This is a genomic window from Pontibacter pamirensis, from assembly GCF_010015475.1.
Taxonomy (GTDB): domain Bacteria; phylum Bacteroidota; class Bacteroidia; order Cytophagales; family Hymenobacteraceae; genus Pontibacter; species Pontibacter pamirensis.
This window is the reverse complement of sequence record NZ_SSNI01000033.1, coordinates 1-57,671: the sequence shown is the minus strand read 5'-3', so window position 1 is coordinate 57,671 and position 57,671 is coordinate 1. Positions and strand designations below refer to the sequence as shown.

Sequence of the window (57,671 nt, the reverse complement as noted above, 5' to 3'; positions counted from 1 at the left end):
TGTTACACCAGGCAGCGGATCACCCGCCGCAGAAGTTACTCTACCTGTTATAGTCCATTGAAAAACATTGGCTGATACAGCAGAAGGATTGGCTAAAGCCTCCTGGGGAAGAGCAGCGCCAGCAAGAGCTAAGGGTATAAATGCCATACAGCTTTTTAGCTGCCATAGCTGTTTTTTACTTCTCATAGGTAAGCGTTTTAGTTATCATATATTTATTTAGTATCAGATTCCTATAGCCTGGCTGTTCTTCTAAAAGAGTTTTTCAACAGCAATGCACTATATCCTAATGCTTAGCAGGGCTGAAACAGTGTGCAGCAGAAGGTGGTGCCACTTTACCATAAAGGCTTTTCTATCGATGCCTTCTTTTTATAACCAGTTGCATTAGCCGGCTAACCATGTGTGTCAGCAGGATTAAAGCCCCCTCCAACTGCTTTGTGGTGGAGGAAAAACTTGTAACTTATTCTAAATTTATAGCAACCAAAGGAGCTTCCTATCCTGCTCTATCCTGTAGCAGTTTGAAAAGAGTACAGCAATGAATGCTTCATGTGCTTCTGAAGGGCTTTGAAGCCACGAATAGAGTTGACTTGGTGCAACCTAAATTGTGAGGTTTTAGGCGAGAATTTCGACCAGTATGTAGCAAGTCTTCTTATCGGGGAGATGTTTTTCTAAGGTTCAGCATCATCTTGTCTAATGCTGAGGCCTGGTGACTCTAATTAAAAGACGACTTATGACGAAAGAAAAAACTGCTACCTGTTTCGTGCATTTGTTACAGGCAATAAGTTGCGAAGAGCTGATATCGACTTTTCCCTGGTCCAACAATGTGAAGCAGTACTCCTGGTCCTGAACGGCATACATATGTAGTATACAGGACACTACCGGATAGTTATTTAATCACTTATTCTTATTTTTCACATCTAACACTTATTAATTCAAAAGCTTTCTTAAGAATTAGTACAGTGACAGCAATAGTTCAGGAATATTTTTATATTACTGAACTAACATCTTTTTAAACCCTTGCCACACCCTGATGCGGCAGAAGCTTAGGCCTAATCTATTATTAAAAAGAAGAAGAAATGAAGAAGACCCTTGCCAGTCAGTTAGACTCTATTAATGAGTATGAGAGAGAACCTGTTCCAGAGCATCAGTTGAAGGGCTTGAAGAGCTTTATTGGCATGTATGCCGGTGAACACACCGCCGGAACAGAGTTTGTGATTGGGCCTTTGTTTGTTGTGCATGGTGTTAGTGCATCTGATCTTTTCTTAGGCTTGCTGGTAGGTAACCTGCTAGCCGTTTTAAGCTGGGCGTTTTTATGTGCTCCGATAGCAGTTAAAGTCAGGCTCACACTCTATTATCAGTTAGAGAAAATCTGCGGCAGATATCTGGTATCCGGTTATAATATAGTGAATGCCCTTATGTTCTGCTTCCTGGCAGGCTCCATGATAGCTGTGGCAGCAACCGCAGTGGGTATTCCCTTTAATATAGCGATGCCCGGCTTAAAAGACTTATACCCCACCAGCATCGGTTGGATGGTAACGGTGTTTTTTGTGGGATCCGTTATTACACTGGTTGCTATTCTGGGGTATGAGCAGATATCTAAATTTGCAAATATCTGCGCGCCCTGGATGATCTTGGTCTTTATTGCGGCCGCCTTTGCCGTCATGCCTCAGTTGGGCATCACCTCGGTTGACAGCTTCTGGGAAGTAGCCCAAACCAGGATATGGAATGGTGTACCGGTAGCAGGTTTCAGCAAGTTCACCTTCTGGCACGTCACCTTCTTTGCCTGGTTTGCCAACATGGCGATGCACATCGGCATGGGCGATCTTTCTATTCTTCGGTACGCCAGAAAATGGCAGTATGGTTTTGCTTCCACTACCGGTATGTTTATCGGCCATGTGATGGCCTGGATTGCATCCGGCATCTTGGTGGCAGCAGCCAGTGGCGAAGTAACCCCGGGGCCTATTGCTTATAACAGCGCAGGCATAGCAGGTGCCATTTGTGTGATGATTGCCGGCTGGACCACTGCTAACCCTACTATCTACAGGGCTGGCCTAGCCATACAGTCTATTGTGCCTATGGTAAAAAGATGGAAAGTAACCATGGTGGTGGGCCTGGTTACCACTATTGCAGCCCTGTTTCCTGCCCTTGTGATGAGGCTGCTTGATTTTGTTGCGCTCTACGGCTTGGTGCTCATGCCTATGGGAGCCATCATCTTCATAGATTACTATATCATCCCTAAAATAGGCCTGAGAAGCAATTATGCAGAAGTTGCAAAAACGCCCTTTAACGTGGCGGCAGGCCTGACCTGGCTGGTGACCTTGCTGCTTTGCCTGTCTCTTAACTTTTACCAGGGAGTAGAAATCTTCTTCCTGGGGCTGCCGGGATGGTTTATTGCTGCTACACTCTATATTATCATCAGCAAACTGTATCAGCAGAAAGCAATCCAGCAACAGGAAGTAAAAGTTTCCGCAAAATCATTGTAATCCTATTCCGCAAAGTTCTAACGCTATTCCTATCATGCAAGCCATATTAAAAATTATCTCCTACATTGGGCTTCTTCTTACAGTAGTACCTTCGTTTCTGGTGTTCTCGGGAGCTATGGAGTTGAGTTTTCATAAAACATTGATGCTTATAGGCACACTGCTGTGGTTTTTTACGGCGCCGTTCTGGATGAACAAGCAAAAGCCTTCTGAATCAAAAGTTTAGCAACTGCTTTATAAATAGCTGGCAAAGGCCCATTTGCTGTGCCTTTCATTTATTTTAGAATCTTCAATTTTTATCTTCTTTTATGATTCCTTGTATTGCAATCTTTGATATCGGTAAAACCAATAAGAAATTCCTGCTTTTTGATCAAAACTATAAAATCATAAAAGAGGAAGAAGTTAGCTTTCATGAGATTGTAGATGATGATGGTGACAAGGGAGAAGACCTCGTGGCACTGACAAACTGGCTTCGCACCACCTGGAAAACTTTGGAGACGGAGCAGAAGTATGATGTGCTGGCAGTAAACTTTACTGCATACGGTGCCAGCCTCGTGCACCTGAACGAAGCTGGAGAACCAGTAACGCCGCTCTACAATTACTTAAAGCCTTACCCGGAAGACCTGGAAAAGCAATTCTACAGTACCTATGGAGATAAAGCCACTATATCAGTACAGACAGCATCGCCACCCCTGGGCATGCTAAACTCTGGCCTGCAGCTTTACTGGCTAAAGTACCGGAAACCGGAAGTATTTAAACAGATAAAGCACACCCTACACCTGCCGCAGTATGTGTCGTATATCTTTACTGGGCAGTTAATAACAGAACATACCAGTATTGGCTCCCACACGGCCCTCTGGGATTTTCAAAAGCAGGATTACCATGACTGGGTGTATGCAGAGGGCTTCGATAAACTGTTCCCTCCTTTGCGGCCTCACTACAGACCTTTAGAAACATCCTTCAGAAATACAGTGATTCCGGCTGGTTTAGGGTTGCACGATAGTTCATCCGCAATTTTACCATACCTAAAGCAGTACCGTAAGCAGTTTCTTTTGCTTTCTTCCGGAACATGGGGTATTACCCTTAACCCTTTTGCAAATTCCCCGCTCACCATATCAGACTTAGAAGAAGACTGCCTGCAGTACCTGACTATTTATGGCAGGATTGTAAAGGCATCGCGTAAGTTTATCGGCAATGCGCATGAGGAACAGATAAAGCGCTTAGCTGAATTTTATGACAAGCCACTGGACTATTACAAGACAGTTCAGTTTGATGAGAGCCTCACAACAGGTATTACGCAGCTTGGCTTCGGCCATGCTCCAAAACAGGAGCAGTCGGCCGAAGTAAGAGAAAAAGTAGCTTCTGCTGTAAACATAGCGTTAGACCTGGAGTTGTACGACTCCTATGAGGCTGCATACCATCCGCTAATGGAGCAAATTATACAGCAACAGTTAGACTCTCTACTTTTGGCTGCGGAGGGAAACATGAATAATTTTAAGATTCTGCTCGTAGACGGCGGCTTTAGCAGAAACCAGGTTTTCATGTCATTGCTGCGGCGCATATTCCCTTATTTAAGAATAAAAGCCGGAAAGGCAGCCCAGGGTACTGCACTTGGTTCGGCACTGGCGCTGAACATCTGGCCTTATTAAACTTTGCAAAGGCTGACTTAAGTTTGCCTGCCTTTAACAAAACATTCCTTCTGCCTGCCATATTTCGAGCAAGCCAGAAGGGATGTTTTTGTTTGAAGGGCGAAATAATTAAAGTGTAATAGTCACGCCACCTTCAGCAGCAGGGCTTACTACAAAGAGTGTCTGCGGATAAGCGTGAAAGGGTTATGTACTTTTTCTGTTAGTTTATGCTTCATCAGGTAAGCAGCTGTTTCGCCCATGCCTTCATGGTCTGTCGAAATTACAGTGATTCCATTATCCAGAATGTTTTTTAGAGGTGTGTCGTTATAAGAGATAAGACCAATGTCTTTGCCCAGCGTCAATCCTTTTGCCCGGCTCTCCTTTATAAGCTCAGCCAAATCCGATTCTTCCAGAACAATATAAGCAGTTCCCGGAGAAATGGGTTCCTGATGGATACTGTTTACAACTGTATGCTCTATAGAAGTTTCTCTGCAGAAATGGCGAAAACCTTTCACAATCTCAACAGGGTATGCAACCTCTTTTGGGTAAACCAGCACAAACTTATTGTACTTGCGTAACAAGTCCTTTCCTGAGTGCAGGGCGTTTCTTATGTCGCGCTCAAAATCCTGGTAAACTGCGGCGCAATTGCCGGTATAGTTCTCAATGTTTTTGTCGAGCAGCACAAGCTTATCCTGCGGTAGCTTTTTAATAACTTGTGTTGCGGCCTCCACATGCGTGGTGAAATGAGGCATTATCACATAGTATTGATACTTCCCCATGTTTTCCTGAAGCAGGCTTTCGCATATTTTGCCATCAAAGTGGTGGATATGCAGGTCTACCACAGCATCTTCACCCAGCGTTTTAAGTATGGCATAATAAACGGATTTTTTGTACGCACTCAGCTTATTAAAAAGCAACAGTACGCGCATTTTGTCTCCACTAAATGTTTCGCTGATATAGCAGCCTTTTCCCTTAACTGAGCTAATCACCCCTTTTTTGCGCAAAACTCGATAAGCTTTCTCTATCGTGTCGCGCGATAAATAATACATTTCGCTGGTCTCGTTGATAGACGGAACACGTTCGCCACGCTTTAATACTCCTGCCTCAATATCTGAAATAACGGCGTTGACTACCTGTAAATATTTCGGTGTGGCTGAAGTAGCATCAATTCTGTCTAGAAGTTCCATAAGCTAATATAAAATATAAGGATGAACTGGTTTGATTTCAGGACTTTTAAGCGTTTTTACAGCTGTTACACATCACTATAATCTTTGCTGATTCAGCTATATTGCGCAATCGATTGCATTACATGCTACTATTTTACAATTAAATGCTTTAACAAGTTCATAAACTCCCAGTGATTAATCAATCATTTGTTTCAATCTTGGAATATAGCCAATTATTCCATGCCTTCAAAAGATTTTTGACTGTTAGCCTTGCCCCAGTATTTAAAATGACAGTAGTAGCTAAAGACGAGCACTGGAACCAGCGTGTCTTCTGCCTCATTTACCACAAAATAGATGAGGAGAGACAGGTTAGTGCTAGCTAAATGGCAGACGCTCTTGGAGAGGCGTCGTGCTTACATGCCAGGGGTCTTACCCTGGACCTAAACAAATTCCTGCTCTGTTACCCGCAGAACAAGGCCTCTCTAATCAAGTTTCTTTATTCTAATATCCCGAAATTCGATTCCCTGTCCTTCACTCTGAAGGGCTATGTACCCTTCCTTCAAAAGCTTCCCATCCTGCTTTATTGCTGGATCGAAATCATTGGCTACATCTCCGCCAATTTGTGGGCGGGTATACTGCAAGACTGTGTCTCCATTGATAAGGTGGGTTACGAGTGAATCTTTCAGTACAATCATGTCTGCTCTTACCCATTGATCCCACTCATAGGTATCAGAAGAAGAATTGATGCAGTGCCTGGGATCCATTTCCCCTTTGTAGAACACTTCTGTTCCCGGAGAACACATGTTTCCTGTTGGGCGGGGATTACCGTCTTCGGCTCCTGCCAATAACTGAAATTCAACTGAAATAGGCCAGTCCTGCTCTTTCAGAATGGTATTGGGCGCCTGGGAGTGAAACATAATTCCGCTGTTTCTATAGGTATAGTCAGGCGCATCTTCTAACCACTGGTCTGTAAAGCGGTACTCCCAGGTCAGGTGGTAGGAGGAAAAGGGCTCTTTGTAAAACAAATGGCCATACCGGTTATCGAACGTTTCGTAATCATCATAATTCACTTGCAGCACACCACCGTCTTTTACCCGGAAGGTTTGGGCGTAGTTGTCACCCACTTCGTGATGGTGAATTTTAACGATCCAGTCGTCAATATCTTTGCCATTGAAAAGAGTCTGCCATTCATCACCCTGCTCCTCTGTATTCCCGCTTATACCTGAAGAACAGGAGATGGCTCCCAGCAACACAACAAATAACAAAACAAATTTTAGCCGTAGTATGAATCTGGTTCTGGGTGCTGGGATCATTAGGTTTTTAGATTTGACGGATGACACAAATAAATAATTGCTGTAAAATAGTGATGGCTAACTCATCGGACTATTTCATCATGAAGCTAATAAAAATAATTGAAGATAATGCTCATTATAGAATAAGAGTGCTTTAAACCTATTCTGTTCCTAGACTTTATTCCGGCATCAGTTTGCTTTACTCTTTCTGATAAACCCTTACATAATCCACCTCATATACTCCAGGGAAATCAGTGCCTGATGGATCTCCCCCATTAGAGCCAATGGCGAGGTTCAGCAGAATATAATGCGGCTGGTGAAAAGGGTTAAAACCATCCGGGTTCAGTGTCTGGCTTAGATCTACCTCGTTCAATAACTCATCGTCCAGGTAAAGCCTGATGTAGTTTTCTGTCCAGTCCATTTTCCAGATATGAAACTTCTCCGGCCAACTGGGATCTTTCTCAAGGAAGTGAGAAAAAGGCACTTTACCCTCATCCCAAGCCGCTCTCTTGCTTTCATGCGCCCAGGCGGCATTCGCTAAAATGGTGGGCTGCCCTTGTACGCGGTAGTATTCCATAATGTCCACCTCCCCGTTGGCTGGCCAGCCTTTAGATGTACCCAGCGTCCAGATGGCAGGCCACAGACCCATGGCTGTGTCTATCCTGGCCCTGACTTCTATGATACCGTATTGGAAAGCCTTTTTCCCATTTGTATTGATGCTGGCAGAGGTATAGTCAGCATATGCTGTATTTTTCCTCCAATCCTTACTCGAAGGATCAAAAAACTCGTTTTTTACCTTTTCCCGCTTCCCTTCGATTACCAGAACTCCCTCCCGTACATTGGCATTCTCCGGCTGGTACCACTGCAGTTCGTTGTTCCGCTTAAGTCCATACTCATAAGACCAGTTCGTGCTATCCGGCTTGCCGTCTTTAATGAACTCATCCTGCCACACTAGCTTATACCCATCCGGTGCTGAAGCGGCGGCACTTTCTGATTGCGCAGGCATTTGACCTCTGCTGCACGCCAGCAAACTAGCCGACAGCAACAGTATCCATATGTTTTTCATTTGTTAAGATATCTGGTTATACCAGGAATGTTATGCGAAACCATGTTTAATTATTTAGTCCCAGCGGGACGACCTGTCGACAGAAACTAAGATGTATTCTTATTTGAGCTCCAGCGGAGCGACCCGTAGAATTTACTTGAACAGGTCGCTCCGTTGGAGTTCAAGGCGCTCTCGTACCATCAGGATAACGACAGTTTGTCCCGCTGGGACTTTTTGCACATCAGCACTGCCTAAGTTTATACCTCTTCCTGTTTGAATAAAAATAATATACAAGAAATTTCATCAATACACTATGGCCTGCGCTGAAACAAGAACGGGAAAGCCAAAAGCTTTCCCGTTCTTGTTGTTTTTAAATCTTTTTAAACATAATCGCCGACTTATTTCAGCATCAGGTTAAGAACCCAAAACTGAACAGGATGCAACTAAATACGCTGTCAAAATTCATTCATAGCGACAGCGGCCTGCACATGATACAATTCATCCACTGACTTTGTACTTTCTGATTTCGTGCTTCCTTTCTGTTCTTCCATCTCCAGTAATAAATTCGCTACTAAAGCCGTCCAACCGGTTTGATGGGAGGCTCCCAGGCCTTGTCCGGTATCACCGTGGAAAAACTCATAGAAGAGGTGATGGTTTCTGAAATGCTCGTCTTCCGCGAACTGAGCATGGTCCGCGTGATACTGAAATTTACCGTCTTCGTTTCTTTCAAATATTTTCAGCAGCCTTTTCGTTAGCTCATTCGCAATTTGGTTTAGGTTTAATCTATTGCCTGAGTTGGTCGGGAACTCGAACGTATAGGCATCCCCAAAATACTTATGGTATTTGCGGAGCGCCTGAATGATCAGGTAATTCAAAGGGAGCCAGATAGGACCGCGCCAGTTGGAATTACCGCCAAACATAGGGCTGGAGCTTTCGCCGGGTTCGTATTGAATGGTATGGTGGCTGCCGTTGTGGCCAAACTCAAACGGGTGCTCCTGGTGATATTTGGATAACGAGCGAAGTCCGTAGTCTGATAAAAACTCGTCTTCATCCAGCAGTCTTTTCAGAAGAGGCTCCAACCTGTTCCCGCGCATTACAGAGAACAAGTAATCTCCGTCTTTACCCTTCTCCTCAATATCGGAAATGAGCTGCCCCAGGTCAGGCCGCGTGCGGGTAATGCTCACCGCGCGAATCTTAAACTCAAGCATCCGGTCAAAGAAGCTGCTGTCGATAACCTCCACTGCCAGCAGCGGAATAATGCCCACCAGTGAACGGACTTTCAGCAACTCACTGGTGCCGTTTTCATACTGCACGGCATCATAATAGAACTTATCCTTGTTATCCCATAAGGAGATATCATTTTTCCCGATATGATGCATGGCCTTGCCTATGTTCAGGAAGTGGCGGAAAAACTTGGCTGCAGATTCTTCATAGGAACGGTTTTGCTGCGCCAACTCCAGGGACATACGCAGCATGTTCAGAGAATACATCGCCATCCAGCTGGTGGCATCTGCCTGCTGCAGCTTCTTAACGCCGTGCGGCAAATGGCTACGGTCAAACACACCTATATTATCCAGCCCCAGGAAACCGCCTTCAAACAAATCGGTGCCATTGGAGTCTTTCTGGTTTACCCACCAAGTAAAGTTCATCAACAGCTTCTGGAAAGCCCGCTCCAGGAAATCCCAGTCCGGTTTGCCCGTTTTCTTCTTGTCTATCTCATACACCTGCCAAACACCCCAAGCATGCACCGGAGGGTTAACATCACTGAAATTCCATTCGTAGGCTGGTATCTGCCCATTCGGGTGCATGTAGTATTCCCGAAGCATCAGTTGCATCTGGTGCTTAGCGAAGTCTGGATCAACATGCACCAGCGTAGTCGCATGAAAAGCAAGGTCCCAGGCGGCAAACCAAGGATACTCCCATTTGTCAGGCATCGAGATAATATGTCGGCAGGTCAGGTGCTGCCAGTCTGAGTTGCGCTTCAGGTTGCGGTGTGGCGGGTGCTCATGCGTTTCCCCATAATGCCATTTATACATGTCCAGGTAATAGAACTGCTTTGTCCAAAGCATACCAGCAAAGGCCTTGCGCGCCAAGGTTCTATGCTCCTTTGGCAACGTCTCCGGAACAAGCTGTTCGTAATACTCATCTGTTTCTGCCTTGCGGATAGCGAATACATGGTCAAAGTTTATCCATGGGTCTTCCATGCTTTTTTTGCTCAGGCGTACCTTAAATGTAGCAGATCCGCCTCCAGCTACATCCTCCTTTAGCCAAATTGCCACTTTCGTACCTTGCTTCTCCGGGTTAATTGTAGCTGCCTGGTGAAGAACATGGTTGTTGATGCCGTCTTTTACAAAAAGAAAATCATTTGCTGTGTGGTGCACGCGCTGGTTGTTCGTTTCATTCTCGCAGAACAACTGCTCCCCCTGCTGGTGGTAAAAGTGCCACTTGCCGTTCCGGTCAGAGTTTGTCTGCACACAATGAGCAGTCGGGGCTGTGATGTTCGGTTTGCTATATCTGGAGTTGTGCTTCCAGTAGTTCCGGAACCACAGGTGCGGTAGCACATGTATGGTCGCTGCCTCCGGTCCGCGGTTATGCACCGTCACCTTCATTAGTATGTCGTTCGGGTCAGATTTAGCATATTCGATGAAAATATCGAAGTAGCGGTTTTCCCGAAACGCCGCTGTGTCCAGCAGTTCGTACTCCGGCTGCTCGCGCCCCCTTCTGTTTTGCTCGAGCAGTTCCTGGTAAGGGAAAGCAATTTGCGGATATTTGTAAAGAAATTTGGTATAGGAATGGGTAGGAGATGATTCCAAGTGAAAGTAAAGTTCTTTAACGTCTTCGCCGTGGTTCCCCTGCCCGTTGGTCAGGCCAAAAAGCCTTTCTTTTAATATCGGGTCCTGCCCATTCCAGAAAGCCGGAGCCAGGCACAGAATCTGCTGGTAATCGCAGAAACCGGCAATGCCCTCATCACCCCAACGGTAGGCATTGCTTTGCGCCATGTCATGAGAAATAAAATTCCAGGCAGTACCATCCGGGCTATAATCTTCGCGCACAGTACCCCACTGTCGATCAGAAAGGTAAGTACCCCATTTTTTCCAGGTTCTGTTGTTTGTTGACTGAGCCAATCGCTCTTCTTCTTTACTACGCATGCTAATAGGTGCTATTAATGTTACGCCAAAACTAAACCGGCGCTGTTAAGTTTATTTTTATGTATTCTTCATCATTCTCGCATTTGCTACACATCAATGCAATGGGCGTAGGCAATCAATCAAATGAAGAAGCTTTGGTTATCTGAAACAGATATGGCTTTAATCCTGAGATATAAATTATAGGACCCTCTCCTATCTGTCTGCTAAATAGGTAGAGTAGTTAGCGAAGCTTAAGCAAGTCAAATTGAATTGGCTTTTCCTTTCCACAGATAAAGAAAGCACTTGTTAGCTCCCATAGCGTAAAGCACTTTTATCATTCCAACGCCAGTAAATATAGGTATCTCAATTGATTGCTTTCCTCTCCTGAATAAATACAAAAATTATCACTAAATAAATTTTATCAAACCTTTCATCAATTACACCTATAGTATATATCTTTTAATTTTGTTGTCATTTTATCAAAAAATAAAACATAAATTACATATTTATAAATATTTAAACATTAAGATTACAAAACAGCAACCTATAACATTTTTAAAATGATTGTAATATACTTAAAGTAGTGATATAGTGTTCAGTACTTTACTAAATTTATTGTGTCGGATAGACGCAGGAGGGTGAAGGCGCTTTCAGGGTGTGTTTACAGTATGACTGAAGGGAAAATCTTAGTTCATCCTGAAGTAAACATTTAGCTAAGGGTATTGAGAAGAAACAGGACAAAAGCAGCCAGAGAGGTACGCTGCTACAAAACATAGTTTATACTAATAAAAAGATGAAGGCACCCTCAGAGAGAGTGCCTTCATCTTTATTTAAATTTCCATTTTTTAGAAAATTATTAATGCGCCTGCCTATTCTGAAGATCATTTAAAACGCTCTTTAATTTTTGAGGATCATCCATATACTCCTCCAGGTTAAAAAGCTCTACTTTTCTAAACTCTACCGGGTGGCTTTCGCTTTGCAGGGAGATGTAGCCCTCCTTTAAAAGCTGCCCGTCCTTTTTCACAGCCGGGTCATGGTTGCTTACACTTCCACCGCCAATCTGTGGCTTTTGATACACCATCACGGTGTCTCCTTCTACAATATGTTTGATAAGAGAATCACCTAAAACCAGCGTTTCAACACGCACCCATTGGTCTCCGTGGTAGGTCTTAGAACTGGAATTAATGCAGTGGGGAGTGAAAAGGGTATCACCCATCACTACGTTGGTGCCAGGCGTACAAAGATTTGCAGTACTTCGCTCATCCTGGCCATTGCCTCCCAGTAACTGCGCCTCAAGTGAAATTGGGAAATCCTGATCCAGGCCCATGGTGTTGGCCGGCTGGGAATGGAGCATAGCACCGCTGTTCCTGAGAGCCCATCCTGGTCCATCTGTCGCCTGATCTCCTGTGAAGCGGTACTCCATCACCAGCAGGTAAGCAGAGTATGGCTCCTTATAGAAGATGTGTCCATACTGGTTATCGAAAGACTTATACTGATCATAGCGTACAACCAGGTTGCCGTCTTCCACCCTGAAGGTGTTTCCGTAGTTCTCGTTCAAGGCGTGGCCCCTGATTTTTATATCCCAGTCATCCAGATCTTTCCCGTTAAAAAGCTGCACCCACTCCTCCTGGGAAACGGTTTCATTCTGAGCAATGTTCTCATCCTGCGTCTGGTTATTCTGCGAGGTGCAGGACAACAGGCAGGCCCCTAGCAGGCCGGTACTGAGTAAAGCTTTGATTTTCATGTTTTTAATATGTTCTGTTTTTATATTTGTAAACTACATAAACAAAAGCTGATTAGCAGCGAGCATTTTAAGCTTATTCCTGCTAATCAGCCTGTATATCTGCTTTCTGCTGCTTATGCTCCCACAGCTGCCGACCTCCTCCTGAGGACCTTTACATTTTCCAGCTACTAACGGCTTGTACTGCCTGAACCCGAAGTGCAGCGAGGGTTCAGGCAGTAAAAGCTTATGCCACGTGTTTCTTCTCTTCAGGCATTTCTCTCAAAAAGTTCGGGCATATGTCATAACCATTATACCATTCAAGTCCGCCTCCTGATTCTATTGTTACATTGTTGAAGTTGTTATAATCAAGTAACTCTTTGGTAAACCCTTTTCCTATCAATGGTTTGATGTTTACAACCTTTTCATATCCATCCTGAAACTTTAACCAAATACGATAATTGCTTAAAGTCTCGAATTCAACTATTTCATTCATGGCTATTTCCTTATTTTAAAGGTTCAATTTTCTCTAAGCTTGCAGGTACTTGAGCTTTCTCCCAGTTTTTCATCAATTCATTCCTATGCAAAGATGCCCACTCAAGAACCAAAGCATGTGCTCTGTTTGGCAGAGTCCCTGCAATTCTGTCTAAGGTCTTAATATCATACTCCGCTTTATAATTTTCGTACTCTGCATGAAAATGGGGCGGATTATGGTCACTAAAATACATCTTTATGATTATTCCGTAGAATCTGCTTAATTCTGGCATTTTAAAAATACGATAAAGTTACTTTTCTATTTTCATAAACTGATAGGAGGCATAACTATAGCGTACCAGGAACTCTTTACTTCTTCTGTTGCGATAGGAAAGTGATAAGAGACGCGAATTCCTCATAGGACAAGGAGTTGGCAAGTCCTGCAGGCATCATAGATGTTTCCAGTTCTTTGCGGGACTTGATGTCAGCGGCTTTTATAGTGAAAACCTGGCCAGCGATGTTGCGCATAACAACCTTATCCGCTGATGCCTGCGAAATGAAGCCCATATAGTTCTTATCATCTTTGGTGACGATATGCACAGATGCAAAACCCTGGGAGATAGAAGCATTAGGCTTGAGGATTGACTCTGCTATCTGCTCCCGGTTCATAATAGAACCAATCTGCCCCATATAAGGACCTTTCATCGACTCGCCTTCATTTATACTGTGGCAGGCAATACACCCTTGTTGTGTAAAGAGACTTTTGCCTTTGATAGGATCACCCTCTATTTTGGCCATCGCCAGCATTACGTCCTCAATAGAGGATTTACCAATCTGGCCTTTTTGATTTCTGATCTTCTCCAGGTCAATATTCACTTCTTCTTTCGCCGCAACAATCTCTTCTTCTCCCCCTCCAAACTCGGCTATCTCCATACGGTGCCTGCCGTTCAAATCAGCGAAAAATTCCTTCCCGGCAGCGTCTGCTTTACTCCACTCTTCCTTTAGTAGCTTTTCAATAGCTGGCGAGGATTCCCACACAATTCCTTTGTAGTATGGTCCGTGTGTATCCGGGCGCGTACTCCACCACCAGGAAGCATCATAAGGAGCTTCTTTTTTATAGAGACGCGACAATGTCGTCAGGATTTCTTTTTTCAGTTCTTCTTCTTTTGTCTGCTGGTAGGCCGAAATCAAACCCTCTACTGCTTTCGGCTGGTGCATATAGCGCAAAGCCCATAGTGCCAGCGTGGAGTTCTCTGTTCCGATTGCGTTTACGGAGGCATCCACAGCGTTGAGGCCCACCAGTGCCTGTACTGCCAAATGAGCAGGAATGATGGCTGCGTTAGGAGTAGCATGAGGCCCCTCCGTGTCTTTTGCCGATGCAACAAAGGAAGCAGGAACATCTACTTCTAGCAGCGCTGGAATAGCTTCTGCATGGCCAAGACGGCCCAGGCCTATTATTGCTGCTGCCTGAACCCGTTCAGAGTCACTTTTAAGTCCCTTCAGGAAAGGTTCGAGCGGAACACTTCCGGGTCTCTTTCTATCACTGAGGGCACGTAAAGCAAACTCCCTCATCTCATTCTCCTGCGTTAGCTTAACTAAATTTTTTATACCATCTTCTCCAGCCGCCTGTGCATAGCCATACATGCCGGCAATCCGGGCATAGAGCGGCAGGCTTTTGTTTGTCGCCACTTTCCAAGCTGCTTTTGTGGCTTTTTTGGCAGGGCGGCTAATAAGTTCCTGCTGGGCATACAGACGCGCTACAGCGCTTTCTGATTTCAGTAAGTCCGCCAGCTCACTAATAGATGCTTCGTTAAGGTTCGGGAACGGTTTATACTCCCAATCTGCCGGGACAGCGCGCACCACAAAACCTTTACCCGGGTTACCGGAGTAGCCCGCACCATCCCAGGCCGACATATAAAGTCTGCCCGAAGCGTCTATATCCAGATCCGTAATTTGCGGCAGCTTAATAAACTCTTCTTCCTTCTGCTTAAAGCTTGCCCCGTCTTGTGTAACACGATGAATGTAAAGCTGGTTTCTGCCCCAGTCTGCCATCATGGGAACATTGTTGTACTTTTCAGGCCAGGTGGCATCATCCATGAACAAAGCGCCGGTACCCGATCCCCCTCCCAAGTCTACCAAGGCTGGAATGATCTCGTTTGTAAAGTGCTTGAACAGGACAGGGTAACCGTATTCACCGGACTGAATCTGATGGCTGAAGCGAATGTTCCAGCCGCCGCCGTCGTTGGTGTTTCCGCGCGTGAAAATATTCATATAAGGGTCGATGGCCACATCATAGATGTTGCGCATGCCGTGCGTGTAAACTTCCATCTCAGTGCCGTCAGGCCGAACGCGAACGATTCCTCCTCCGAGCATGGTCAGTTTTTTTCCTGTCCGATCAACCGCGTTATGGAAACCAAAGTCGCCTACGGCAATGTATATCCAGCCGTCGATACCCATCCGGATACCATTAGTGGCGTGGTCGGTACCACGGCTTTGCAGGAACTTGGGGGAGCTTATGTTTTGGATGAGTGGTCTGGAGGGGCCATCCGCGACACCATCTTGGTCCGCATCCTCGAAAACAACCAGGTCCATGCCTGATGCTATTCCGGTTTCTTTTGAGAAGGTTGTATGCAGGACAAAGAGCTGATCGCCGAGCGCTATTATGCCGCGTGGGTTATCAACCATGGCAAACAGTGTATGCTGGTCTGCTTCGCCGTCGTTATTGCTGTCAACCAGTTTAATGATGCTGCCTTTCTCCGGCTCTTTTCCCAGCGAGCCCATCATATCAACCCCCACATACACTTCCCCGTTTGGTGCTACGGCAAGGCAGGCGGGGCTTGGGGTAATGTCAGGCCCGGCAAAGGTGGTCACCTTCAGGTCGCTTGGCCAGTCCTGGGCAAGCGACCTGGTGCGCTTCAGGGCCTTCCTGTTATCCTGCGTTTCAGAACCAAATGGCATTTTAAATAAGCCACTCAACATTAGAAAAGCAAAAATCAGACTAAATTGAATTTTCAACATTTTCAATAATTTTTTAAAGGTATGCTGTTATTGCCCCGAATAACCTTAGAGGCCGTTTTTAAGTTGTTTATATATTTTTGACAAAGCTCAGAAAATCCTTCAGAGAAACTCTCTCCTAGAGTAAGTCAGGAGGTAGCAACTTTTCAATGAAGTTAGATATATCGCAACTCAGGCACTTAACTGATAGCTACTAATTCAGGCTATACACTAGTAGAGCATAAATTCCTTAGATTTGCCCACTTTGAAGAAATTATTTTATTACACCCTGTAATATAGTAACATTCAGGACAGCCAATTGTAGCACTAAGCTTTTCGCCAGGGGCCGGTTATCGCTACTGTTAAGCCTGCCCCTTGCAGATTAACAAAGTATGTTTCGCCTGTTGGTGAAAACACACCTCCAGCAAACTCACATTTATAGCCTATATTTTGTGCCAGCTTGTAAAACTCCCCCTTTGGTGTAATTCCCACCACATAGGGAGCAGGATTATCTTCGCATAACACTAAATCACCCCACTGCGAAACAGTCATGTTATCGCAGGCGTTGGCAATGGTAGAATCGTTTGGTTCTACAAAAAGCTCCAGTTTCCCAGGCCGGATCTTTTCTTCCGCCTTTCCCTCATAGATGCTTGGCACATATTTAAATACCTGGCCGTGCATGGATGCACCGCCGTTTGTACAGGCAAAAAACACTTCATTATTCCCAAACCACATTCCCTCGCCGCGCGCAAAACGGGCTGCCCCTTTCTCATAGCCCTGCAGCCTTAAATCGTTCTCTGGTGATTCTACATTTTCTATATCTATCCAATCCACATCAAAGGGGTGCCCAACCGGAAAAGCAGGCGTAGCAAGCTGTTCCCAGTTGCGGGTATCCTGGCTTTTCTGCTCTCTTATTACCAAAGCCTGCAGCTTGCCCCCTTTCAGCAATTTGCCGTTCTTTTTTGGTATAAACCGATAGATCAGGCTGTCTCCTGTGTCTTCTGTCATGTATACAATGCCCGTTCTCGGATCCACGGCAACAGCTTCATGGTTCATTCTCCCCATTGCTTTAATCGGCACTGCTTTGGTTAACTTTATTTTTGTGCTGGCTGGTACTTCAAAGTTATAGCCATGCTCCTGCTCACAAGAATTTTCTTCGTTTGGCTTCAAAACAGATTCCTCGCAGGTAATCCAGGTATTCCAGGGCGTAAGGCCTCCGGCACAATTCCTGGTAGTGCCGACCAAGCTCAAGAATTGCTTCTCTACTTCACCCGTTGCCGGATTATACACCAGCGTAGTAGTGCCGCCCAATTGAGGAGCAACGCCCTTGCCGTAATCATAGAATTTATCTTTATCTATTTCAGAAAGAAGTTCGTTCTGAGCTCCAAAAGCGCCACTATCCGGGTTAGAGATAAGCTCATGATTCCGCACCAGTATGATTCTTCCTTTTCGCCCTTTGAAGGCGGCCATACCATCAGGCGCGCCAGGCACTAACAGGCCGTCGCTCATCATGTCTCCCTTGCGGGAAATAATTTTGTAGGAGAAGCCTTTGGGGAGATTCAGAATGCCTTCCGGATCAGGAAGAAGCGGACCATACCCCACATTATAATCATTGAAGGAACGGGAGGATGCTAATAAGGGGGTATTCACAAAGTGCTGTAGACCTATAAATCCGAGGGAAGCCATCCCCGCTAATTTCAAAAATTCTCGTCTTGTGTTGCCTTGTTCCTTCCTCATGTTGTTATCCCGGTTGGTTATGAAGCTATTTGATTAAGTCTTAAGTTATTCTGTTCAACATATAAACGCTTATTCAAAACATTACTAAATATCAGTATTATACTTTATAAATGAAACAGGTAGTTGTCTAAAGCACAAAAGCCATTTCTCTTGTAGCGGAATTCATCTCGCCATCTCTTCAATATAGTGCTTAGTTATGATGGTTCTCTTTTAAAGGCTTCCCGCATCGCTTTAACCTGCGACACATCTGCCACCAGCTGCTCAAATTCCGACAGGTTCCTGTTGCTGGACATGGGTGGATAGGCTTTGCGGAAATTCATACTGCTTTCCACAAGCTTGCGCACGGAAGCATGCACTTCGCTCACCCCGGTTTCAGAGACTAATTTCCGCACGTTCGATGGGTTTACTCCACCTCCTGGCATCACAATCAGTTTACCTGCAGCCCTCTCGTTTAGCTCCCGGATCAGCCCGGAACCCTGCAGCGCCGTTTCCTGCTGGCCTGAGGTAAGCAAGTGGTGAACGTTTAGCTGCAGGAGTGCATCCAGCGCTTTTAGTGGGTCCGGGGTAAGATCAAAGGCTCTATGAAAGGTGATACTCAGCGGGCCTGCATGCGCTATTAGCTCCTGCGTCCTGGCGGTGTCTACACTGCCATCCTTGTTCAGGACACCAATCACAACGCCGTCTGCGCCAAGTTCCCGGCACACTTCTATGTCATTTTTCATTACTTCGAACTCAGCATCTGTATACAGGAAATCACCTCTGCGGGGGCGTATGAGCACGTGCAAACTTATACCGATGCTTTTCCGGACTACCTTGATTAAACCAGCGCTGGGCGTGGTGCCGCCTCCTGCCAAATAATCGCACAACTCTACACGCTGCGCGCCTCCCTGTTCAGCCGCCACGGCAGAGGCTACTGAGTCAATGCATACCTCCAGCGCCGGCTCCTGGTCAAAACTTGCTCTTTCCATCCAGCAGCTGTTTCCCTGTTGTGTCCTGCACGGCAAAGTTAAAGCCCCTGTGGATGCAGTAGCCACCATACTCGCCGTTCTTGTTTAGCGCGATAAAGCCAACCTGCAGGTCTTTTACATCTTTCTGCTTGGAGATAATCCGCTCGACTGCCAGACGACAGGCGTCCTCGGGCGAGTTGCCCTGGCGCATCAGTTCTACCACCAGATGGCTTCCAACCATCCGCATCACAGCTTCACCCAGGCCTGTGGCTGTAGCTGCCCCCACCTCGTTATCCACAAACAAGCCTGCGCCAATGATAGGAGAATCTCCGACACGGCCATGCATTTTATAGGAAGCGCCACTGGTGGTGCAGGCTCCTGCCAGGTCACCGTTCGCATCCAGTGCGAGCATACCGATGGTGTCGTGGTTTTCGATGTTGATAACAGGTTTATACTTTGACTCCTTTAGCCAGTTCTGCCAGTCTTTTTCAGATGCAGGCGTCAGCAGGTTCTCTTTCTTAAAGCCTTTAGACAAGGCAAAAGCCAGGGCGCCGTCTCCCACCAGCATCACGTGCGGCGTATCTTCCATTACCTTGCGGGCCACTGAAATCGGGTGCTTGATGTGCTGCAAAAAAGCCACCGCACCGCAGTTGCTGTCTTTGTCCATGATGCAGGCATCCAGTGTCACTTTCCCTTCTCTGTCAGGGTAGCCTGCATAGCCTACGGTTCTCACGTTTGGGTCCGCTTCCGGCACTCTCACACCCGCCTCTACTGCATCCAGCGCACTTCCTTTCTCAGACAGAACTTTCCATGCCGCTTCGTTGGCAGGTATGCCGTGGTCCCAGGTAGAAATAACGATAGGCTTGTTGCTTTTTGCCGAGCCCAGCGTGCCACCAAATGCTTTCGCAATATGGAAGCCTCCCCCCATAAGTGTCGCACCTAATGCGGATAGTTGTATGAATTTACGTCTGCTACTCATTGTCCTGTACTTGCTTTTTTTGATGTATGCCCGGATCATGCATGCGGAAAACCCGGCCTGACATGATCCTGAATAAGTTAAGAATTTAAAAGCAATATTCTACTCCATACATTTGAAGAGTTCATGCTTTCCGACTTCAACAGGCATGAACCGTTCTTTTAAGACATGGAATCTGGAGGAAAGCACGCGCATGCCTTCTCTTCTAACCAAGCAGCCAACCAATTGGCGCTTGTTGCCTCACGCACTTCCTTGCGCTGTCCTTAACCTTTCTGATACGGCGGGGTATAAATCTTTTATTATTATCCTGATAAAAGAGGAGCGGATGGCAAGGGGGCTGGAGAAGATACCCTCTCCTTTACCACCCGCCACACAGGGGCAATGGAGAAGTCAGGATCTTCAAGTAACAAAGAGATGTATGGATACAGAATTAACAGAAGAAGAACGAATCGGAAGTAAGCGTTACCACCTTTTTTACAAGCTAGAGGCGGCCCTGGAGGCGCCTATGTTCATTCTATCTGTGCTCTGGCTTGTCTTTCTGATTATGGAGCTAACAAAGGGGCTAACGGCTACACAGGAGCTCCTGGTGGTCATTATCTGGGGCCTGTTCATTTTGGAATTCCTGGTTAAGTTCATCATCGCTCCCCAGCGGTGGCAATACATCAAGTCAAACTGGCTGACCATAATAGCCCTGCTAATTCCAGCGTTCCGGGTTTTCCGCCTGGTGCAGGCTATAAGGATACTACAGTTTAGCCGCGTCACTACCTCAACTTACTTTGTCCGGGCCCTGACTTCCGGCAGCCGCTTTCTGAGGGAAGTAAAAGAAGCACAGGGGCCGGAACCGGAACCGGAGATGAATGTGGGAATCATGTTGGCACTCAATAGAGCGGCTGACACAGCGGGTATGGAAGCCTATGTAAGGCAGCTTTCGCTGGATGCAGGTCAGGAGATGGAGACGGGAACAGGCATTAAGTGGAATTTCCACCTTGCAGAACCCGTTACCCTTGAAACTGGTACCCCACGCGGGCCCTCCCAGTTTCTAGATGAAGCCAGCATGCGAATGGCAGAGGGACCTTTCGATCTGGTTGTAGTTGTTACGGATGTAGCTCTTCTGTCCCGCAAAAACAAGGCGGAGCCCGGCCTTGCTTCACAGGTCAGCCGGGTACTGGTTATCTCCACCCGAAACCTGGTCAGGTCGCAGCGGGGAGAGCCCCGCCGTGCACTTGACGCTGAGGATGTGCGGTGGAACGGCGCTGCGTTGTTGCTGCACCTGCTAGGCCATATCAGCGGGCTGCGCCGCAAGGACAGAAACGAAAGCGAAGTGATGGCCCCCTACATGTTTAAGGAAGGCAGAAGGAGTGTGCCGCACCTCAACGCGGCCGAGCGGAAAGCGCTCCGGCGGCGAAGTGAACGGTTGCCTGAGCGCGAACTTCATGGAGGGAACATGGCTGAAGGACTTATCTTCCATATTCTCATGGCTTTCCGGCACCCGATGGAGGTGGCTGTGCCGCTTCTGAGAAACTGGGCGCTCCTGCTGCCGCTTTCCCTGCCCGGCCTTGCCACGGCTGCGGTAGCGCCTTCTTTCCTGCTTATTTTCACTGCTGAGATTTGGGATGTGGGGCTGAACATGCCGAACCAGATAGTTGTCCTCTATGCCGTTATCAGCATACTAGGTGCTACTTTTTACCTGGTCCGGGTGCAGTCACTGTTTCTTCCGAGGAAAGACAAGCGCATATTAACAGAGCATTTAGCCGTGGCCAACACAGTTATTTTTCTGAGCATGCTGCTAGCCTGCATTGGCTTGTTTATTATTGTGGGTGGCCTCATGTACCTCATCGAGACATACATTTTTCCTGAGGGCCTAATGAAGACATGGCCTACGCTGCTGGACCAGCCGGATATTGACTGGCGGGCGAAACTGCGCTTGGCTGCTTTTATAAGTACCGTTGGCGTCACGACGGGTGCCCTTGCCGGCGGTTTGGAGAGCCGAACAGTCATCCAGCACCTGGCTCTCTTCCGGGACAAGCCATGATCTGATACCACTTCTCAAGGAATTTCTGAGCCAAGAGCCTCTGGGAATGATGCTGTCTAACCTACTGTGGCTAAAGCTTCGCCAGCGGCATTTAACCTACAGTTGTATTGTTTCTCTCTGAGCTCTCAAGGCCGAGAGGCCTCGTCTTCGGGCATCGCGCTGGGAGTTTTTTGCGCCAAGGCGCTGCCGCGCGAGCGGCACCAAAAATCTCCAAAGGCGCTCAACCCAAAGACTGGAAACACCTTCACTCCGTGCTGAAAGATAGAATATGCTGCTGCTTTTTTGAGGTGCTTTACATCATTTGGTATTAAAACCCAAAGGTTTGAGCGTGCAGAACACGACAACAGCAGCAGCTAAGGGACATCCACGTGTGTTACTGAGTAATCAGCAGGATAAGGTAAGCGACGTACAGCACCAGGAGTATTCCGCCTTCCCACCTTGCCAGTTGTCTTCCCTTGCCCGTGAAGATGAAGATAAACAGCAGCAGGCTGGAAGCAAGATTAACGGCAATGTCTGGAAATGAGGCTGAGTTTACCTGCAGTGGAGTGACAATAGTAGAGACACCCAGAATCAGGAAAATGTTGAATATGTTAGAGCCCACTACATTGCCGATTGCGATGTCCACGTTCCGCTTTCTTACCGCCACCACTGACGTTGCCAGTTCGGGCAGCGAAGTTCCGATGGATACTATCGTTAGCCCGATAATCCGCTCTGAAAGCCCAAAGGTCTGCGCAATGCTTACGGCGCTTGTCACTATCAGCCTGCCGCCCACAATTAATCCTACCAGCCCGAGTACAATGAACAGAAAAGCTTTTAGGGATGAGTAGTTTTCTGTCTGCATCTCTTCCTCATCCGGACTGCTCCTGGCCACTGTCAGGTTGTAGACCAAGAAAACAGAGAAGAACAGAAGCAGGATGATTCCTTCGGTCCTGGAGATAAAATTAGATGCTGCGCCGTCAAGGTAAGCATCACTGGCTACGACAAGCACAGTAACAGCGGCCAGAAAGCTCATTGGTATCTCAAGCCAGGTAGTGTTCGTCTTAACTGACAGGGGATAAATCAGGGCGGAGATGCCCAGTATTCCCAGCACGTTGAAAATGTTGCTTCCCAGCACATTGCCCAGCACCATTTCCGTGCTGTTGTTGATGGAGGCAATCAGGTTCACCACCAGCTCAGGGGCGGATGTACCGAAGGCCACAATAGTTAACCCGATAACAATGTTAGGAACGCCCATCCTGGAGGCCAGACTTGATGCAGCATCAACAAGTTTCGTGGCGCCGTAAATTAAGGCAATGAATCCGGCCAGGAGAAGCAATATGTTCATCATATTATTGAATTGTCTTTCAGGTTGTAAACTTAAAGTCAAGCGTTGTTGATAGAAAAGCTGACCTGATGAAATAAGTACAGTATCTATAGGCTGATGTTTCATCATGGATGCTATACTACAGCAAACGCAATCGGTTCAGGTCCGCTTCTTTCTTGAAAACGCTCCATTCCCTCATCAGCGCATCTTCAAGCTTTAAGCGAAAATGTGTGGTTTTAAATTCTGACGAGGCTCATTTGCAGCGTATAGTATAAATTACAAACACATTCCCAGATAATTTCTGTCTGTAACGCCGCCAAATAGCAAATAAAAAATGTTACTTTCTTATTGAGTTTAGTCGCCTATTACAAACTTAATATATAGTTAATTAATAATAAATACATTATCTAATTTATTTAAATCCTATTAACACTTTAATTTATACAATACAATCTAAAGGTGGTTTCTGCTGCTCGTTATGACTTTGTGTTACTCCACGCATATTATTTTCCTGTTGCCGTGCAGGATTAGTGTGTATTATTGACACATGTAAAACATAAAACTGTCGCCACATGAGTAAATCAGCTACTTCTCTTCGCCCGAAAGTTCTAAAGAACATTAGAAGAATTTTTACCATGGTTTCCGCCTCCCCAAAGGCAGATACTGGTTTTGACGAGAATCTGTTAAGCTTCTCTACCATTGATGGTAGTGTAGTGGCTTATAAGTCCGGGGCAAATGCTGTAAGGTCCGGGGCAGGAATATTTGTTGGCGGTTACTTTGTTGGTGTTGCAGATGAGGAAGCGCTTTCTGGCCAAAGCATGCCCTTTATCAAATACTGAATATTAAAGGATGCGCTTCCCTTGCAGTGAGAAATATTTACACACTGCAAGGGAAACGTACTATTTTTTACATGAAATAGTAGCTTTCACGCATCTCAAAAGTCATAAATAAACTACCTCACCATCAACGACCAGTACTATTGCTTCAGGCTTTTTAAATAAGTCATACTTTAGGGCACCTGTACACTCTTCCTGTCACTTTCATCCTCAGTGTAATAATGCTTGATACCCGCTTTCTTAGCGGCTTTTAAGATGGCCGCTAAGTCTAACTGGCCGGTGCCCAGCGCTACATCATTCCCTATAGGTGTTCCACCTGAATAATACCGTATACTCTGATGCAGACCGCTAACGAAACTTGTTGGAGGGCCAGCCTCAGGCTGCCCTAGGAATCCAGCCACCGAAGAGCTTCCGTAGGCGATGTGAAGTTCCTGACATCAAATTTCGTCACCCCTAGCGCATCGGCCCTGGTAACCACTGACTCCAGGGCTACCCGATGGAACAAGTTCTCCGGCAGCACCCTTGCCATCTTTTTCAGCTGCGTCAGGGAGAGCAGTTCATAAAACCTTGACGACATCCACTCCTTGGCCTCAGCGGGTAAAACACCTAAAGATTGGGCATTGGCCAAAACACGCGCCCCCTGGGTATCACGCAGTACCTCATAAAGCTTCGTCCCACCCGTTTCCATTTCCTTCACGCTTACCGGCCTCAGCCAATTCGACTGGAGCAGATCTGCGTCGAGGTCTACCTCTATTATGTAAAAGTCTGATGTGTACTTTATATCAAACGGCATACGGCATAGGCTTAATGTTTAAAGCATGTTTAAAATTTATACTTAAGCTGAAAATGTGCGCCTTCAAAAAATTAAAACATGCTTTTAATCAAGGTTGAACAAACTTACAATTTCCTGTAAATTATCCTGTGTAGAATATAGTTACAAACTGGTATGGCTTAAAGCAAGCGCTTTATACGTTTATTACTATCTCTCCAATTTTGTTTGTGGCTTCGCTGAATGCAGGAAGGCACAAACAAAGAAGCCCCCGCATAACGGAGGCTTCTTTTCTGCGGCTATAAGCTAAGCCTACTCTTTCTTAGAAGCGTCTCCGCCTCTTTCGTCCATTCTAACAACACCTGTCTGTCCCTGCGCGTTTGTCAGGTTCACCTCGTACACAATAGCACCTTCAGTGCCTTCTGTGGCTGGCTTGATTAGATAGATGTCTCCTACTGTCCAGTCTTTATATGTGTCGCTCTTCAAGGCTTCCTGAACAGGCTCCGGAAGTTGCTCCGTCGTTACTTTTTCTTTTTTCTCTTCCTGCTGCATTGCTGGTGCCTGCTCTTGCGGAGTGGTTGTTTGTGCACTTGCGTCAAGCGATGACATTCCCAAAAATGCGATGGCGGCTAAAAAAGTTACTTTTTTCATAATTGTCTGGTTAAGTTATGCCTCTTACTTTGACAGAACCATGCCACGGACACTAAAACTAATCAATTACCTGATTTACAGGCAACTAATAATATGTCGTAGAATTAAATAAGTGTGGAAGAAGAGCGGGAACTGTGTATGCTTTTCTACACTCTGTAGAAGATAGCCACGCCAGGATGCACCAGCAAAAGGTTTTCTCAGTATGCTTTGAGGGTGGCTAAAGCGACATCCTTGTATCTTCAGACATAGCCGTAATGGAAGAATATGCATTTACCTAAGGCGTCAGCGGCGCCGGCTTCAACAAATTTTTACCCCCGGAAGCGGACTGGCAAATATATTTCGTAATATCGCCTTAGCGAGCATGTAAAACATGTCTTCTTCTAAAATAATAAACAAATAATGGCAACAGGACTTCTTGCTTTATTGGATGATGTATCGGCCCTGGTGAAAGTCAGCGCTGCGAGCCTGGATGATGTCCCCGCTCAGGTGTCAAAAACAACGGGTAAAGTATCCGGCATTGTCATTGATGACGCCGCCGTAACGCCCAAGTATGTGGTGGGCCTTGATCCTTCGCGTGAGCTTTCGATCATTTTTCAGATCGCTAAAAAGTCACTGATCAATAAACTGATTATTTTAAGTCCGGCTGCTCTGCTGCTCGGCTTCTTTGCGCCCTGGGCAATAACGCCCATATTAATGATGGGTGGTGCCTATTTATGTTTCGAGGGCTATGAAAAAGTCCACTCCATGTTTAGCAAGCATCACCCTGATGACGCCCATCAAAGCCCAGGGGAAGATGTAAAAGTAATTACACCCGAAGAACTGGAGAATACAAGAGTGAAAGGGGCAGTTCGCACAGATTTAATTCTTTCTGCTGAAATTGTAGCCATCACATATGCCAATGTGGCTGAGCAACCCCTGGTGTCACAAATTGCCGTCATGTTAGCCGTGGCTATTTTTATCACGGTTGCCGTTTATGGGTTCGTAGGCCTGATTGTAAAAGCTGATGATATTGGGGTGCATATGGCAAAAGAAAACCATCATCTGCAAGTCAGAAAAATCGGGCGCGGCATCGTAACATTTATGCCACACTTTTTAAAAATCCTAGCCTATATCGGAACTGCAGCCATGTTGTGGGTAGGAGCAGAAATTATTGCCCACGGTATTCCTTTCACGAGTCATGCGCTTGATGATTTAGGAAATTCTCTGGCTCACATGCCCGCTCTTGCCTGGTTTGCAAAGGTGTTGGTCAGTGGTTTAGCTGGACTGGTTTTAGGTGCAGTCATTGCAAATATTCTGTCACTTATTCGCAAAGCTGTTTGAGGTTTTAGGCGGGATGATTACTTTCCGCCTAAAATCATAAAAGTTAGATGCAAATGAAAGTTTCCGTATGAAATATGGTTTGACCGCCAGTACTATTCTTTCATCAAATGTATTGCGCTAAAGCGGTACTCAGATAGATGATGAGAGTTATAAAACCTAACAGCATATACGAAAGAAATTCACCTTTAAGAATTGTTGATAATCGGTTGATTTTCATAATAGTTCGTTTTTTACATTTACTTTGTTGCGTAAAATATATTACCAGGGCTTGAATTAAGAATCACTATTTCCATTAATATAACGGTGTCGTACATAAAGCGAGCAAGGCATAGCCGAAGCTTGAATTATGGGCAGTGTTGCTTGCAGACTTTTCTTCATTTATTCAAGGCAGGTTCCTCTTATTTCTGAATTTGCTTCTTTCTATTACAATTGAGGTAACACTTGTCAGGCAGAAGACTTTCTATGACTGCTTCTATTAATCAACGTACAAGTTTTAGTTTTCAACTCTGGCATAGATGCCAATCAACTGAAGTTTTGTCCAGTTCGCGGTACTGAAATCATAATAGTTCTTACTTATCAATAGCTCAAGTGTGTCTTTTTCAATTAGCTTAATATCTTCAAGCTTGCCCCACAATTCCTCATTCTTCTCCTCCACGTTGGTGCGGTCAAGGTGAATAAGTTTATTTTTCTCATCATAGCTATACCCATAACCAACGCCGTTAAGATTCCTGCTAAAATAGACTACCCCATTGGGTGAATCCTTATAATCAAAAGTCAGGTGGGAATCAGGAAAAGGAATATATAGGTGATGAAAAGTGTTATCGTGGTATTTCGTAGGCCTTATCTCCAGATAACTATGAGGATAATTAAAACCAAAACCATATGGGTTCAAATTAGATTGGCTGATCTCCTCCATTACATTTGTAGAGACTTCTCCATCATTGTTCAAATCTACTAGCCTGTCTGTAACCAGTGATTCAACCTTATAACAGCCCCCAACGCTTGGCCTTTTTTCGTCTTTTTTACAAGCAGTTGCTAGCAGCATAGCAAGAAAAACAAGAGAGTAAATCTGGAGTAAGATGCGAGGGAGTGTTTTGTTTCTTTTCATCCTATACTTTTTTAAATAATATTATCTTAACTCAATCTGCTCTCATTCTTTCTCAAGGTGAATGTTTCAGCTTACAAGCAACGGTTGAGCTAAAAAGTGCTTTCAATACTTTTTAGCTCAACCGTTGTGCATTCTTTATTTTTGATCAGTGCGGCCAATAAATTTCGAGTTGCTTATGTTCCTTTCTTTAGGGTCAATATTATTTGGCCAGCATGATGCGAATTGTGAAAAAGGATGTGTGAAAAAAGCTTTGCTCGTGAAACTGTGCCAAAGAAGGGCGTATCAATGGGTTCAAGCCATGCTGAATCAGGCGTCTTTTCTACAAGATTTCGGAGCATTTCATAACCTTGTTCAATTAAATGCTTACTTTTTTCTACGTCTTCGCCTTGTCCTGTATCTGATTGGCCCATAGTCGTATTTTGCACCAATGATGACACTCCAAAAAATAAACCAAACATATTGATAGTCTCGCCAAGGTGACGAAGAATAAAACCAGCCGATGCTGTTTTACCATTTAATCGAAGCGTCGCATTATCAAGAGTTATTTCGTCAAAGGCAGCGGAACAGGTAATTCTGTTTTGGTATAAAATATCCAGAAGAACTTCTTTTTGCATATCTTTTAAAATTATGTTTTTCTCCTTTAAATGATGCACAACTTGCGGATATAAGTAGTTACTCCGTTTAGCCGCCTAACGGTACGCGTATAAACGTAACCGGACTAACGAATATACTATATTGCAACTCGCTCTCTATTAAATGTATTGAACATTTTTTAAATAGAGTTTTCCTATTCCTCCTGCGGAATAGAACGCGCACGAGCCACTGACAAGTGGTCAATCATGCAAGAACCCTAAGTCTACTTGCTGTGTGCGTTACACCCTGTTTTATCTAAAATAAGGCTGCAGCGCTGTACTGACTTGGGTTGAGGCCGGTCTTTTGCTTAAAGAAGCGGCTGAAGTGCGAGGCGGTATCGAACTGCAGGTGCTCCGCAACTTCTTTTATGCTCCAGGAAGAATAGGAAAGCAGGTACTGCGCCTCCCGCAGCAGCCTCCTGTGAATGATTTCCAGGGCACTCTCCCCTGTTTCCCGCTTCACCGACTCGCCCAGGTGCTTGGCAGAAATGTTCAACATGTCGGCATACTCGCTCACGGTACGCTTTGTCAGGAAGTTCTCTTCTACCAGCATTTTGAAAGCGTGGGTAAGTTGGTACTGCCGGTTCATGTGCTTTGTAAAGCTCAACAAACAGGCCTCGCAAGCCCTGTTCATCTCATAGAGCAGTTGCAGCGTCTGCAGGCGGATGATGTTCAGGTGAAAAGCACCTCCCCTGTCAAACTCATCGCTGATTTTCTCCAGGCCAGCCTTCATCGCATTAAAACTGTCAGGCTCCAGAGTATATACGGGAGGATAATCCGGATTCATCTGCAGCAGGTTATCTACGACCGGGCCACTTATAAAGCTTTCATCCATGAATTCCCGCCTGAAAAGGAGCATGTACAGGAGCAGATCTTCTGTTGAGCCCTCATAGGAGTTAATGACGCCCGGTGAAACGAAGTGTACCGTTTGAGGCTGCACCTCGAACATGAACTGCCCAACAGTTTTCGTGCTGCTGCCCTTCAGGCACAGTATCATGGCATAGTGGTCTGTTTTAATAGGCGGACCACTGCTGGTCCCGCCCTCATTGCTCAGCACGGCAAAGTCGCCTCCGTAGTCCAGGCTTTCGTACTTATTCATTCCAAAAGTCTGCTGCGCTTTTTTCTTTTGCGACAGGTAGTACCTGATGGTGGACTTGATATCCAGCACACGCGCCACCTCAAAAGGGAGTATCAGAGAATCAGCCATCTTTCCTTATATATCTTTCGCTCCACAGGCTCAAATTTAACCTTTTCGTTTGAAGCACCAGCAGAACTGAAAGCATTTCTGCCTGAGCGCATGCAGCAGCGCCTGATGTTCGTTTTAGGTTTCTATTTTGCAAAAAAACGAGAGCTCATGCATTGAAAAAGATATCAAGGTAAGTATCATCCGTACTATTGGTTCTTCTTCAGGAGATTTTGGTATTGAGGTGCGCTGTCAGAAGGTCTAACTTTGTGGTTCAAAATAGTAGAGATATCAAAGTAGTTTTCATAAGCTTTCTTGATATCTGATAACCAATAACTGATTTAAAAAATATGGCAGCAACGAAATGGGCTTTAGACCTTTCTCACAGTGAACTAGGCTTCAAAATTAAGCACATGATGATTTCCAACGTTACAGGAAAGTTCACACAATTTGATGTTGAGGCTGGAACCGAGGGTGATGATTTTTCTAATGCGAAAGTAGTGGCTAACGTTGATGTAGCTTCTATCAATACCAACAATGAGCAGCGGGATGAACACCTGCGTAACGCAGATTTCTTTGGAGCGGAAACACACCCGAACATGAAGTTCGTGTCTACCAAAGTAGAAAGAGTTGACGATGACATCTTTACCCTCTACGGAGACTTAACCATAAAAGACACGACAAAGCCAGTGAAGCTTACTGTTGAAGACAATGGTGTCGCCACAGACCCCTGGGGAAATGTGAAGGCAGGCTTCTCTATCAGCGGCAAAATCAACCGCAAAGACTGGGGCATCAACTATAATGCAGCGCTCGAAACAGGTGGCGTGATGCTGGGAGAGGAACTAAAACTACAGGGAGAGGTGCAGCTCGTAAAGCAAGCGTAAACTCCGCTTTTTCTTTCCTCATAACAAACAAGGCTGCCCGTGCAACGGAGCAGCCTTGTTTGTTATGATCAGTGGAGGACCTCTGCATACAATCTTGTCTCCAGTCCATTATTGGCAACAGCCACTTAAACCATCCGCTATCGTTTCGCTCCCTTGCGCAGCAAACGCTAACATAAAAACGCGGGGGAAGTAAAACTACCTTGTGAGCAGAATCATAAACATACCGGCAAAGGTCGGCTTGAATTTACAGATAGTGAAAACAGCCTTTGCAGCTGCGCTATCCTGGTTTGTGGCCAGCAGCCTGCTGCACTCGGAATACCCTTACTTTGCTGCTGTTGCAGCCATTATTACAGTGCAAGTTACGGTAGCGGACTCTGTAAATAAAGCAACGCAGCGTATTGTGGGTATAATTGGTGGTGTACTGGTAAGTATGTTGCTGGGGCATTGGTTCCAGGTAGGTGCTTTCTCCATATTCTTTATCATTCTGATAGGGATGGGCATTGCCAAAGCGCTCCGGATGAACCCCCAGATCATATCGCAGGTAGCCATCAGTTCACTTTTAGTACTTGCTTTCGGACAGGCCAAAGAAGGGTATGCCTATGAAAGAATCTTTGAAACGATTTTAGGGTCTGCCATAGCGGTACTAACCAATGCGCTCATCATCCCACAAAATGCCGTGCCGGAAATAGAGCGGAGCATCATGACATTTAGCAAGCTGTGTTCAAATACTTTAACCAACTTAACTGCGCTGCTGGATATGACAGGCACAAAAAGAAAAACCGATCGCTCCGAGGTAGACGCACTCATCAAAGAAGCTGAAAAATGCAGGAAGGCACTTGACCTGGCCGAGCAGAGCCTGAAATACAACCCCCTGCTGACGCACGAAAGGGAACGGCTAAACCAGCTTGCCAAAAGTATTCGGCAACTGGAAAGTATCACCATACAGATAAGAGGCATCCGCAGGAGCCTGGCCGACTTGCAACTAAACCAGCATTCCGGGCTGGAGCAGACGTACGTAGAGAGGCTAAAGCGAGCGGTGGAGGCTACAGCAAGTTGCGCTGCTGCCTATGGGCTGTTCTCGGTGCATGCAACGGAGGAAAACCGGAAGAACTTAAACGCTGCTGTGCTTCAGGCCCTGGCAGAACAGGAACGCTGCCTGGATAACCTGCAGCACGTAGGGCTGCCGGCTACGCTGCGGGATATCGGGAGCATTCTCACCGATTTAGGCCGTATCGTGTCAGAGACTGATAGCCCGCACATCAATTCAGAAGCAACAGAGGCGAAATAAAATGCTTCCTGCCCTGCATTCCGCCATAGATTTGGTACTCCTCAGACACCAAAGCATTGACAACAGTTATTGATTATTAATCCTTCAGTTCTTTTCATATCTAATCTGACTCAGGATCAGTCAATTAGTAGTTTCAACTGCTTACTACCTGATGCAACCTGGGCTTTGATAAAATACACACCTCGGCTCAGCTTATCTATGGGGACTCTTAAATTAAAGGCACCTTGCTCATTGGTAGTAAGAACCATTGACTTCAGAGCACGGCCTAACTCATCATGCATGGTAATCATAACAGCTTTATTCTTGCCGTAATTACTTCCATCCAAATACACCCAATCACCAACGCTGGGATTAGGATACATCTTCAATTGTAATTCTTGTTCTTCATTTTCTTCGAAAGCTTTAATAGAGGCGATAGACGGTTTAGCCATCATCAAAGCTTGAGTTGTTTCCTCAGCGACTCTTTCCACCTCTATGGCTGATATGATGGCATTGTCTTTCAAGGAGGTCAGGTCTACATTCAGGATGCCGTCTGTCACAGATACGTTCATGAAGGTCTTCACCACGGCCTTTCCAGCACCGTCCTGCGCATAGATGTCATAGTTGCCGAGCACCCGCCTTCCCTCCAGGTCTACATGGAATACACGGTCTCCGGATGAGCCTGCCTCCTTACCTTCGGGCATGCCGAAGTACGGCTCCACGAAATGGAGCCTCACCCGGTAAACGCTAGCGGCCTGAACAGGAATAGCATAACTGAGCGGGGCCCCGGAGGAGGCATACCTGTAGTGCTGGTATAAGTTATCATCCGTGGTGCCTGCCACATCGAAACTCTTGGATGCGGCAACTCCCCCTGAAAAGTAGGTGTCTGCGCTCCAGGGACGCGAAAGGCTGTCAGTGAAAAAAGGACCTCCCGCATTGATGAAGACAGCACTGCTGGATTCTTTCTCCACCTCTATGGCTGATATGATGGCATTGTCTTTCAAGGAGGTCAGGTCTACATTCAGGATGCCGTCTGTCACAGATACGTTCATGAAGGTCTTTACCACGGCCTTTCCAGCACCGTCCTGCGCATAGATGTCATAGTTGCCGAGCACCCGCCTTCCCTCCAGGTCTACATGGAATACACGGTCTCCGGATGAGCCTGCCTCCTTACCTTCGGGCATGCCGAAGTATGGCTCCACGAAATGGAGTTTCACCCGGTAAGGGCCAGCGTCCTGAACAGGGATAGCATAACTGAGCGGGGCCCCGGAGGAGGCATACCTGTAGTGCAGGTATAAGTTATCATCCGTGGTGCCAGCCACATCGAAACTCCTGGATGCGGCAACTCCCCCTGAAAAGTAGGTGTCTGCGCTCCAAGGACGCGAGAGACTATCTGTAAACGCCCCACCCCCTGCATTAATTCGTGTAATGATTTGAGGGGCTGTATAGATATCTACAGGAGTGTAGGCCTCCAGGTTTACAGTTTGTCCCTGAATGGTAGCAGTTACAGCTCTGTCAGTTTCTACTTTGGTAACAGCCCCATCCCTTAGCTGCAGCACAAACCCACAGTGTGTACTGAAGATGGCGTCAGCAACATCGTCGTTATTTAAATCTATACTCGCTCCCTCTCCTCCGGCTGACGTTCTGCCTATATAGGTATCTCCCTTCACTCTTCCTACAAGCGTAGAAAAATCATTGCCTGAACGACTATAGCTTTCCCGTACAACTTCAGCTGAGGGATCCCCAAAGCCGCGAGGATAGATAAATGTAGCATTCACGGCAGTGCCGGATACCATTCGCACAGGTTGCAAATCCCCGTACGAGCTTCTCCTTACAGCATCTGTGGCCGTGATAGTTGGCGAAGAATGTAAAGCAATGAAGTTTTGCTCATCAGCTTCACCGGGAAAAGATACACTTGCAATATGTGATGTTAAAGGGGTGCTCAAGTTTACCGCGCCATCAAATTTAAAAACGGGCCATGTGACACCGTAGTCTGTTGATGGTGCGCTAGATGTAAGCGTGGAGAGTATACCATCAGGCGTAATAACGAAATCATTTGTGAAGTTAGGTCCGGCATTGCCAGCTTTGGGCCGGTATTCCACACGGCAGCGCACTAACAAAGGATGCGCGAACTGAGTCGTAAAAGATGCCTCATAGCGATCGGGTATACTCGCCAGTCTGACCCATTGGTTGCCTTCTAAAAATGTAGGGGCAAAAGACACTCCGTACCTGGAACTTGTTTCTCTCACCCCATCAGATGGCCCAAGGCGAGAGTCCCAGCCTGTTCTTCCAAAACGGACAACTCCCAGCGTCGTCCAGAAAAGGTTGTGCTCTTTTTTTGTGGAGCCTCTCAGGTTAACCTGCATGTGCATTCCTCCCGCATTTGCAACGGCTGTTGCCAATGTCTTGTCACTTACAAGGGTGTAGCCTCCTATTTCATTAGGGGCAGGTTGTTCCGGTATGTCAGAGGCATGCCTCAGGTAATTTTCTGCCATATGATACATCATATAGCCATTATAATTTGTAAAGTGACTATATGGGGCGTAGCTAGTTCGCTCTGCGGGGTCAAAATGATTTTTGGTGACAGAGTATGTGCCATCAGCTCTTCTCCACCGCTGCACACTTTGAAAGCCAAGTGCGGCGGCACGACGGTACTGACCTGCTAAACGGGCGTCTCCTTCCTGATTGATTATTTCTGCCAACGTTTCATACCCGTTGGCCATCACGATATCATTCCAGGTATGGTTGCCACTGCGCCCACCGGCTACTCCCTGCCCTGATGGATCCTGGAGTAAAAGGCTGGACTGGGTTCCTTTTTTTAGGATACTCATAATTTCACCCTTGAAAGCGCCATCATAGCCCTCTGCAACCATGGTCAGTAAATTCCCCCTTGCTGCTGCCTCATAGGGCCAAGAGTCTGGTTCGCTGGAATCATCGTGGTAAAAGTTCCAGGAGTTATTTGTAAATCGGTTCTTCTGCGTGCTTATCCAGCTATCCTCCAGCCATTGGGTAGCCTTTAGTTTGTCTACATATCCCTTTTTTGCCCGATACCATTCCCCCTTCATTGCGTACGTTCTCCAGTTATGGGTATAGCCTCTAGTAACCTCCTTCACTGGCTTTTTCATTCTGCTTTCCCATTTTTTTAGCTGTGATGCGGAAACATGGGCAGCATAAAGAGGTACAGCGCTAGCCAGGGGCGCCAAGAAAAACTCTCCATGATTATCCGGTATAGCCGAGGCTCCTTTCGATATTTTGGCAGTGGCATTGTTCATGGCAGCCACTCCTTCGTCCAATAAATCCATGGCGCGGCCCGCAAAAATCAGGGTACCTATGGCATGTGCAAAATAAGGCGTGGCATATTGCACTTCCCGGTGGAGGTAGGGATCGATGATAGCGCCGCTGGGGTTCTGGAACTTGGCACTTTCCCTAACAATACCTTCCACTCTGTCCAGATAGGTATCTCTTGAAATGTTCAGGGCCTGCCACGGCCGTGCCGTTAAGTGGTACTTTACTTCGGGAAGTGTGGAAGGGTAACTGGCTTCCTGGGCGAAGCTGTAGTTAGTATAGGCATTAAGATGTAATAAGGCTAGCAATATGATGCCTCTTAATACACGAGTGTTCCTTGTTTTCTGAAGGAAGACATAGCTAGATTTTTCCATAAAGGAGTTGTTTATGAAGCAGCATCAGACTTTATAGCTCAAGTTGCGATTTGTTGAGTGTGTCAAAAATCTCCTATCCCTTACTCCTCCGCAAAGGGGGACTGCCTACTCTCTTGCTAAAATTCCCTCTGAGGGTAGAAGCCCTTGATCAGGAGAGGTTTTTAGCATGTGACTTTTCAACACCAGATTTATAATTAGTCTTTGGTAATGTTTATGATGCAACTTAAATTATATAATATTTTAGAATATAGTCTGATGCTAAATACGCCCTTCTGACGCCACAGTTTTGATATATCATTGAAAAACATAATTATTTTAAAAAAATTTTTTCGATAATCTCTCCATGTTTATACTCTGTAGGAATGGTAGTGAGCAAATAACTTAAAGTGATGCAGAATAGGTATAGCCGGAACAACAGATAGCGTCTGCCAAAAATTACAGGAAGATAGCAGAGGATAGATTCAGATTTGAATTTTATAAGCAAGGAGTTTTCTTAATCAGCACTTCGTAAAGTACATTCAGTCTCATAAACAGCGTTACGCTCCGCACTTCCCTTACTTTTTTGACTGTGTAGCTACCAGCGTGGTGACAGAACGGGGAGACAAAACTATTACACTGTCGCTGTTTACCAGGTTGCCGGGTTTCAAATCCTCCTCCGCTGTGGTTACATATGGTCTGATACCGCCGGCAACATTAGCTCCTTTCGCATTTAATTTTACCTTCACTGGCTCTGTTCCGGAATTTATAACTACTGTTATAAGCTGCTTTTCTGCCGTATCAATGTAAGAAGAGGCTAGCACGGTGTTATCTTCCGCTTTCGCTCCTGCCAGCTGTGCGCTGACGCGTATAGCACCAGGACGAATAAAGCGGCTGTAATTACCTAGAGCCCAGAGCATCTTGCTTTCATAGTATGCACCGTCTGCTTTGTTTTTATCTACATAAACCAAGCCATCCTTGTAGTCGTATGGGGAGACGGCTAACCACCACTGCCAGGCGGTAGCATTTGCAACTACCAAATCATTATGGACAACACGCGCCAGGTAAATAGCCGGGTCTATTCCCAAGTCCCGCTTGTTGCCATCTATTTCTCCGGCATTATTGCCCAGAATACAGTACTCGGACTGCCAGTATTCCAGCCCTGGCACAGAAGCTACTTTTGCAGCCAGTTTCTCTCTACTGTCAACTGCCTGGTCAAAGGGAGAGGTTGTAAAATAACTATGCGCCGAAATTACTTTGCTTATACTGGAAAGGTCGCCGACATAATAAGGAGAATTGCTACTGAAAAAAGCTTCTATCTGATTCCCCCTGTTCGGCTTATCGGCAGCTTCATAGAGATAATTTATTTCCCCGGCTTCGGATATGTCAATTTTAGTGGGAAGGCTTCTTTTCTCAAGAGAAGTATTGAGCGCTTTGACGATACCGGCAATGTCTTCATTCGTAAATGGAGTCCCCTCCTGCCCTCCGTCACTCCAGTCCCATTGCGGCTCGTTTACCGGGCTGATATAACCGAAGCGAATACCCTGTGTCCGCTCCACTCCCTGTATGATATCTGCCAGGTAGTCGGCAAAAGCACTATACTGCTCAGGTGCCAGGTTAGGTGTAGCATCGGAAGCGAAGGCTTTGCCGTTTTTCGTTAAGTGAACGGGAGGGCTGTTCGGAAAGGCCAGGAACTTGTTTACACCGCGCTCCTTCGCTGCATTTAAAAACCATACCTGCCCGGCCTGCCGCTGCCAGTTGTAGCTTCCATCCTCCTCCAGAAAGGACTCAGCCCGTCGCCACTCATCCCGGATCCCGCTTTGCTCCCCCTGCTGAGCGCTCCCAGCCCCAATGTTAAAGCGCCACAGGGACAATCCTATCCCTTCGGGCTGGCCATTTGACGCAGTATCCGTATTAAACAGCAAATCCGCGATGGCATTTCGTTTTTCAACTGGCTAGTTTCCCACGAACTGACAGGCCCAGGCATCAGAAGCCCCAAAATTATCTATCGTCTGATATTTTTCGGAAGCATCTATACTGAGGGTGACTTCATCTGCCTGAAGTGAGGGGGAAGCCTGCGTATACTCCTTAGGAAGATTGCCGGAACACCCCATAAAACAGCATGCTATCAAAGGCAACTGCCACAACGTGACCTCACAGCTCTTTCTCATGGATTCCAATACATTTATCATGATTGAATGCGTGTAGATTATCGTAAACTTGAAATGTACGCGTGTTTCTGTCCGCCATTGCCTGATTATAGGCATTGATTTTAGTTGTGTCGAACAACTCCTGTACATAGGAGCCCCAGCCACCAAAGCCTCCGTTGGTTTCTTGACGGTGAATCCTAGAGAGTGTATAGCATTTACTTTAGCTTCTGAATAAAATTAGCAGAAAAACATGCTACAAAAAAGATAACCGAGAACGACGCAAGAATTTTATCTAATGCATAGCTTCTTGTTTTTTATTTCATTACTGGATTGACATCCTTTCGGTCTTAAAGAGAAACCCCTCTTTTCCACGGTATAAAATCATCCTGCCCGTGCCGTACAGCAGCGACCTCTTCTTCACCACTAGCCACCGCAATCACATAATCAAGAATTCTCTCCCCGGCTTGTTGGATTGTTTCTGTTCCCTCCGTAATAGCTCCTGTGTTAATATCAATAATGTCGCGCATCTTATGATAGAGCTTCGTGTTGCTGGCAATTTTAACCACTGGGGCAATCGGGTTGCCCGTTGGCGTGCCCAGACCTGTTGTGAACAGCACAACAGTAGCACCGGATGCCACCTCTGCAGTAGTTGATTCAACATCATTGCCAGGAGTGCAGAGCAGGTTCAGGCCCGGCCGCTTTACCTGCTCCGGATAGTCCAGTACCGCCACCACTGGCGAGGTACCACCTTTTTTGGCAGCCCCCGCTGATTTGATGGCATCAGTTATCAACCCGTCTTTGATGTTGCCGGGAGAGGGGTTCATGTCAAATCCAGAGCCGACTGCCATCGCCCTACTATTATATGTTTTCATTAAAAGGAAAAAACGCTCCGCGTCGTCTGTTTCCAAACACCGGTCACTCAGATCCTGCTCTACACCGCACAACTCCGGAAACTCTGCCAAAATCACCGAACCTCCCAAAGCCACAAGTAAGTCAGAAGTATAGCCAATGGCAGGATTCGCAGATATACCGGAAAAGCCGTCAGAGCCACCGCATTCCAGCCCGATGCATAGCTTACTGAGCGGTGCCGGCGCACGTTCACACTGATTTGCCTGCATCAGGCCGGCAAAGGTGCACTTCAGGGCTTCTGAAAGCATGTCTGTTTCTGAGCCTATTACCTGCTCCTCCAACACATAAAGTGGTTTACTAAACTCAGAAGCCCGCTTCTTTATCTCCACTTGCAGCATCGTTACCTGTGCATGCTGGCAACCGAGGCTTAACACAGTAGCCCCTGCCACATTGGGGTGCGTGATATACCTGCCAACAGGCCACACAAAGCCTGCGCATCATCTCGCGTGCCTCCACAGCCACCTGTGTGCTTCAGGAACTTTACTCCGTCTACGTTCGGAAACAAACGGTGCTTTGCCTGCTGAATGTCTTCTACTTTCAGGTCTGTCTGCAGAATTTGCTCAACGCTTTGGCCGGTCTTGTAAATGTCAATTAGTTGCTTTGCCTGCGACTGATACTGCTGGCTTTTGCCATAGCCCAAGTTATTCACCAGCGCCTCCTCCAGTACTTCCAAGTTTCTGTTTTCACAAAATACCATCGGCACCACAAGCCAATAGTTTGCAGTTCCGACACGTCCGTCAGACCGGTGGTACCCGTTGAAAGTTTTGTTTTCCCAACGCGAAACATCAGGCTTTGGCCACTCTGTTCTACGTTCTCCGGTGGTGAAATCATGGGCGGCATGTTTCAGGTTATGCGTAGTGAGCAAGGCACCTGCCGCCACATCTGTCACTGTTTTCCCCACAAGTACACCATACATGGTTACCTCAGATCCTTTTGGCAGATCTACCGTAGCAAATTTATGCTTGGCAGGAACAGTGGTTGTCAGCAGATACTGTGCTTCGTCATGCGTGAGCACATCACCTGCTTCCAGGTCTGTCAGCGCGACCATCACATTATCTTGAGGATGTACTTTAATAATCTTCCGAACCATCTCTGATTAATATTTTCTTTTTCGTTTGTTACCTAATCGTGCCGCTGGTTAGCCAGCCTCCATCCAATGGCATAAGTTCTAAAATTGCCAGGGTTTGCCTGGAGCTAAACTGCATCCACTGCTTCAGTTGCGACAGCCAAGCGTATACTGTCAGTCCATTTCAATCATTGCTTTTATAAATACGGTTTCAGGTTGAGGCCAGCTTGCAAAGTCTTGTTGAACCTGATCAAATTTCACCCGATGCGTAATGTATGTTTCAGGTTCAATTAAACCTCTTTCCATCGATGAAATTACCTTCGCAAAAATTTCGCGATTGGCATTGCGGCTGCTCATTAAGGTAGCTTCACGCTTATGAAATTCAGGATGGCTGAAGCATACCTCCCCTCTCTGCAAGCCGACCAGTACATACCTGCCGCCATGTGCCAGATACTGAAAAGAGTTGTTGATTGCTTTCAGGTTTCCCGTAGCATCTATCACAACAGTGGGCATGTCACCATTCGTGATATGCAGTAGCTGCTCTGTTACATGAGGGTCGGTGATCTTAATGGTATAAGGCAGCCTTAGTTTTTCTTTAGCGAAAGCAAGACGCGCTTCATTTATATCCATCGCAATAACGGTGGCTCCAGCGATGCGCCCGAGCTCCATTATCCCTAAGCCAATGGGCCCGGCGCCTACCACTAACGTAAACTCTCCGGGCTTTATACCGGCCCTCCTGACGCCATGTGCTACTATGGCCAGCGGCTCCACGAGCGCCAAGGCATCGTAGGATAAACTGCCCCCATGTACAAGTGCATAGGAAGGTACAGAAAGGTATTCTGCCATGCCGCCATCTATATGCACCCAACATACTTGTAAACTTGTGCAGCAATTAGGTTTATCGGAGCGGCAGGCAATACAGCCGCCACAGTGGAAGTAAGGAATAAAAGTTACCGCCTCTCCTTTTTTGAAACTTGGGGCACTGTCAAAAGCATCCAGTTCTCCTGCCAGCTCGTGTCCCAAAACACGCGGATACTCAAAGTATGGCTGCGTACCCTCAAAGGCATGAAGGTCGGTACCGCAGACTCCAATTCGTTTAATTCTTATAATAGCATTGCCTTCTGTTAAATCTGGCTTTTCTGTGTGCACATATTCAAACTTGCCGGGAGTAGTACATACTGATTTTCTCATCATAACTTGTTTTCACACAGGAATTACCTGATTATAATGGTATTATATTCTAATAAAGCTTATTTTTAAGCAAGTATAGCATACAAATAAGATGAAACCCCAGCTACTCAAGGTTGCCACAGAACCGACGAACTCTTTTTGCATTCGCCATAACATCATCCCCTATATGAACAACAGGTGGCATTTCCACCCTGAAGTGGAATTGATTCACTTCCATAAGGGCCATGGCCTGCAGTTTGTCGGTGATAGCATCATGCGGTTTGGCCCTGACGATATTGTGCTGGTGGGCGCTAATCTGCCGCACTACTGGCGCTTCGATGATATATACCTGCACGACAGAGACAACTCCGTCGCCTATTCCACTACCATCCACTTTAAAGAGAACTTCTGGGGAGACCGCTTCCTCAACCTGCCAGAAAACAAGCAGCTAAAAGTGTTGCTGGACAAAGCCCGGAGAGGAATTATGGTTACGGGTGTGGCAGGCAAAAAGGTGAGCAGGCTGATGCGTAAAGCACATCAGACAACAGGCGTATACCGGATGATCGCCCTGCTAAAGTGCCTCCTGGCCATTGCGGAGCAAGACGAACTGACGCTGCTTTCCTCTTTGGGCTTCCAGGCAGACCTTTCCGATGCAGAAAATGAGCGCATCAACGCCATCTATGAGCACACCCTCTCCCACTTTAAGAGAAAAATACCCCTCGAAGAAATTGCCGACACCGCCGGCATGACTCCCAATTCGTTTTGCCGCTACTTCAAAGACCGAACCGGCAAAACTTACTCTCAGTTTCTGACGGAGATACGAGTGGGCTACGCCTGTAAGCTACTGGTTGACGACAAAATGAGCATCAAACAGCTTTGCTTCGAAAGCGGGTTCAACAACTTCAGTTGCTTCCATAAGAACTTTAAGCAAATTATGGGTAAAACCCCGCAAACTTACCAGAACGAGTACCTGAAAGTGGAGGCCTGAGTTTACAATTCAGCTTTTCCCTTAGTTTCTATTTTGAAAACCACAGCCATGTCATTCACCTTTTCAGATGGTGTTGTCAGGGTGAGTCCGTTGTCCTGCCAGTTATGTTTTATTTTATCCCTCGAGCCAAGCATAGAGACACGCTTTATTTTCAGGTTTCCTTTCAGCTTGTCTTTCGCGAAAGACTCCAGCAGCACCTGCTGGTTGCCTCCGGGCCAACCAAGTACAATGGCATAAATGGTATTGCCTTTCGTGGTGTACCGGACATCCTGTGGCGTGTATTTCACAACAGGCAAAAAATGACCGGCTTTTTCCAGTTTTGTTGGCCCTTCTCCATACACCACCCAAAGACGCGTCGCGTATATTGCTTCGCCGTGCTCATTCAACCAGTCTCCTATTTGCAGCAGTACCTGCTGCTGGTCCTGTGGTATTTCGCCATCTGCTTTCGGAGAGATGTTCAGCACCATCACACCGTTTTTGCTCACAATGTCTGCTAGTACATGAATAATATCAGCAGTAGGCTTTAGCTGCAAATCATTTGTATAACTCCAGCTGCCCGTACTTATCGTTTCATCAGTTAACCAAGTATCGGGGGTAATCTCATTCATCCGCCCCTTTTCAAAGTCTTTGATGCTGACCTCGTCCGGAAAATCGTCGCTTTTGTGCGTGATCACAACCTGCTTTCCCTGCTCGTTAGCTTTGTTAAAGTAATGCGCCACGAACTCCTGCTTATACTTTTCAGGAATCTTACCTTCCATGCCGTCAAAATAAATAATATCAGGGCTGTAGTTGTCAATTACCTCCGATAACTTGGCTTTCCAGTTCTGATAGAACTCCTCCGCCGGAAGGTTTCCGTAGAGCATTCTCAGTTTCGGATCTGTAGAGGAAGTAGACATATCCGCCTCGTAAGGAAAGTAACTCTTGTCTGTTTTCGCCTCTGGGTTATCTGCATAAAGCTGAAGATTCCGGGCCATATGGAAAGTGGTCATCAGCTTCATGCCCCGGCCATGGATTGCTTTCTCCAGTTCAGCCATCACGTCCCGTTTAGGTCCCATGTCTTTCACGTTCCAGGGAGTAACCTTACTTGCCCACATCGAAAAGCCTTCATGGTGCTCTGCCATAGGACCGGCAAACCGTGCACCGGCCTTTTGAAACAATTCGGCCCACTCCTCGGCATCAAACTTCTCAGCTTTAAACATAGGCACAAAATCATGGTATCCGAATTTGGAGGGATGCCCATACGTTTCCAGGTGGTGCTGGTATTCAGGTGTGCCTACCACGTGCATGTTGCGTGGGTACCAATCGTTGGCAAAGGCTGGCACGGACAAAATACCCCAATGGAAATAGACACCAAATTTAGCATCCTTAAACCACTCCGGCTGCTCATTGTACTGTGCCAGGGAAGTCCAGTCCGGTGTGTAGGTAGTAGGCGCAGGAGCACTCGCAGAAGGTTTAGAGCTTGTACAGCCTCCAACAAATAAACCCGCCGCAAGGCTTAAAGCGATAACAGTGTTTCTCATAAGTGTGTGAATTTTGCAGGACAAAAAGCCCGTCTTAAATAAGTGTCCCAGCAGTTTTGGTAGATATACATGCAAGGCAAGGGCTGTCTTAGAAAGTAAGACAGCCCTTTACACTTCAATATGCTGTTAATAGCCTGGATTTTGTACCAGGTTAGGATTGGCATTTAGCTGTGCCTGTGGTATCGGGAAAATAGTTCTGGTAGCTGGTGTCGTGTTTGGTTTGAACTGCCATGGCTCGGTAAACTCACCGAAACGTATCAGGTCATTCCTGCGCCACCCTTCCCCAGCAAACTCCCAGCCCCGTTCTGCTAAAAGCGCATCTAGCGTGAGTGTTCCCATGGTATACAACTTATCATCATTCCCCTGGAACGCGCGGGACCGTACCATGTTGACCAGTTCCACCGCCTCGGGTGTAGCACCTCCGTTTTTGCGCATAAGGGCCTCCGCCTTCATCAGAAGGATATCGGCATAGCGGAAAAGAACGTAATCATTTGACATCGTGAAATTCTCTGCCCCTGTGTAGTCGTACTTCGCCAAGCGAGCCCCTTCATTTTCCTGGGCTTGCTCAAGAGAGTTTATCTCCACTGTGTAGACGAGAGGTGTTCCGGCCATTTCCTGTGTATTGTAAAGTATTTCACCGCTGGAGGAATACTGTTGACCCACGAGCCACACATTACGGCGGGCATCTTCAGGGTCATAGGATGTGTAAAAGGAAGGAACCGCTGCAAAGCCATTCCAGCCGCCTTGCTGGGTGTTGAACGCCCTAGTACCGTTCCCGTGCAGTGTCCAGAGGTAATGCGAGAACATGCGGGAGGTGATACCGCCGCTTCCCCAATCCTGCGGCAGGTTCACATCAAACGGAATCACGAAGATATTCTCCTGCGACCCCTCGTTCTGCACGGCAAAGTTGGAGTAGAAATCGCTGGATAGCTGGAATTCGCCGGAGTTGATGATGGCGTCACAGGCCTCTATACACTCATCCCACATAGGCTGCCCGGTATACACCTCGGCATTAAGATATAGTTTCGCCAGTGTGGCATAGGCTGCCCAGCGGTGGAAACGGCCATACGTAGTCATGTCCATGGCCACAGGCAGCTCAGGTATTACGGCTAAAAGCTCACTTTCAATAAACCTGAAGACCTCTTCCCGGGGTTGATTAGCAGGCGCATAATCAGCGGGAACATCAAACTGGTCTACAATTGGAATGTTGCCGAAAAGGTCCATCCCGATAAAGTAGTAGAACGCGCGCATCCCCCTGATCTCTTTCATAACGGCTACCAGGGCATCGCTTTTGTTCTCGATTTTCTCGAACTGAAAGAGGAGCCGATTACAGGTGTTGATGTTGTTAAAGACAAAGACCCAGGAGTTGTTGATGAATCCCTCCGACGGGTTCCACTCCTGCCGGTGCAGGCGCTGGAAAACACCTCCGTTGTACCAGTTGTTTCCCCTGGTAGGGAGCAGGATTTCATCTGTGGTAAAGGTATTCAGCCCCCAGACGCTTTCCGGGTTCTGGTAGGCCCTCAGGTTAGAGTATACAGGGCCAGCTGCTGCCAGAGCCTGTCTTTCTGTCTGATAGAAGTTATCGCTTATAATGGAATCGTAAACTTCTTCATCTAAGTCTGTGCAGGAGCTAAAGCCTGCTAAAGCCAATATTATAAACAGTTTCTTTTTCATGATCTCCAGATTCTTAGAATATAAGATTAATGCCAGCTGTGTACATGCGCGTGCTTGGGTAATCAAACCTGTTATCGCTTCCTGGCTCCAGCCCTCCAATCGCCACTTCAGGGTCAACTCCCTGATAGCCTGTTATCACAAACATGTTGTTGCCTGTCAGGTAAAAGCGGCTTGACTTGATCCACTTGTTCTGCAGCGGCAGGTTATAGCCCAGGGTGATGTTGTCGATTTTAACAAAGTCACCGTCCTCCACATAGTAGCTCGAGAAATCCGGATCGTCCCAAAGCTGGGAATCCATTGCGGAGCGCATGATGTTACGGGGCAGGAACTTCGGGTTATCATGCCAGATGCGCTTTGTGTTAATGATCTGATGCCCGAACATACCTCTGGCCATTACCGTCAGGTCGAAGTTGCCATACTTGAATGTGTTGGTTAAACCCATGTAGTAATCCGGAATACCGTTGCCAATGTCCGCTCTGTCATCGATGTTGATCTCATCGTCTGACTCCCCTGTTCTAGGGTCATAGTCCCGGTAAATCCATTGTCCATCATCTGTCAAACCCTCAAACACCAATCCATGAATGATGCCCAGAGGGGCTCCTTCCCGCAACTGGTGCGTCCAGGCACTGATACCCGGAGGGCCTATGTCGCCGATGTTTCTGTAGTCGAGTGAGTAAAACTCGTTGGAGAGCGACAGCAGTTTGTTTCTGCGATGGTCAATATTAAAGTCTACACTCCACTGGAAACCTTCCGTTTGCACCGGAATGGCGTTAATAGTAAGCTCAATACCTGTATTGCGCAGCGAGCCTACGTTCGCAATAGTGGAGGTAAATAAGTTTGGAGGAGTTGGCACATCATAGTTGAGCAACAGGTCGCGGGTATCACGCAGATACCAGTCAACTGTACCGCTGATTCTGTTCCCGAGTACAGCCCAGTCCAGGCCTACGTTGTACTCATGCTTTGTCTCCCACTTCAGATTCGGGTTAGGGTTGCTGACAGGCTGATACCCCGGGATAAACTCTCCGTTGTAGTAGAAGAGGCCTGATGCACCCAAGCGCTGCAGCGACAGGTAAGGGTCGATGCCCTGGTTACCTGTCACGCCGTAACCGGCACGCAGTTTCAACAGGTTCAGGGTCGAAACACCGCTCAGGAAATCCTCCTGTGTTATATCCCACCCGGCAGATACAGCCGGGAATGTACCCCATTTGTTATTTGCCCCAAACTTAGAAGACCCTTCGCGTCGCACGCTGGCAGACAGGAAATACCGCCCACGGAAATTGTAGGCACCACGGGCAAAAAAGCCCACTAGACGGCTCTCATTTTTGAAGGAGTCCATGCTGGCCCTGCCATCGGTTAAGTAAGTACCTGACCCGATGTTATTGTAGGCAAAGTCGTCCGTGATAAAATTACTGTTCCCGGCATTGAACCCTTCGGCCCCGAACTCCTGAAAAGAATAACCGCCAATAAGGTTTATGCTGTGCTCAGAAAAGCTTTTCATCCACTCTATTGTGGACTCAAGTGTCTCCGTAGTCCTGACCTCCGAATTTCGTGAGGCAAAACCGCCCAGGTTTGCCAACTCCTGTGGGTAGGAATAACTGGGCTCATAGTATCCGTTTTGCGCACGGTATGTCTGCAGGCCACCCAGTATACCGATTCGTAGTTCATCGGTAAGGTCTAAGTTCACCCCCAGGTTACCGAACAGCCTGGACCCGGCATCGTCCCGTACACGCTCTGTTAAGACACCCACCGGATTGTCATACTGCCATGCGCCGATAGACTCCGTTAAACTGCCGTCCTCGTTATAGACCGGCTCCGTCGGGTTGCGCTGAACAACCTGTCGCATGGCGTTATAGTCTACAGGGTTTTGTTTGAAGTTAGCCATCCCCAACTGAGCTGTAAACTGCAGCTTATCATTTAGAGCACGCTGACTCATGTTCAGGTTGGCCCGGTACTCCTCTTTGTTTGAGTTAAGCAGAATTCCTTCATGATCCACATAGAACATGGACAGCCGGTAGGTGGTGTTCTCCATTCCTCCGCTTAGGGACAGGTTATGCAGGTGGCTAAGTGGCGTTCTGGTAATCTCATCATACCAGTCAGTAGAGGCACCGTAGTCTATCATGCTGCCGGCAACATCAGGACGAGTGACGCTTAGCCTTTCTTTCATCTCCCTATACTCTGCGGCACTGAGAACTTCAACCTTCCTTAGTGTAGACTCTGTATAGGCTCTGCCTGAGTAAGCGACCTGCATGGCTCCCTTCTTTCCTTGTTTGGTGGTAATCAGTATAACCCCGTTCGTACCCCGGGTTCCGTAGATAGCTGCCGCAGAACCATCTTTCAGGATATCGATGGAAGCAATATCATCAGGAGAAATAGCTTCCAGACTACCACCAGGTATACCATCCACGACAATGAGGGGTGCCTGGCCTGAATTGGTAAGGCTGGAAGTACCGCGCAGGCGTATCTCGAGGCCAGAAGTCGGGTCGCCGCCATTTGTACGGGTAACAGAAAGTCCTGCTACTTTACCTTGCACCAACTGCATGGCATCTGTTACGGCTCCCTGGTTAAAGTCTTCAGGCTTTACAGACGCCACAGCACCGGTAACCTCCCGTTTCTTTTGCGAACCATAGCCTATAACCACTACCTCTTCCAGTGCTTCGGTATCAGGTGCTAAGGATATATTGATGGCAGCCCTGTTGTTTACCGGTACCTCCTGCGTTTCGTAGCCGATATAAGATAAAACTAACGTGCCGTTGCCATTCGGAACATTCAACCGGTAGTTTCCATCTACATCAGTGGTAACGCCTGTGTTGGTACCTTTTAGCATGACAGTAACCCCAGGCAGCCCATCACCGGTTTCTCCTGTTACTTTACCGGTAACGGTAACATCTGTTTGTCTGTTAATCTGCTCTTCTGCAAGAACATCTTTGGGAGGTAAGTTGGCTGGCTGGCTATAAGCTGCCCCTGACGAGCGAGGCACTGTAAACGCCACAGTTTGAGCCTCAACAGGCCCAAACCCTATCAGCAGCGATGCCAGCACAATACTTTGCAAATAATGTGATGATCTTTTCATTATGTTAACAGTATAGGTTTGTGCATTACAAATAATAACCGGGTAAACAATTACATCTTCGACTGCCTTCTGTTCATGCTGCAGAAAAGTGCTCAGACATGTCCTGCAGCGTTAACAAGCGCTGTAAACCAAAGACCAGATGGCAATCTGCTATTGCGGGAAATCAAGGCAAGAACACAGCGAAGAAAAATCTGTTCCTTCCTTCCGTAGAGCAAAAAAAGAAGTACCTCCGTAAACAGCAGCCTTAGACCACTGCAGGGTATATAATTCAGTTTTACAAAGTGTGAGTACTAACTCACGCTTAATATTGATCAAAGGAATAGTATTTAGAATTTTCTTCCGAGATGCTTTTTACCAGTTTATTAAGGTATTTTAACATAGCGCTCCCTCCCTCAAGCATAATTCAGATAAATAAGCTGCTTTTGTTTAAAACATAGCGACGCTTGCTACAGGAAAAATGGGAAGGTCTAGGCCAGCATGATTGTCTGCAGAAAGTAGCTGTTTTACAGAATCGACAAGCTCTGCTCACCCTGCCAGCACCGGGCGTAAGCATGCACCTGGCGCTAAGCTTCTTTGTATCCCAAGCGTAACTCCTTTGTTTTAGTGGATATAGCGTATTGTCGCTTTCAGATCCACAATAGCTTTCAGCAAAGGATCCTACACATAACCTCTCACTGGTGATTATCTACTGAAGTGAAGACCTTGAGATGCTAGCGAGCCCATCTGCTCAGGAACTGGCTGAACGGCTCCTTGTATTGGCCTCTGATTTGAATGTTGATGCCCCCGATCTGCACACTGTTTTTAGTAACTGCTTGGATTTTCTCCAGGGAAACGATGTAGGAACGGTGAAGGCGCATGAACCGCCTGGAAGGCAGCTTTTCCTCTAAAGCCTTCAGGCTCGTGAGCGAAAGCAGGGGCTTGTGACTCCCCTCCGTAAAAACTTTAACATAGTCTTTCATCCCTTCCATATAGAAGATATCCCTAAAGGCTACCCGTACCAGCTGATATTCTACTTTGAGATACAAATACGCATCCTCCGGCTCCGGGAGGGCAACAGGCACGGGAGCCGGGCTGCGAAAGCGCTCGGCGTATGTACTGGCCTTGCCGGCAGCCCGCAGGAACTCTTCATAGCCAAAGGGCTTCAGCAGGTAATCCAGTGCGTCCACTTTATACCCTTCCAAGGCATACTGGTCATAGGCAGTTGTAAAAACAACCATCGGGGCAGTGCCTATACGGTTCCAGCCCAGCGCTTTGGCCAGGTTCAGCCCGTTCAGGTTCGGCATCTGAATGTCCAGGAAAACTAGGTCAGCCCCATGTTCGTGAAGCCCCTGCAGGGCCTCTATAGCACTGTCGTAGCGGCCAACCAATTTTAGGAAAGGCGTTTGCTCTATATAGGCACAAACCAGCTTCAGGGCCAGTGGCTCATCATCAACGGCAATGCAATTAAGGGTGATAGGGTTCATGACAGGTCCAGTGTTAAGGTCACCTGATACTCGTTTTGCGCAGTGTCTTCATTCACAGACAAAGCATAACGGCCAGGATACAGCAAATCCAGACGCCGGCGCGTGTTCACTAACCCGATGCCACTACCCTGCTCCAGCGAGTTGTCTTTTTCTGCAAACAGAGTATTGTGAACTTCCACCTTTAAAGCGTTCTGCTCCTGCCGGATAGCAATGTTGATGCAACTGTCCTGCAGGGCGCTTACCCCGTGTTTAAAGGCATTCTCTACAAAAGGCAGCAGCAGCATAGGGGCGATAGTTGCTTCCTTTAAAGGATTCGGTGCCTTGAACGTTACTTCCACCCTGTGGGAAAGGCGCAGTTGCATGAGTTCGATGTAATCCTTCAGAAAGGCTATCTCCTGGCTCAGCAGCACCGTGTCCTTTTGTGTCTCGTAGAGGACATAGCGCATCATGCGCGACAGCTTGAGCAGTGCCTGCTGGGAAGCCCCCACATCTAACATGGTGAGCGAATAGATGTTGTTAAGCGTGTTGAAAAAGAAATGTGGGTTGATTTGCGCCTTCAGGAAGGAAAGCTCCGAGCTGGTTTTCTGCTGCTCCAGGCTTTTACGAAGCAAAGCTTCTTCTTTCCGGAGCAGCGCATCAGCCTGCCACTTCTGCACAGCGGTAATGCTGGTGCCAATGCCCAGTACCAGCAGCGTAATCGCAAAAAGGGCGGCTATCATCCACTTCAGCATGGAGCCGTCTCTGCCTGACCCACCACCTTCCGGATGAAGAATTTGCTGCATTTGCTGGGGCAGGTTAAACCACAACTCTACCTTCCAGATGAGGAGCACTACAGCAATCGCTGTAGCAAGTATAGCCAGGATGAAAAGTCCTGGCTTGTTTTCAAACAAAAGTTCTGGCACCCACACCAGCGTCGTCAGGTAATAAGCACTCAGCCACATACAAAACAGCATACCCTGCTTTATCCAGAATTCAGCAGGCAGGCTACCGTCCCACACAAGCGGCTGAAATATAAGAAGCATCGCCGCCAGTGACACCCACACTAGAACATGCAGCAAGGGAGAGACATAGCGGTGTAGCGAAAGGTTGGGCATCGGTATAGCTTTTACGAGCAAAAAAATTACCCTTAAATATACATCAGGCAGTTGGCAGGTGCTAAAACAATCTATGGGAAAGCAGTATGTGCCGACCAGACGGTCGGTTTTTGTCTACCACTAAACTTATACAACTGACCAGCATCGGTCTATACCATTCATCGGTTCAGGTAAGCGTGTGGTCGGTGTATAAGTGCGTTGGGTCTATTATACTTTTTCTACACGGAAAGGACTTTTACATTAGTATTACAGTTAGCTGCTAAGCAGCAACCTATTAAAGGAAGGCACAGTCAGGCAAATGCATCAGCCACATAAAAAGGCAGCATGATGAATCCTATGCTTGCTGCTCCCGGTGGTACAACCCATCCGCAACAGCATCTCCAGGCAGATAGCCTCATGCAGTTTCATACAGGGTTTGCCTATAATTTGAATTTGTTTTATTCTTTATGTGCCTGTTCTCTGTAGTGTATTCACCTATACTTAGTTAAACAAATGAACAAGTTATTCTTCTTTGTAAGCCTTCTACTCTCCCTGATGTCTTTTAAGGCTTTTGCCCAGGCTCCAGCCGCTCAGTTTCTTATCAAAGGCACCTTGGTGGATGAGCAGCGAAATCCTGTTTCCTATGCCAGTGTGGTCTTATTCGCGAAGCAGGACTCCGGTATGGTTTCAGGAGCAACGTCTGATGATGCAGGCAGATTCGGGATAAGCACCAGGCCTGGGACTTACTATGCACTGGTCACCTTCTTGTCTTTTGATAAAAAAGCAATAACTGACATCCGTGTTACAAACCAGGACGTTGACCTAGGGATGATCCTGCTTACCAGCAATACAGAAGTGCTGCGGGAAGTTGTGGTGCAGGGGGAGAGAAGCACGATGGAGCTGTCGTTAGATAAAAAAATATTTAACGTCGGGACAGACCTGGCCAACGCCGGGGGCACCGCTGTGAATATATTGAGCAACGTGCCTTCCGTGGCTGTTGATGTGGAGGGCAACGTAAGCCTGAGGGGAAGCAACAACGTGCGTATCCTGATCGACGGGAAACCTTCCGGCCTGGTGAGCATGGGAGGAGGCAGTGGTTTGCAGCAGCTGCAGGCAAACCTCATTGAACGCGTGGAGGTTATCACCAACCCCTCTGCCCGTTACGAAGCCGAGGGAATGGCGGGGATCATTAACATTGTACTGAAAAAAGAGCGCAAGGCAGGCTTCAACGGCTCCTTCGACATTATTACCGGTTACCCGAGCAATTTTGGGGCAGCGGCCAACGTCAACTACCGCCGCAAGGACCTAAACTTCTTCGTGAACTACGCTGCCGCCTACCGAAACACACCGGGCAACAGCATCCTATACCAGGAGTTGTATGAGAATGACACTACTTTTATCACCCGCCAGACTTCCGAAAACAGGCAGGAGGGCATGAACCACAGCATACGCGGCGGGGCCGATTATTTCTTTAACGATAAAAACGTTTTAACCGGGGCCTACACCTGGCGCATGAGCAAGGGCAAGCGCTACGCTGACATCATCTACCGGGACTACCTCTTCAACACCTCCAACCTGCAACGTGTCATCAGCCGTACGCAGGACGAAACTGAAACTGAGCCCAACTCCGAGTATGCCCTGACCTATAAAAGAACCTTTGCCCGCGAAGGCCATGAACTGACTGCAGATTTGCGTTACCTGGACAATTGGGAGGAATCAGACCAGTACTTTACCGAAAGAGCCTTTCTTTCCGACGGCAACACCCCCGAAGCGCCGGTTCTGCTGCAGCGCTCGCTCAACGATGAAACGGAGAAGCAGTTGCTCGTGCAGATCGACTACGTATACCCGTTCGGGGAAGAAGGAAAGCTGGAGGCGGGCTTGCGCAGCAGTTCCCGCGACATGACGAACAACTTTGCCGTAACCGAGCAAACCGCCAGTGGTGTGTGGAGCCCCTTAGACAGCCTCAACAATAGCTTCCTCTATGAGGAGAACATACACGCGGTCTATGGAATCATGGGCAACAAGGTAAATAAACTCTCTTACCAGGTGGGGCTCCGGGCAGAGTGGACCGACGTGACAACCACGCTAAGACAGACCAAAGAAGCGAATCCGCGCGACTATGCGAATTTGTTTCCCAGCGCACACGTCACCTACCAACTGCCTGACCAGCACTCCCTGCAGGTTAGCTACAGCCGCCGGGTGCGCCGCCCTAGCTACTTCGACCTAAGCCCTTTTGTGACCCTTACTGACAGGCGGAATTTCTTCAGCGGCAACCCCGACCTTGACCCGGAATTTTCAAACTCCTTTGAGCTAGGGCATATGAAGTACTTTACAAGGGGCTCGCTTTCTTCCTCTGTATACTACCGCCACACAACCGGCAAAGTCCTGCGTATTCGCCGGGTGAATGAGCTGGGCTTTGCAACTACCCTGCCCGAAAACCTTGCCTCAGAGGACGCCTATGGAGCTGAGTTTATCGGAACTTACGAACCTCTCAGGTGGTGGAAGCTGGATGGAAGCTTTAACTTTTTCAGGGCCATTACCGATGGTAGCAACCTGGATACTGACTTCCAAAGTGACACCTACAGCTGGTTTAGCAGAGTAACATCACGCATCTCGTTCTGGGACAACGCGGACTTCCAGCTGCGGGCTAATTATGAAGCTCCTCAGATTTTGCCACAGGGCAGGCGCAAAGCCCTCGCCACCCTCGACCTGGCGGTAAACAAGGATATCCTGAAGAACAACGGCACGCTTACACTCAATGTCATAGATGTATTTAACTCACGCCGTTTCCGCACCATTACAGAAGGCGAGAACTTCTACACAGAAATCGATTCGCAGGGCAGACGCCGGCAAATCAACTTAACCTTCAACTACCGCCTCCACCAGGCAAAAAAACAAAGCAGACCAGCAGAGCAAGGTGATTATTGATTTAAGTTGCCTGAAGCCGGAAGAAATCTATTCCAGAGAAGGAAAGCTCAACCAGCTTGCCATAAGTGCTTGTTTAGCCAACCGAATTTACTTTCTTTGCCTGTCAAAACAGGGTTTGCCTCCTTCAAGGACCTTGCTTTTGCGTGTGGCCGAACACAAGAAACAGAGGCTATCCCTCCCCTACTATCTGGTATGCCTGTATTACTTAGCCAACCTTCAGGATCCATTAGACAAAAAGGAGAAAATATAAGCAACTACGTTGCTATTCAGACCAGCGTACATCATATCAGGATATAATCTGTATATTTGATGTTCATTGTTATCATGTTGACGAAAGAAAACACAGGATGCATTCTTTAACAGGAGACAGCATGCACGGGTCGATCTTTGTATTTCTAAAGCGATTCGTAGAGTACAAGCACAACTATAACACGTGGGTCGATGTTCTGGAGGAGGTAGGGCTGCGCAACCGTGTGCCTTACCAGATGAATGAAGTATACCCCACATCGGAGCTATTTATCATCATGTCAGCCGCTGCCCGTGTTCAAGGGGTGTCTGACCCTGTTTTCCAGGAAAAGTTCGGTGAGTTCCTGGTGCCGGACCTGCTGCTGGTATTCAAGCGCTTCATAGATCCCTCCTGGAGAACGCAGGAGATGCTGCTGCACATCGGCTCCCACATGCACGCCGGTATAAAGCGGGAGAATGATGCCACCAACCCGCCTCCGCTGCATGTCTCCAAAGTCGGGAAGAACATGTTGGTTATCGACTATCATTCCAAGCGCAGGATGGCTGGCTTTGCTGTCGGCATCATAAAGGGGCTTGCGCAGTATTTTGACGAGGGTGAAAAGATAAATGTACTTCCATCCACAGAACCGAATGCCGAGCGGGTGCAGATAAGAATAGAATTCGTATAACTGTTCTGCAGCAGTCAATTCAGGCAGTTTTTTCAATTCCTTCTTATCGGTTCCGGGATATCGCTCATCTCCAGAACAGCAGAAAAACTGCCAGCCACAGAACGTTGGCGATTCCAGCCTCAACTGAACTCACCGGACTACTCACTTTTTATGCGAAAAACTAAATGATCTGGTATCGTTTTAAGAGCAAAAAGCCTGCAAACACTTGATTTTCAGGCTTTTTGCTCTTTTGGGTATCGCTACCGGCAGAGAGAGGGAGTTCTCTGCAACTTATTCTTGCAATATTACACATTATTGAAATAATGTTTAAACATTTATTGCAATACAATGCCTAAAAACATACCTTCTGGAGAAATTCGACATCATGCCCATATTGAGGTATAACATATTGCTTATCAATACATTATTTACCTATCTAATCTTCTGACATGAAGAAAATTTTACTTTCCGCAGTTGTGTGTATCGCATTTTATAGCCAGTCCAATGCACAGGGCTGTGTCGCAGTCAGGAGCAACGGGATGATGTCCTGTTCTATGGAGCATCCTAAGGAAGAGGCAGTCTCTAAAGGATGGCAGCTTAACGTCGCTCACCGTTACTTCAAGTCGTTCCGGCACTTTAAAGGAGATGAGGAACAAAAGGAGCGCCTGGAGCAGCAGACAGAAGTCATCAACTGGCAGCATAGCCTTGATTTGACCCTGGTCCGGCAGTTCAGCAACAGGTGGTCTCTCAGCGCAGGGATACCGCTGCTGTCTAACAAGCGCTCGTCGCTCTACGAGCACGGGAGGAAGGAGCGGCACAACAGCAACTCTGCAGGCATTGGTGACGCCAGGATTACAGGTTACAGGTGGCTGCTGGACCCTCAGAGGGCCACCAGGGGTAATCTCCAGCTTGGCCTGGGCGTGAAGCTGCCTACCGGAAACTACAACTACAAAGACACCTTCTACAACGTTGGGCCCGATGGAGGTGAAGAAGTAAGACCTGTTGACCAGTCGATTCAGCTTGGTGACGGCGGCGTGGGGGCTATCACAGAATTAAACGGATACTACTTGCTGGGCAGTCACCTCAGCGCTTATGGCAGCGTGTATTACCTCTTCAACCCGAGAGGTGAGAACGGCACGCGCACTTACCGCGAAACGCTTTCGCCACTGCGGGCCAACGAAGCTGTAACCAGTGTGCCGGATCAGTATATGGTGAGGATAGGCGTGAGCCACAGTTTTTCGGGCAACTTGAATGGCATGGTGGCCTCATTGGGTGCCAGGATGGAAGGCGTGCCCGTGGAAGATGTCTTCGGCAGCAGCAAGGGCTTCCGCCGGCCAGGCTATGTCCAATCTGTTGAGCCGGGCGTAAGCTACCAGGTACAGAAGGTTAACTTTTTCGCTACATTACCCATTGCCCTGAAGCGAGATCGCCTGCAAAGTGTAACGGATAAGGAAGTTATGGCTCAGACCGGTAACTATACGCACGGCGATGCGGCATTCGCTGATTACGCCCTGAACATCGGCTGCTCCATTAAGCTGTAGCTATTGATTTGACAAGCAGTATCTTTACGCTAATCAAAAGGCCAGGAAAGTTATATTTCCTGGCTTTTTGAATTATATCAGTGCCATCACCCCGCAAGTACAATCCTATAGCATGCAGTTAACTCCTACATATTCTCAGTATGATGGTACGACCTCTCTTTTGTCTTTTCTATTTATCATTTTATCATAAAGCAGCTTCTGGGCTAAAAACAAGAAGAGGCTCCTCATCCCGAAGAGCCTCTTCTGTTGTGATCAGTTTTTAGGAAACTTTTCAACTTTTAGCCATGCCTATATACGAATGAATCTATATAAAAGTTATGACGACCCGGAAAGAATGAGCGATTTTTTATAAAATTATTATGGCCGTATAACGATTGATATGTTCAGCAGAACACTTGAAAAGCAAAGGTTTGAAGTAAAATAGGAGTTACGCAGCTTGATTACAAAACGTAGAAGCAAGATAAACAGCCATGGAATCTGCCCAATACATAGCTTATCTTCTGAGTGAGCCGCGCAAGGTGAGCTGCGTGAAGGCCAGTGAGGTGCTGGAAGTGTCTCACGATGAGATCAACCGTTTCCTTTTGAGCAGCCATTTTACCGGCAAAGACCTCTTTGAGGCAGTCAGGCAGGGGCTGAAACTGGAGGGAGGTGTTCTTTCCGTAGATGATTCGGTGCTGGACAAGCCCTTCACAGACCCGGCCACCACTGAGTTGGTAGGATACTTCTACTCCGGCCGGCATCACAGTACAGTGAAAGGCATTAACCTCATCACGCTGTTCTATACAGATGCCTCGGGCGTGGGCATGCCAGTTAACTTCCGGGTGTACCGCCATGAGGAGGGGAAAACGAAGCATGCTTATTTCCAGGAGATGGTCAAAGAGTGCTGGCAGTGGGGGCTGCACCCTGAGTGGGTGAGCGCCGACAGTTGGTACGCCTCCATAGAGAACCTGAAGTTCCTTAGAGACAAGGAGGTGGGTTTTCTGGTGGGGCTGGAGGCAAACCGCATCGTCTCCACCACCCCGTGTTGCTATGAGCAGGTGGGGAAAGTAGAGCATATGCCGCAGGAGGGTTTGTTTACCCACCTCAAGGGCTTCGACTTTGTGCAGGTGTTTCGGAGGAGTGGACACAGAAGGCCATGCGAGGCACCACGCCATGTACCTGCCCGAACAGGATGCGTGCCGGCAAATGGGAAGAGAGCTCTTCAAAGAGGTGAAAGCAAAGCACTGGCAGGTGGAGGAGTGTCAAGCAGGAGTGCCATGCCCAGCACTTCTTTGTCAGGCAGACACAGGCTATCCAGAACCATCTGTTCTGTGTGCTGCGGGCCTACCAGAGGCTCACGTGGATGAGCCAGGACAAGAGCATTGAAAATGTCTATGCCTTACAAAGAAAGCTTTTCCTGCAGGCTCAACGAGAGTTCATTAATAACTATGCGTAACTCCTATAAAATGTTGAAATACTTAACTGATGATGTGGGAGTCCATTAAGTACAGTATATTGTAGAGTGCTTTTAATTAAACGGAACGTGAACTCGGGAATTACGAGAGTTTAAAAAGGCTGTTTTAGGTAAACAAGAAGGCTAAAGGTCAGGTAGAAATATTGACTGATGTTTCACCTAATCCTTTAGCCTTATGCACTTTCTCATAGATACTACCAAGGTCGTAGAAGTGTTTTGTTTCATCGATGATTTCTGCCAGGAAGTAAAGGCTTATTTCGCTTCCCACCCCTTGCCCAAAGGACTGGTCCCCAAGCATCCGGCCGGACGCAGGCCCTCCCTTTCTGAGAGCGAGGTGCTCACCATTCTGACCCTCTACCACCTCTCGGGCTTCAAGTGCTTCGAGTACTACTATGAGCGCCTGGTGCTCGGGGAGCTCAAAAGCTTCTTCCCCCGGGCCGTCTCTTACACGCAGTTCCTCTCCCTCTCCCGCCAGGCCTGCTTCCACGCCTTCCTGCTGGCCCAGTGCCGGGCCAGCCTCTCTGAGAAAACCAGTCACTACTACATCGACTCTAAGAAGCTGCCCGTTT

The 57,671-nt window shown here is 47.1% G+C and carries 36 protein-coding genes and 6 pseudogenes (1 of these 42 running past the window's edge); 13 read left to right on the top strand and 29 right to left on the bottom strand.

Going from position 1 to position 57,671, the window contains the following annotated elements:
* Window positions 1-186, bottom strand: the 5' end (the start) of a protein-coding gene (locus E1919_RS21000) for a SusC/RagA family TonB-linked outer membrane protein (RefSeq protein ID WP_162055388.1). Its footprint begins 3,027 nt before the window's first position; the window shows 186 of its 3,213 coding nt (coding positions 1-186); its start codon is at window positions 184-186; its stop codon lies off the left edge, out of view.
* An 887-nt stretch (window positions 187-1,073) separates the two neighbouring features.
* On the opposite strand from E1919_RS21000, the gene E1919_RS20995 reads away from it, so the two are divergent.
* A complete protein-coding gene (locus E1919_RS20995) occupies window positions 1,074-2,480 on the top strand; it encodes a purine-cytosine permease family protein (RefSeq protein WP_162055387.1) in 1,407 nt (468 codons plus the stop codon).
* Window positions 2,481-2,785: 305 nt separating this feature from the next.
* On the top strand, window positions 2,786-4,126 hold the full coding sequence (locus tag E1919_RS20990) for an FGGY-family carbohydrate kinase (protein WP_162055386.1): 1,341 nt from the start codon (window positions 2,786-2,788) through the stop codon (window positions 4,124-4,126).
* Between the two features lie 149 nt (window positions 4,127-4,275).
* Here the strand turns inward: E1919_RS20990 and E1919_RS20985 are convergent, their stop codons facing one another.
* The 11 genes from E1919_RS20985 to E1919_RS20935 form a co-directional block, all read right to left on the bottom strand.
* Window positions 4,276-5,292, bottom strand: a complete 1,017-nt coding sequence (locus E1919_RS20985; protein WP_162055385.1) for a GntR family transcriptional regulator — start codon at window positions 5,290-5,292, stop codon at window positions 4,276-4,278.
* 461 nt (window positions 5,293-5,753) lie between these two features.
* Entirely contained in the window at window positions 5,754-6,584 is an 831-nt protein-coding gene (locus tag E1919_RS20980; RefSeq protein ID WP_162055384.1) for a 3-keto-disaccharide hydrolase, read from the bottom strand.
* 178 nt (window positions 6,585-6,762) lie between these two features.
* A complete protein-coding gene (locus E1919_RS20975) occupies window positions 6,763-7,629 on the bottom strand; it encodes a glycoside hydrolase family 16 protein (protein ID WP_162055383.1) in 867 nt (288 codons plus the stop codon).
* Window positions 7,630-8,063: 434 nt separating this feature from the next.
* Window positions 8,064-10,757: an MGH1-like glycoside hydrolase domain-containing protein gene (locus tag E1919_RS20970; protein WP_162055382.1), complete on the bottom strand. Its 2,694-nt coding sequence runs from the start codon at window positions 10,755-10,757 to the stop codon at window positions 8,064-8,066.
* A gap of 835 nt (window positions 10,758-11,592) precedes the next feature.
* The gene (locus E1919_RS20965) at window positions 11,593-12,480 is read right to left on the bottom strand and encodes a 3-keto-disaccharide hydrolase (protein WP_162055381.1); all 888 of its coding nucleotides are present in this window, start codon (window positions 12,478-12,480) and stop codon (window positions 11,593-11,595) included.
* A 223-nt stretch (window positions 12,481-12,703) separates the two neighbouring features.
* Window positions 12,704-12,952, bottom strand: coding sequence for a DUF2442 domain-containing protein (locus E1919_RS20960; RefSeq protein ID WP_162055380.1), 249 nt, complete (start codon window positions 12,950-12,952; stop codon window positions 12,704-12,706).
* Window positions 12,953-12,962: 10 nt separating this feature from the next.
* Window positions 12,963-13,223 (bottom strand): DUF4160 domain-containing protein, encoded by a 261-nt coding sequence (locus E1919_RS20955; RefSeq protein WP_162055379.1) that lies wholly within the window; start codon window positions 13,221-13,223, stop codon window positions 12,963-12,965.
* Between the two features lie 76 nt (window positions 13,224-13,299).
* The gene (locus E1919_RS20950; RefSeq protein WP_162055378.1) at window positions 13,300-15,948 is read right to left on the bottom strand and encodes a DUF7133 domain-containing protein; all 2,649 of its coding nucleotides are present in this window, start codon (window positions 15,946-15,948) and stop codon (window positions 13,300-13,302) included.
* Window positions 15,949-16,251: 303 nt separating this feature from the next.
* Window positions 16,252-17,661, bottom strand: a complete 1,410-nt coding sequence (locus E1919_RS20945; RefSeq protein WP_162055377.1) for an alkaline phosphatase PhoX — start codon at window positions 17,659-17,661, stop codon at window positions 16,252-16,254.
* 194 nt (window positions 17,662-17,855) lie between these two features.
* On the bottom strand, window positions 17,856-18,629 hold the full coding sequence (locus E1919_RS20940; protein ID WP_162055376.1) for a copper homeostasis protein CutC: 774 nt from the start codon (window positions 18,627-18,629) through the stop codon (window positions 17,856-17,858).
* Complete coding sequence (locus E1919_RS20935; protein WP_162055375.1) at window positions 18,610-19,587, bottom strand: isoaspartyl peptidase/L-asparaginase family protein; 978 nt, start codon at window positions 19,585-19,587, stop codon at window positions 18,610-18,612. The genes E1919_RS20940 and E1919_RS20935 overlap by 20 nt, the downstream gene beginning before the upstream one ends.
* A gap of 145 nt (window positions 19,588-19,732) precedes the next feature.
* Between E1919_RS20935 and E1919_RS20930 the strand changes: the two genes are divergently transcribed.
* The gene (locus E1919_RS20930; protein ID WP_162055374.1) at window positions 19,733-21,616 is read left to right on the top strand and encodes an ion transporter; all 1,884 of its coding nucleotides are present in this window, start codon (window positions 19,733-19,735) and stop codon (window positions 21,614-21,616) included.
* 373 nt (window positions 21,617-21,989) lie between these two features.
* On the opposite strand, the gene E1919_RS20925 is transcribed toward E1919_RS20930, so the two are convergent.
* A complete protein-coding gene (locus tag E1919_RS20925) occupies window positions 21,990-22,943 on the bottom strand; it encodes a calcium/sodium antiporter (protein WP_162055373.1) in 954 nt (317 codons plus the stop codon).
* Window positions 22,944-23,491: 548 nt separating this feature from the next.
* Here E1919_RS20925 and E1919_RS20920 point away from each other — a divergent pair.
* A complete protein-coding gene (locus E1919_RS20920; protein WP_162055372.1) occupies window positions 23,492-23,758 on the top strand; it encodes a hypothetical protein in 267 nt (88 codons plus the stop codon).
* Between the two features lie 170 nt (window positions 23,759-23,928).
* On the opposite strand, the pseudogene E1919_RS28145 reads toward E1919_RS20920, so the two are convergent.
* The 3 genes and pseudogenes from E1919_RS28145 to E1919_RS20910 all read right to left on the bottom strand — a co-directional run.
* Window positions 23,929-24,075 (bottom strand): annotated as a pseudogene (locus E1919_RS28145) (sugar phosphate isomerase/epimerase); the annotation flags it as partial.
* A 65-nt stretch (window positions 24,076-24,140) separates the two neighbouring features.
* Window positions 24,141-24,548, bottom strand: coding sequence for a hypothetical protein (locus E1919_RS20915; protein WP_162055371.1), 408 nt, complete (start codon window positions 24,546-24,548; stop codon window positions 24,141-24,143).
* Between the two features lie 288 nt (window positions 24,549-24,836).
* The gene (locus E1919_RS20910) at window positions 24,837-25,175 is read right to left on the bottom strand and encodes a hypothetical protein (protein ID WP_162055370.1); all 339 of its coding nucleotides are present in this window, start codon (window positions 25,173-25,175) and stop codon (window positions 24,837-24,839) included.
* Window positions 25,176-25,574: 399 nt separating this feature from the next.
* Here E1919_RS20910 and E1919_RS20905 point away from each other — a divergent pair, with 399 nt between their 5' ends.
* Entirely contained in the window at window positions 25,575-26,495 is a 921-nt protein-coding gene (locus E1919_RS20905) for a DUF808 domain-containing protein (protein WP_162055369.1), read from the top strand.
* 493 nt (window positions 26,496-26,988) lie between these two features.
* Here E1919_RS20905 and E1919_RS20900 read toward each other — a convergent pair whose 3' ends face one another.
* The 3 genes from E1919_RS20900 to E1919_RS20890 form a co-directional block, all read right to left on the bottom strand.
* Window positions 26,989-27,603 carry a hypothetical protein gene (locus E1919_RS20900; RefSeq protein WP_162055368.1) on the bottom strand — a complete coding sequence of 205 codons (615 nt, stop codon included), beginning with the start codon at window positions 27,601-27,603 and terminating at the stop codon, window positions 26,989-26,991.
* A 173-nt stretch (window positions 27,604-27,776) separates the two neighbouring features.
* Window positions 27,777-28,217 carry a DinB family protein gene (locus E1919_RS20895; protein ID WP_162055367.1) on the bottom strand — a complete coding sequence of 147 codons (441 nt, stop codon included), beginning with the start codon at window positions 28,215-28,217 and terminating at the stop codon, window positions 27,777-27,779.
* 274 nt (window positions 28,218-28,491) lie between these two features.
* Window positions 28,492-29,442, bottom strand: coding sequence for a helix-turn-helix domain-containing protein (locus E1919_RS20890; RefSeq protein WP_162055366.1), 951 nt, complete (start codon window positions 29,440-29,442; stop codon window positions 28,492-28,494).
* A gap of 326 nt (window positions 29,443-29,768) precedes the next feature.
* Between E1919_RS20890 and E1919_RS20885 the strand changes: the two genes are divergently transcribed.
* Window positions 29,769-30,302, top strand: a complete 534-nt coding sequence (locus E1919_RS20885; protein ID WP_162055365.1) for a YceI family protein — start codon at window positions 29,769-29,771, stop codon at window positions 30,300-30,302.
* A 202-nt stretch (window positions 30,303-30,504) separates the two neighbouring features.
* Entirely contained in the window at window positions 30,505-31,590 is a 1,086-nt protein-coding gene (locus tag E1919_RS20880) for an FUSC family protein (protein ID WP_162055364.1), read from the top strand.
* Between the two features lie 116 nt (window positions 31,591-31,706).
* Here the strand turns inward: E1919_RS20880 and E1919_RS20875 are convergent, their stop codons facing one another.
* The 5 genes and pseudogenes from E1919_RS20875 to E1919_RS20860 all read right to left on the bottom strand — a co-directional run bounded on the left by E1919_RS20875 (window position 31,707) and on the right by E1919_RS20860 (window position 40,520).
* On the bottom strand, window positions 31,707-35,228 hold the full coding sequence (locus E1919_RS20875; protein WP_162055363.1) for a malectin domain-containing carbohydrate-binding protein: 3,522 nt from the start codon (window positions 35,226-35,228) through the stop codon (window positions 31,707-31,709).
* A gap of 554 nt (window positions 35,229-35,782) precedes the next feature.
* Window positions 35,783-37,318: pseudogene (locus E1919_RS20870) on the bottom strand (glycoside hydrolase).
* Between the two features lie 383 nt (window positions 37,319-37,701).
* Window positions 37,702-39,179, bottom strand: a pseudogene (locus E1919_RS20865) (UxaA family hydrolase).
* Window positions 39,165-39,311, bottom strand: a pseudogene (locus E1919_RS28140) (hypothetical protein); the annotation flags it as partial. The pseudogenes E1919_RS28140 and E1919_RS20865, both read right to left, overlap by 15 nt.
* Window positions 39,312-39,503: 192 nt before the next feature.
* Window positions 39,504-40,520, bottom strand: a complete 1,017-nt coding sequence (locus E1919_RS20860) for a zinc-binding alcohol dehydrogenase family protein (RefSeq protein WP_162055392.1) — start codon at window positions 40,518-40,520, stop codon at window positions 39,504-39,506.
* A gap of 91 nt (window positions 40,521-40,611) precedes the next feature.
* Between E1919_RS20860 and E1919_RS20855 the strand changes: the two genes are divergently transcribed.
* A complete protein-coding gene (locus E1919_RS20855; protein WP_162055362.1) occupies window positions 40,612-41,487 on the top strand; it encodes an AraC family transcriptional regulator in 876 nt (291 codons plus the stop codon).
* Between the two features lie 2 nt (window positions 41,488-41,489).
* Here the strand turns inward: E1919_RS20855 and E1919_RS20850 are convergent, their stop codons facing one another.
* The 5 genes from E1919_RS20850 to E1919_RS20830 all read right to left on the bottom strand — a co-directional run bounded on the left by E1919_RS20850 (window position 41,490) and on the right by E1919_RS20830 (window position 50,308).
* Complete coding sequence (locus E1919_RS20850) at window positions 41,490-43,007, bottom strand: alpha-L-fucosidase (protein ID WP_162055361.1); 1,518 nt, start codon at window positions 43,005-43,007, stop codon at window positions 41,490-41,492.
* A 126-nt stretch (window positions 43,008-43,133) separates the two neighbouring features.
* Window positions 43,134-44,681, bottom strand: coding sequence for a RagB/SusD family nutrient uptake outer membrane protein (locus E1919_RS20845; protein WP_162055360.1), 1,548 nt, complete (start codon window positions 44,679-44,681; stop codon window positions 43,134-43,136).
* Between the two features lie 13 nt (window positions 44,682-44,694).
* Window positions 44,695-47,751 (bottom strand): SusC/RagA family TonB-linked outer membrane protein, encoded by a 3,057-nt coding sequence (locus E1919_RS20840; RefSeq protein ID WP_162055359.1) that lies wholly within the window; start codon window positions 47,749-47,751, stop codon window positions 44,695-44,697.
* A 710-nt stretch (window positions 47,752-48,461) separates the two neighbouring features.
* Window positions 48,462-49,205 carry a LytR/AlgR family response regulator transcription factor gene (locus tag E1919_RS20835; protein ID WP_162055391.1) on the bottom strand — a complete coding sequence of 248 codons (744 nt, stop codon included), beginning with the start codon at window positions 49,203-49,205 and terminating at the stop codon, window positions 48,462-48,464.
* 5 nt (window positions 49,206-49,210) lie between these two features.
* Window positions 49,211-50,308: a sensor histidine kinase gene (locus tag E1919_RS20830; RefSeq protein WP_162055358.1), complete on the bottom strand. Its 1,098-nt coding sequence runs from the start codon at window positions 50,306-50,308 to the stop codon at window positions 49,211-49,213.
* Between the two features lie 492 nt (window positions 50,309-50,800).
* On the opposite strand from E1919_RS20830, the gene E1919_RS20825 reads away from it, so the two are divergent.
* The 5 genes and pseudogenes from E1919_RS20825 to E1919_RS28280 all read left to right on the top strand — a co-directional run.
* Window positions 50,801-53,215 (top strand): TonB-dependent receptor, encoded by a 2,415-nt coding sequence (locus tag E1919_RS20825; RefSeq protein ID WP_162055357.1) that lies wholly within the window; start codon window positions 50,801-50,803, stop codon window positions 53,213-53,215.
* A 347-nt stretch (window positions 53,216-53,562) separates the two neighbouring features.
* Window positions 53,563-54,129 (top strand): heme NO-binding domain-containing protein, encoded by a 567-nt coding sequence (locus tag E1919_RS20820; protein ID WP_162055356.1) that lies wholly within the window; start codon window positions 53,563-53,565, stop codon window positions 54,127-54,129.
* A 428-nt stretch (window positions 54,130-54,557) separates the two neighbouring features.
* Window positions 54,558-55,649 (top strand): hypothetical protein, encoded by a 1,092-nt coding sequence (locus tag E1919_RS20815; protein WP_162055355.1) that lies wholly within the window; start codon window positions 54,558-54,560, stop codon window positions 55,647-55,649.
* A 470-nt stretch (window positions 55,650-56,119) separates the two neighbouring features.
* Window positions 56,120-57,084, top strand: a pseudogene (locus tag E1919_RS20810) (IS701 family transposase).
* 193 nt (window positions 57,085-57,277) lie between these two features.
* Window positions 57,278-57,671 (top strand): annotated as a pseudogene (locus tag E1919_RS28280) (IS982 family transposase); the annotation flags it as partial.

Excerpts from the sequence above, each read along its gene's own strand:
- E1919_RS20905 (WP_162055369.1), top strand. The coding sequence starts at position 25,575 with ATGGCAACAGGACTTCTTGCTTTATTGGATGATGTATCGGCCCTGGTG.
- E1919_RS20845 (WP_162055360.1), bottom strand. The coding sequence starts at position 44,681 with ATGAAAAAGAAACTGTTTATAATATTGGCTTTAGCAGGCTTTAGCTCC.
- E1919_RS20895 (WP_162055367.1), bottom strand. The coding sequence starts at position 28,217 with ATGCAAAAAGAAGTTCTTCTGGATATTTTATACCAAAACAGAATTACC.
- E1919_RS20980 (WP_162055384.1), bottom strand. The coding sequence starts at position 6,584 with ATGATCCCAGCACCCAGAACCAGATTCATACTACGGCTAAAATTTGTT.
- E1919_RS20955 (WP_162055379.1), bottom strand. The coding sequence starts at position 13,223 with ATGCCAGAATTAAGCAGATTCTACGGAATAATCATAAAGATGTATTTT.
- E1919_RS20875 (WP_162055363.1), bottom strand. The coding sequence starts at position 35,228 with ATGGAAAAATCTAGCTATGTCTTCCTTCAGAAAACAAGGAACACTCGT.
- E1919_RS20925 (WP_162055373.1), bottom strand. The coding sequence starts at position 22,943 with ATGATGAACATATTGCTTCTCCTGGCCGGATTCATTGCCTTAATTTAC.
- E1919_RS20965 (WP_162055381.1), bottom strand. The coding sequence starts at position 12,480 with ATGAAAATCAAAGCTTTACTCAGTACCGGCCTGCTAGGGGCCTGCCTG.
- E1919_RS20935 (WP_162055375.1), bottom strand. The coding sequence starts at position 19,587 with ATGAGTAGCAGACGTAAATTCATACAACTATCCGCATTAGGTGCGACA.
- E1919_RS20820 (WP_162055356.1), top strand. The coding sequence starts at position 53,563 with ATGCATTCTTTAACAGGAGACAGCATGCACGGGTCGATCTTTGTATTT.
- E1919_RS20850 (WP_162055361.1), bottom strand. The coding sequence starts at position 43,007 with ATGAGAAACACTGTTATCGCTTTAAGCCTTGCGGCGGGTTTATTTGTT.
- E1919_RS20885 (WP_162055365.1), top strand. The coding sequence starts at position 29,769 with ATGGCAGCAACGAAATGGGCTTTAGACCTTTCTCACAGTGAACTAGGC.
- E1919_RS20940 (WP_162055376.1), bottom strand. The coding sequence starts at position 18,629 with ATGGAAAGAGCAAGTTTTGACCAGGAGCCGGCGCTGGAGGTATGCATT.
- E1919_RS20855 (WP_162055362.1), top strand. The coding sequence starts at position 40,612 with ATGAAACCCCAGCTACTCAAGGTTGCCACAGAACCGACGAACTCTTTT.
- E1919_RS20945 (WP_162055377.1), bottom strand. The coding sequence starts at position 17,661 with ATGAGGAAGGAACAAGGCAACACAAGACGAGAATTTTTGAAATTAGCG.
- E1919_RS20960 (WP_162055380.1), bottom strand. The coding sequence starts at position 12,952 with ATGAATGAAATAGTTGAATTCGAGACTTTAAGCAATTATCGTATTTGG.
- E1919_RS20930 (WP_162055374.1), top strand. The coding sequence starts at position 19,733 with ATGAACCGTTCTTTTAAGACATGGAATCTGGAGGAAAGCACGCGCATG.
- E1919_RS20950 (WP_162055378.1), bottom strand. The coding sequence starts at position 15,948 with ATGTTGAAAATTCAATTTAGTCTGATTTTTGCTTTTCTAATGTTGAGT.
- E1919_RS20990 (WP_162055386.1), top strand. The coding sequence starts at position 2,786 with ATGATTCCTTGTATTGCAATCTTTGATATCGGTAAAACCAATAAGAAA.
- E1919_RS20970 (WP_162055382.1), bottom strand. The coding sequence starts at position 10,757 with ATGCGTAGTAAAGAAGAAGAGCGATTGGCTCAGTCAACAAACAACAGA.
- E1919_RS20995 (WP_162055387.1), top strand. The coding sequence starts at position 1,074 with ATGAAGAAGACCCTTGCCAGTCAGTTAGACTCTATTAATGAGTATGAG.
- E1919_RS20985 (WP_162055385.1), bottom strand. The coding sequence starts at position 5,292 with ATGGAACTTCTAGACAGAATTGATGCTACTTCAGCCACACCGAAATAT.
- E1919_RS20920 (WP_162055372.1), top strand. The coding sequence starts at position 23,492 with ATGAGTAAATCAGCTACTTCTCTTCGCCCGAAAGTTCTAAAGAACATT.
- E1919_RS20900 (WP_162055368.1), bottom strand. The coding sequence starts at position 27,603 with ATGAAAAGAAACAAAACACTCCCTCGCATCTTACTCCAGATTTACTCT.
- E1919_RS20830 (WP_162055358.1), bottom strand. The coding sequence starts at position 50,308 with ATGCCCAACCTTTCGCTACACCGCTATGTCTCTCCCTTGCTGCATGTT.
- E1919_RS20840 (WP_162055359.1), bottom strand. The coding sequence starts at position 47,751 with ATGAAAAGATCATCACATTATTTGCAAAGTATTGTGCTGGCATCGCTG.
- E1919_RS20910 (WP_162055370.1), bottom strand. The coding sequence starts at position 25,175 with ATGAAAAAAGTAACTTTTTTAGCCGCCATCGCATTTTTGGGAATGTCA.
- E1919_RS20860 (WP_162055392.1), bottom strand. The coding sequence starts at position 40,520 with ATGAGAAAATCAGTATGTACTACTCCCGGCAAGTTTGAATATGTGCAC.
- E1919_RS20915 (WP_162055371.1), bottom strand. The coding sequence starts at position 24,548 with ATGCCGTTTGATATAAAGTACACATCAGACTTTTACATAATAGAGGTA.
- E1919_RS20975 (WP_162055383.1), bottom strand. The coding sequence starts at position 7,629 with ATGAAAAACATATGGATACTGTTGCTGTCGGCTAGTTTGCTGGCGTGC.
- E1919_RS20815 (WP_162055355.1), top strand. The coding sequence starts at position 54,558 with ATGAAGAAAATTTTACTTTCCGCAGTTGTGTGTATCGCATTTTATAGC.
- E1919_RS20890 (WP_162055366.1), bottom strand. The coding sequence starts at position 29,442 with ATGGCTGATTCTCTGATACTCCCTTTTGAGGTGGCGCGTGTGCTGGAT.
- E1919_RS20825 (WP_162055357.1), top strand. The coding sequence starts at position 50,801 with ATGAACAAGTTATTCTTCTTTGTAAGCCTTCTACTCTCCCTGATGTCT.